General features: G+C 44.1%; 48 protein-coding genes. 32 read left to right on the forward strand and 16 right to left on the reverse strand.

Annotated elements, in window-relative coordinates:
- Positions 1–224 (reverse strand): IS1 family transposase (locus BLS65_RS18955; protein WP_139180954.1); only part of this gene is annotated, 224 nt, incomplete at its 3' end.
- Between the two features lie 357 nt (positions 225–581).
- Between BLS65_RS18955 and BLS65_RS07390 the strand changes: the two genes are divergently transcribed.
- From BLS65_RS07390 to tatC, 8 genes are all read left to right on the forward strand, one after another.
- The gene (locus BLS65_RS07390) at positions 582–2,663 is read left to right on the forward strand and encodes a Na/Pi symporter (protein WP_092437495.1); all 2,082 of its coding nucleotides are present in this window, start codon (positions 582–584) and stop codon (positions 2,661–2,663) included.
- 117 nt (positions 2,664–2,780) lie between these two features.
- The gene (locus tag BLS65_RS07395; RefSeq protein WP_092437497.1) at positions 2,781–3,977 is read left to right on the forward strand and encodes a hypothetical protein; all 1,197 of its coding nucleotides are present in this window, start codon (positions 2,781–2,783) and stop codon (positions 3,975–3,977) included.
- A 12-nt stretch (positions 3,978–3,989) separates the two neighbouring features.
- Positions 3,990–5,987 (forward strand): hypothetical protein, encoded by a 1,998-nt coding sequence (locus BLS65_RS07400; RefSeq protein ID WP_125869799.1) that lies wholly within the window; start codon positions 3,990–3,992, stop codon positions 5,985–5,987.
- A gap of 42 nt (positions 5,988–6,029) precedes the next feature.
- Positions 6,030–7,235 (forward strand): L-serine ammonia-lyase, iron-sulfur-dependent, subunit alpha, encoded by a 1,206-nt coding sequence (locus tag BLS65_RS07405; protein WP_092437501.1) that lies wholly within the window; start codon positions 6,030–6,032, stop codon positions 7,233–7,235.
- A 107-nt stretch (positions 7,236–7,342) separates the two neighbouring features.
- Positions 7,343–7,789 carry an alanyl-tRNA editing protein gene (locus BLS65_RS07410; RefSeq protein ID WP_092437503.1) on the forward strand — a complete coding sequence of 149 codons (447 nt, stop codon included), beginning with the start codon at positions 7,343–7,345 and terminating at the stop codon, positions 7,787–7,789.
- Positions 7,790–7,866: 77 nt separating this feature from the next.
- Positions 7,867–8,007 (forward strand): FMN-binding protein, encoded by a 141-nt coding sequence (locus BLS65_RS19010; RefSeq protein WP_394331456.1) that lies wholly within the window; start codon positions 7,867–7,869, stop codon positions 8,005–8,007.
- A 100-nt stretch (positions 8,008–8,107) separates the two neighbouring features.
- Positions 8,108–8,326, forward strand: a complete 219-nt coding sequence (locus tag BLS65_RS07415; protein WP_092437505.1) for a Sec-independent protein translocase subunit TatA/TatB — start codon at positions 8,108–8,110, stop codon at positions 8,324–8,326.
- A gap of 35 nt (positions 8,327–8,361) precedes the next feature.
- On the forward strand, positions 8,362–9,159 hold the full coding sequence (tatC, locus tag BLS65_RS07420; protein ID WP_092437507.1) for a twin-arginine translocase subunit TatC: 798 nt from the start codon (positions 8,362–8,364) through the stop codon (positions 9,157–9,159).
- Between the two features lie 116 nt (positions 9,160–9,275).
- Here the strand turns inward: tatC and BLS65_RS07425 are convergent, their stop codons facing one another.
- Entirely contained in the window at positions 9,276–10,016 is a 741-nt protein-coding gene (locus BLS65_RS07425; protein ID WP_244500674.1) for a protoheme IX farnesyltransferase, read from the reverse strand.
- On the opposite strand from BLS65_RS07425, the gene BLS65_RS18735 reads away from it, so the two are divergent.
- Positions 9,934–10,164 carry a hypothetical protein gene (locus BLS65_RS18735; protein WP_244500675.1) on the forward strand — a complete coding sequence of 77 codons (231 nt, stop codon included), beginning with the start codon at positions 9,934–9,936 and terminating at the stop codon, positions 10,162–10,164. The genes BLS65_RS07425 and BLS65_RS18735 overlap by 83 nt on opposite strands.
- Here BLS65_RS18735 and coxB read toward each other — a convergent pair.
- From coxB to BLS65_RS07470, 9 genes are read right to left on the reverse strand one after another with little or no spacing between them, the layout of a single operon-like run.
- Positions 10,154–11,077: a cytochrome c oxidase subunit II gene (gene coxB / locus BLS65_RS07430; RefSeq protein ID WP_092437511.1), complete on the reverse strand. Its 924-nt coding sequence runs from the start codon at positions 11,075–11,077 to the stop codon at positions 10,154–10,156. The two genes, BLS65_RS18735 and coxB, sit on opposite strands and share 11 nt — an antisense overlap.
- A 20-nt stretch (positions 11,078–11,097) precedes the next feature.
- Positions 11,098–11,382, reverse strand: coding sequence for a cytochrome C oxidase subunit IV family protein (locus BLS65_RS07435; protein ID WP_092437513.1), 285 nt, complete (start codon positions 11,380–11,382; stop codon positions 11,098–11,100).
- A 12-nt stretch (positions 11,383–11,394) separates the two neighbouring features.
- The gene (locus BLS65_RS07440; protein WP_092437515.1) at positions 11,395–12,012 is read right to left on the reverse strand and encodes a cytochrome c oxidase subunit 3 family protein; all 618 of its coding nucleotides are present in this window, start codon (positions 12,010–12,012) and stop codon (positions 11,395–11,397) included.
- A 1-nt stretch (position 12,013) separates the two neighbouring features.
- Positions 12,014–13,621 (reverse strand): cytochrome c oxidase subunit I, encoded by a 1,608-nt coding sequence (locus BLS65_RS07445; RefSeq protein ID WP_092437517.1) that lies wholly within the window; start codon positions 13,619–13,621, stop codon positions 12,014–12,016.
- A 58-nt stretch (positions 13,622–13,679) separates the two neighbouring features.
- Positions 13,680–14,453, reverse strand: coding sequence for an SCO family protein (locus BLS65_RS07450; protein ID WP_092437519.1), 774 nt, complete (start codon positions 14,451–14,453; stop codon positions 13,680–13,682).
- Positions 14,454–14,475: 22 nt separating this feature from the next.
- A complete protein-coding gene (locus BLS65_RS07455) occupies positions 14,476–14,859 on the reverse strand; it encodes a hypothetical protein (RefSeq protein ID WP_092437521.1) in 384 nt (127 codons plus the stop codon).
- A gap of 1 nt (position 14,860) precedes the next feature.
- Positions 14,861–15,778, reverse strand: coding sequence for a c-type cytochrome (locus tag BLS65_RS07460; protein WP_092437523.1), 918 nt, complete (start codon positions 15,776–15,778; stop codon positions 14,861–14,863).
- A 23-nt stretch (positions 15,779–15,801) separates the two neighbouring features.
- Positions 15,802–17,163: an NrfD/PsrC family molybdoenzyme membrane anchor subunit gene (nrfD, locus tag BLS65_RS07465; protein ID WP_092437526.1), complete on the reverse strand. Its 1,362-nt coding sequence runs from the start codon at positions 17,161–17,163 to the stop codon at positions 15,802–15,804.
- 3 nt (positions 17,164–17,166) lie between these two features.
- Positions 17,167–18,111 carry a 4Fe-4S dicluster domain-containing protein gene (locus BLS65_RS07470; protein WP_092437528.1) on the reverse strand — a complete coding sequence of 315 codons (945 nt, stop codon included), beginning with the start codon at positions 18,109–18,111 and terminating at the stop codon, positions 17,167–17,169.
- Positions 18,112–18,582: 471 nt separating this feature from the next.
- On the opposite strand from BLS65_RS07470, the gene BLS65_RS07475 reads away from it, so the two are divergent.
- The 6 genes from BLS65_RS07475 to BLS65_RS07500 all read left to right on the forward strand — a co-directional run bounded on the left by BLS65_RS07475 (position 18,583) and on the right by BLS65_RS07500 (position 25,761).
- Complete coding sequence (locus BLS65_RS07475) at positions 18,583–20,727, forward strand: TonB-dependent receptor (RefSeq protein ID WP_092437530.1); 2,145 nt, start codon at positions 18,583–18,585, stop codon at positions 20,725–20,727.
- A 33-nt stretch (positions 20,728–20,760) separates the two neighbouring features.
- Positions 20,761–21,411: a hypothetical protein gene (locus BLS65_RS07480; RefSeq protein WP_092437532.1), complete on the forward strand. Its 651-nt coding sequence runs from the start codon at positions 20,761–20,763 to the stop codon at positions 21,409–21,411.
- Positions 21,412–21,538: 127 nt separating this feature from the next.
- Positions 21,539–22,582: a sensor histidine kinase gene (locus tag BLS65_RS07485; RefSeq protein ID WP_170830034.1), complete on the forward strand. Its 1,044-nt coding sequence runs from the start codon at positions 21,539–21,541 to the stop codon at positions 22,580–22,582.
- 14 nt (positions 22,583–22,596) lie between these two features.
- Entirely contained in the window at positions 22,597–23,358 is a 762-nt protein-coding gene (locus BLS65_RS07490) for a LytR/AlgR family response regulator transcription factor (RefSeq protein WP_092437536.1), read from the forward strand.
- 135 nt (positions 23,359–23,493) lie between these two features.
- Positions 23,494–24,006: a response regulator transcription factor gene (locus BLS65_RS07495; protein WP_092437537.1), complete on the forward strand. Its 513-nt coding sequence runs from the start codon at positions 23,494–23,496 to the stop codon at positions 24,004–24,006.
- Positions 24,007–24,057: 51 nt separating this feature from the next.
- On the forward strand, positions 24,058–25,761 hold the full coding sequence (locus BLS65_RS07500; RefSeq protein ID WP_092437539.1) for a methyl-accepting chemotaxis protein: 1,704 nt from the start codon (positions 24,058–24,060) through the stop codon (positions 25,759–25,761).
- Between the two features lie 93 nt (positions 25,762–25,854).
- Here BLS65_RS07500 and BLS65_RS07505 read toward each other — a convergent pair whose 3' ends face one another.
- The 3 genes from BLS65_RS07505 to rnr form a co-directional block, all read right to left on the reverse strand.
- A complete protein-coding gene (locus BLS65_RS07505) occupies positions 25,855–26,700 on the reverse strand; it encodes a phospholipase A (protein WP_170830035.1) in 846 nt (281 codons plus the stop codon).
- A 332-nt stretch (positions 26,701–27,032) separates the two neighbouring features.
- Positions 27,033–27,920, reverse strand: coding sequence for a phospholipase A (locus BLS65_RS07510; RefSeq protein WP_092437543.1), 888 nt, complete (start codon positions 27,918–27,920; stop codon positions 27,033–27,035).
- Positions 27,921–28,127: 207 nt separating this feature from the next.
- Positions 28,128–30,572 (reverse strand): ribonuclease R, encoded by a 2,445-nt coding sequence (gene rnr / locus BLS65_RS07515; protein WP_092437545.1) that lies wholly within the window; start codon positions 30,570–30,572, stop codon positions 28,128–28,130.
- Between the two features lie 272 nt (positions 30,573–30,844).
- Between rnr and BLS65_RS07520 the strand changes: the two genes are divergently transcribed.
- The 12 genes from BLS65_RS07520 to BLS65_RS07575 all read left to right on the forward strand — a co-directional run bounded on the left by BLS65_RS07520 (position 30,845) and on the right by BLS65_RS07575 (position 42,810).
- Positions 30,845–31,954 (forward strand): DUF1972 domain-containing protein, encoded by a 1,110-nt coding sequence (locus tag BLS65_RS07520; protein WP_092437547.1) that lies wholly within the window; start codon positions 30,845–30,847, stop codon positions 31,952–31,954.
- A gap of 12 nt (positions 31,955–31,966) precedes the next feature.
- The gene (gene ybaK, locus BLS65_RS07525) at positions 31,967–32,443 is read left to right on the forward strand and encodes a Cys-tRNA(Pro) deacylase (RefSeq protein WP_092437549.1); all 477 of its coding nucleotides are present in this window, start codon (positions 31,967–31,969) and stop codon (positions 32,441–32,443) included.
- Positions 32,444–32,634: 191 nt separating this feature from the next.
- On the forward strand, positions 32,635–33,222 hold the full coding sequence (locus BLS65_RS07530; protein ID WP_092437551.1) for an LURP-one-related family protein: 588 nt from the start codon (positions 32,635–32,637) through the stop codon (positions 33,220–33,222).
- Between the two features lie 181 nt (positions 33,223–33,403).
- On the forward strand, positions 33,404–34,627 hold the full coding sequence (locus BLS65_RS07535; RefSeq protein WP_092437553.1) for a metallophosphoesterase family protein: 1,224 nt from the start codon (positions 33,404–33,406) through the stop codon (positions 34,625–34,627).
- A gap of 286 nt (positions 34,628–34,913) precedes the next feature.
- The gene (locus tag BLS65_RS07540; RefSeq protein WP_092437555.1) at positions 34,914–35,288 is read left to right on the forward strand and encodes a GxxExxY protein; all 375 of its coding nucleotides are present in this window, start codon (positions 34,914–34,916) and stop codon (positions 35,286–35,288) included.
- Positions 35,289–35,500: 212 nt separating this feature from the next.
- Positions 35,501–38,578 carry an AAA family ATPase gene (locus BLS65_RS07545; protein WP_092437557.1) on the forward strand — a complete coding sequence of 1,026 codons (3,078 nt, stop codon included), beginning with the start codon at positions 35,501–35,503 and terminating at the stop codon, positions 38,576–38,578.
- A gap of 132 nt (positions 38,579–38,710) precedes the next feature.
- A complete protein-coding gene (locus BLS65_RS07550) occupies positions 38,711–39,244 on the forward strand; it encodes a methylated-DNA--[protein]-cysteine S-methyltransferase (RefSeq protein WP_092437559.1) in 534 nt (177 codons plus the stop codon).
- Positions 39,245–39,366: 122 nt separating this feature from the next.
- The gene (locus tag BLS65_RS07555) at positions 39,367–39,705 is read left to right on the forward strand and encodes a hypothetical protein (protein ID WP_092437561.1); all 339 of its coding nucleotides are present in this window, start codon (positions 39,367–39,369) and stop codon (positions 39,703–39,705) included.
- Positions 39,706–39,767: 62 nt separating this feature from the next.
- On the forward strand, positions 39,768–40,085 hold the full coding sequence (locus tag BLS65_RS07560) for a hypothetical protein (protein WP_092437563.1): 318 nt from the start codon (positions 39,768–39,770) through the stop codon (positions 40,083–40,085).
- A 205-nt stretch (positions 40,086–40,290) separates the two neighbouring features.
- Positions 40,291–41,247: a hypothetical protein gene (locus tag BLS65_RS07565; protein WP_092437565.1), complete on the forward strand. Its 957-nt coding sequence runs from the start codon at positions 40,291–40,293 to the stop codon at positions 41,245–41,247.
- Between the two features lie 329 nt (positions 41,248–41,576).
- Complete coding sequence (locus BLS65_RS07570) at positions 41,577–42,164, forward strand: SanA/YdcF family protein (RefSeq protein ID WP_092437584.1); 588 nt, start codon at positions 41,577–41,579, stop codon at positions 42,162–42,164.
- Between the two features lie 130 nt (positions 42,165–42,294).
- On the forward strand, positions 42,295–42,810 hold the full coding sequence (locus BLS65_RS07575) for a hypothetical protein (RefSeq protein WP_092437567.1): 516 nt from the start codon (positions 42,295–42,297) through the stop codon (positions 42,808–42,810).
- A 97-nt stretch (positions 42,811–42,907) separates the two neighbouring features.
- Here the strand turns inward: BLS65_RS07575 and BLS65_RS07580 are convergent, their stop codons facing one another.
- On the reverse strand, positions 42,908–43,258 hold the full coding sequence (locus tag BLS65_RS07580) for a hypothetical protein (RefSeq protein WP_125869800.1): 351 nt from the start codon (positions 43,256–43,258) through the stop codon (positions 42,908–42,910).
- Between the two features lie 260 nt (positions 43,259–43,518).
- On the opposite strand from BLS65_RS07580, the gene BLS65_RS07585 reads away from it, so the two are divergent.
- The 3 genes from BLS65_RS07585 (at position 43,519) to BLS65_RS07600 (ending at position 45,591) form a co-directional block, all read left to right on the forward strand.
- Complete coding sequence (locus BLS65_RS07585; protein ID WP_092437571.1) at positions 43,519–44,121, forward strand: RNA polymerase sigma factor; 603 nt, start codon at positions 43,519–43,521, stop codon at positions 44,119–44,121.
- Between the two features lies 1 nt (position 44,122).
- Positions 44,123–44,482, forward strand: coding sequence for a hypothetical protein (locus BLS65_RS07590; RefSeq protein ID WP_092437573.1), 360 nt, complete (start codon positions 44,123–44,125; stop codon positions 44,480–44,482).
- A gap of 293 nt (positions 44,483–44,775) precedes the next feature.
- Positions 44,776–45,591 (forward strand): dienelactone hydrolase family protein, encoded by an 816-nt coding sequence (locus BLS65_RS07600; RefSeq protein ID WP_092437578.1) that lies wholly within the window; start codon positions 44,776–44,778, stop codon positions 45,589–45,591.
- A 154-nt stretch (positions 45,592–45,745) separates the two neighbouring features.
- Here BLS65_RS07600 and BLS65_RS07605 read toward each other — a convergent pair whose 3' ends face one another.
- On the reverse strand, positions 45,746–48,169 hold the full coding sequence (locus tag BLS65_RS07605; protein ID WP_092437580.1) for an ABC transporter permease: 2,424 nt from the start codon (positions 48,167–48,169) through the stop codon (positions 45,746–45,748).
- Positions 48,170–50,104: 1,935 nt separating this feature from the next.
- Between BLS65_RS07605 and BLS65_RS07610 the strand changes: the two genes are divergently transcribed.
- Both BLS65_RS07610 and BLS65_RS07615 read left to right on the forward strand, forming a co-directional pair.
- Positions 50,105–50,365: a PIN domain-containing protein gene (locus tag BLS65_RS07610; protein ID WP_125869801.1), complete on the forward strand. Its 261-nt coding sequence runs from the start codon at positions 50,105–50,107 to the stop codon at positions 50,363–50,365.
- Positions 50,366–50,382: 17 nt separating this feature from the next.
- Positions 50,383–50,677 (forward strand): IS1 family transposase (locus BLS65_RS07615; RefSeq protein ID WP_139180955.1); only part of this gene is annotated, 295 nt, incomplete at its 3' end.

Below are 50,677 nucleotides of genomic sequence, written 5' to 3' on the forward strand. Positions count from 1 at the left end.
AGCATAGTAAAGGTCTTGCCGCACGTTTTGCACTTGGAGCGCTGCCTCCCATTGAACATGCTGTGCTTAATGATCATGCTGCTCGAGCAGTGGGGGCAGACTTTCGCCTCCCCCAGCTGAGCCGTAAGTGATGCATCCGTATTTTTCAGCTCCCGCATTACCGTAACGCGCTCTTGTTCTGTCAACTGTTTTGCGAGTTCTCGGATTTGTTCAATTATTGTCATATCATAGAGACTTTCCACTAAGATAAGCAAATTTTTGCAACAACATTATCACTGAATAGAGCCAATTGTTTTTGAGTTGCACATAAAATACAAGGTGCAAAAATACAATTTAATTTTTGTTAATGGTGTCGTTTGTAAAAATATGCTTTTAAACTGCATACGTAAGTGAAATGGCACAAAAGATCATTTCTACAACTTGTCTTTTTAGGTTTGGTCAAGCAAAATCTTGATTATATACAGGACAATGTGGCTCCCGGTGGTAATTGGTTAGCGATATTATTTCTTAGATTCCCCATTTGATTTTCACCAAAAACAGGCTTACCTTTATCGTATTGTTTATTCATAAAGGCGAGGGGGATGCTACAGCGATTGCTTTTAGTTTTTTTTGGAGTAGTATTTGCCATTGTATTTGGACATACATCTGTTGCCCAGCCAACTATTACGATTCGGGATGCCAAGAGTAGTAAGGTTTCCGAAAGTTTCAACACCCGATTAAACAAGTCTGTTTCCTTTATTGTTTGCACTACCGATTCCGCGGGGGCTCCTATTGTTGGGTCCAAAATTGTATCGACCATTATTAGTGGTCCCGGTGGTTATGGTGCCACCTTTTCGCACGATTCGTTAAAAACCAATCGGAGAGGAGAAGCCCTCATTACATTTCTTCCAGCAAAGGGGGATGGCCGCTACCTAATAAAAATTTATGCCGAATATAAGATACGGCAGACGGCAGCGGTGGTTCAAGTAGATGTTAAGGAGCGTCGTTGGGTTTGGTTACTCTTTGTTGGACTAGTAGGTGGGCTCGCTTTTTTCTTTCTAGGGCTCGAGATGTTGAGCAATGGGCTCAAAAAACTCAGCGGAGGTAGGATGCGCACCATGCTCACTACCCTAACCAAGAATAGAATAATGGGCGCAGGGTTGGGCAGCTTGCTCACCATGATTTTTCAAAGCAGTACCGCCACCTCTGTGATGCTGGTTAGCTTGGTTGAGAGCAAGTTGATGCAGTTTAGGCAAACCATTGCCATTCTTCTCGGTGCCGCATTGGGAACATCACTTACCATGCAGCTGATTGCCTTCAAAATTACCAGCTACTCCCTGTTTTTCGTCGCCATTGGGTTTATCATTACCTTAATAGGGAAGAAGCAAAAGACGAAAAATATAGGATCGGCTATTCTTGGATTTGGGATTCTCTTTTTTGGGATGGATCTAATGGCTACCTCCATGGCTCCACTCCGCACGTTTGAACCCTTTATCGATATTCTTTCTCGCTTTCAGAATCCCATATTGGGTATTTTGGCTGGGACAATATTCACCGCTCTCCTACAGAGTAGCGCAGCCTTTATTGGAATTGTTATAACACTCGCATCGCAAGGATTAATCTCCTTGGAGGCATCTATTCCGTTGATGCTTGGTGCAAATATTGGAAGTACAGTAACCGCCATTATTGCCAGTGCAAAGGGTGGATCTCAAGCAAAGCAAGTGGCGTGGTCAAATGCCATTTTCAAAATATTTTGGGTTCTCATCGTTGTGTGGATCATACCCCAGTTTGTTAATCTGGTATACTATATCTCTCCATCTCCCGAGGGAAATGTTGATGCCTTGATGCAAGTAGTTCCGCGTCAGATAGCCAATGCTCATACAATTTACAATGTTATTATTCTCATCCTCACCTTGCCATTTATTGATCCCTTTGCTCGGCTGGTAGAGAGGCTTTTTCCACCTAAAGTAGAGCATGTAAAAACAATGTATTTGGAGAAAAGCCTTATGGCGACACCATCTCTGGCGTTGTTGGGAGCCAAGAAAGAGGTTATTTTAGTTGCGCATCAAATTCAAGATATGCTCAATGATATAATTCTCCCTTTCTTTACCAAGGAGGATATGCTCTTACCACAGATTACTGCAGCGGAAAAGCAGCTGGATAAGATTACCCGAGCCATCAATAGTTTTTTAGTGGAGTTAACGCGCCAAGAGGTAAACGAGGAAGAAATTCAGGAAGCCTACTTGATAATGTACACCAATAACGAATTGGAGCAAATTGCGGAACTAATTGCCAACAATATGGTAAACCGTGCCGCAGCTTGGATTGAGAGCGATCACGAATTTTCGGACGAGGGTAAACGCGAACTCATGCTCTACCACCTTCAGACGCAGAAGCAACTCAGTCGCGCCATTGCAGTTTTCAAGGATTTTAATCTAGAGAAAACGAAGCATGCCGAACAGAAGTATAAGAAGTTTCGAATGCAAGCCATCGAGTTGGAGAAGCAGCATTATCAACGCTTAAAGGAGGATGTGGAGAAGTCAGTTACCAGCAGCCGAACCCATCTGGAGTTGGTTTCGTCGCTACGAGTCATTGGGAGTCATGCCACCAATATCGTAAGAACCCACCTGCCAAACCTAAAAGACGACTTGGCGGCCGTTAAAGCAATGGAGGGAACTCCTTAGTCCTTTACACTTTCGCCTTCGAGGGGTTCGTCTGTTTTTAATCGCTCGTAGTTTATTGCCCTACGCTTCGCATCGTACCTCTTTTTTTCTACTTTTGACTTGACTAATATTTTCTCCATGGCTCGTTTCACGCTCGAACTTATTATAGATAGTAAGCAGGTTAAGGAATTCTTGCAACTTCCTGTAAGGTTATATAAAAATGAACCTAACTGGGTTCGGCCACTCGATAATGAGATTGAAGTCGTTTTCGATCCAAAGAAAAATAAGCTGCTGCGTAAGGGCGAGGTCGCTCGCTGGCTTCTGCGAAACAGTCAAAACGTGGTGGTTGGTCGGGTTGCGGCCTTTATCAACCAGGAAGTAGTATTGAAAGAGGAGCAACCAACAGGTGGGATGGGTTTCTTTGAGTGCATTAACGATCAGGAAGCGGCCTTTATGCTCTTTGATCAGTGTAAGAAATGGCTTCAAGATAGAGGTATGGAGGCCATGGATGGTCCTATCAATTTTGGCGATCGGGATAGATGGTGGGGATGTTTGACGCAAGGCTTCGAATGTTTCCCAAACTATGGCATGCCATATAATTTCAGTTACTATGGCGAAATGTTTGAGGCGTATGGATTTAGGAACTACTTTAACCAGTATACCTACTCTCGGCCGGTATCCATGGAAGGAGTAAGCCCTATCCTTAAGGAAAAAGCCGACCGGCTTGCGCTCAATCCTGAATATTCTTTTGGTCACATCCAACTAAACAACCCCGAAAAGTTGGCCAGCGATTTTCGCACTGTCTATAATAAGGGTTGGGCTAAGCATGGTGGCGTTCCCGAAATGAGTGAAGCACACGCAAAGGCTCTGGTAAAGGAACTAAAACCCATTCTTGATCCAAAGTTGGTTTATTTTGCCTACCACAACGATGAACCCATCGGATTCTTTGTAATGATTCCTCAAATCAACGAAGTTATTCGTCATCTAAACGGGAACCTAAATTTGTGGGGGAAAGTAAAATTCTTCTACTATCTGAAAATCAAAAAAGTGTGTAGAGTTTCTCTCGGCCAAATATTTGGGATAATCCCTGAATACCAAGGTAAAGGCGTTGAAGGAGGGCTAGTCTTGGCTTTTGCTAACACTGCGTTACAAAAAGGATTTCGATATACCGAAATGGAAATGAATTGGATTGGCGATTTTAATCCTGTAATGATGCGTTTTATGGAACAAATTGGGTCGAAAATAAGTAAGACACATGTTACCTATCGTCTCTTGTTCAATCCCGATAAAGAGTTTAAGCGTGCAAAAGCCATCGGTCGATCAAAGAAACCATAAATCAAGCGTGCAATGAACTGTGCTTACAAATACATTTGGATATCGCTGCCATTCTTGCTGATGCCATTCTTGGCCACAGCACAAAAGGAGATAAAGACCAGCCTCGTTTTTTCCGATACCGTAAAGACACCCTTCACCAGCCAGTGGCAATACTTATCGACCGATATATATCTTTTCAATGGTTCTTCTTTCAATAGCCTCATAAATCAGCTTAACGCTCAAGATTACGAACGAAAGGGTTGGTTTTCGCCCAAGCCACCAAAGGAAAATTTGGAATTCCTTTTGCTTACGGCCGAGATGAAGAATCTGCGGCTCTTTGGACCCAATGAGTTGGTTTACCCGCTCTACAATTTCCAAGTGAATAAGGATCGAGATAATAAGTATCAAACGCTTGTAAGCGATAACCTCGACTATGTTCGTATCATTGACAACTTGCCGCTTTACTCTGCCGGAAATTTTATCGACGCCACCATTCGGGCTCGTGCAATTACCACCAATACGCGCGATGAGGTCCTTAACATGGTTGCGGGGCAACTGAAAAACCTGTCCACCCTTACCAACCCAACTGCTGCCGCCTTCACGCTGGTCGGCGAGTTTGGTTCTTTTCTGGAAGCGTCTACCCGTAAAAAGGAGTACCGATTTAGCTCCACCATTCGCCTTTTCGAACAGAAAAACTTTGATACCCGACTGCATTCTATTCGGGTTTATGCGCTCACGGCTGGTAATAACGAGGCACCATTCATCCCTACTACGCTGGTTAAGGAATTTATGGATACCACTTACAATCCGAGCATTTCCCGCAAACTTTTACAGGAGTTAATCCCTTACAAGGGTTCGCCACTTATTGTGGTGGTTAACTATAAATCGCTCTACCGTATGGAGCAAATTTCGGGCGATGAGATAACGGTGCAGAACATCGATAAGCGGAGGCTTCGCATTGAGAACGAATACGCCAGAGGTTTGGTAAGCAATGAAACGTACCAACTCGAGAAGAACTTTCTTGACTTCTTAAAGTCCTTCTATGAACTAAAACGCTCCATCGAACTATATAAGCTGAACTTTAAAGTTTCGGGTTCGAACGGCACTGGTAGTAGCCTTATGCAGGTTGCATTTGCATACAGGCAACTGCTCCGTTTAAATCGCGATCACGATATAATAAATGTTGGTAATACCACGTATGCTTCGGTTTTTAAGCCCGAATACAATACAGTGCAAGGGTATGCCGGACTTTACCTCGAAGAGGATATCAATTTGAAAAGTACGCGGGAGTTAGTGCTGGCCATAAACGAAGTGGAGGCTGGTCTGATCCCTAAAAAACAGGATGGAAAGGAGGCAATGGTTGGTAAGCTTCATTTTGCCGACATCTTCAATGTAGACCAATGGAACTCTTCCACCGAAGGAAAAATAACGGCCTCTGCGCTTCGAAGCCTTGAGGAGTCAATATATGTGGAGAAATTTTCCGTAGAAGTGGAAAAAATTAAAGCTACTAAGGCTACCGATAAGAATGGCACAGCCTCGGATAAGCTGCAGGAGATGCTTCGGGAAACCGCCTGTATGACTTGTCGAGATCGAGCTATTATGGCGATAAAGAGTTTTCGCAGTAGTTACGAGGAGTATTTACGGCTAAGCGAGTTGCATCGCAAGGATAGTTTGAGCCTTGTGGCAATGGCACAATCTTATGTCTTCCTTCAAAAATATCAGATCATTGAGTATAATCTCCATCAACAATACATGCAGCAACAGCCTCTTCCGCTAAGCGTTGATTTGCTTCAGAAACGGTTGATGATCGTTAAGCGAGACATCGGTGATCTTTACGATTACTCGGCCCTTTCGGTTGGCGATAATCCTGCCGAAATAGTTAGGGAACTCAACAGAAAAATGGAGACACTTATGATTGAAATTCCGAAAAGTTTCGAGTTTATTTGCTCCCGTAGGCCTGATTTGTGCGAACCAACTAGGGAAAAACAACCAGAGACTTCCTCCGATACGGTAAGGATTACGGCCAAGTAAAAGGATCTTTATTTACTTTTTGTAACGTAACATAGTATTACCATGCAGTCGATAAAGACAATTTTCAAGGTAGGTTTTGGCCCAAGTAGTAGCCACACCATTGGCCCATGCCGTGCAGCCGAAATATTTTCGGATAAGCATCCCAATGCAGCCAGTTACCGCATTACTCTCTATGGCAGTTTAGCCGCTACTGGTATCGGTCACGGTACCGACACTGCCCTCCACAAATATTTTGGCGATCGAAAACTGGAGGTAGTTTGGATGCCCGAATTTGACCATCCTGCCCATCCAAATGCCATGCTCATTGAATCGCTGGATGCCCAAGCAGCAGTAACTGGCAGTTGGGAGGTTTTTAGCATTGGAGGCGGTGACTTGCGCGATGCCAACGGAATTGTGGGTACCAAGGAGACCTATCCACTCTCAAATATGACCGATATTTTAAAGTGGTGCAAAAAGGAGGGTCGCACATTCTGGGAGTATGTGGAGACGTATGAAGATCCCGATATTTGGGAATACCTCGCCGATATTTGGAAGGTAATGCAGAAGAGCATAAAGGATGGGCTCGACAATGAGGGCGTACTTCCTGGCCCCATTAAGCTACAGCGCAAAGCATCCTCGAGCTTTGCTAAGGCGGTGGCTAGCCATAATCCACAGAGGAGTATTGGATTGCTTTTTTCATACGCATTGGCCGTTTCCGAAGAGAATGCTTCGGGAAATACTATTGCTATTTCGCCGACGTGCGGGGCTGCAGGTGTTTTACCCTCAGTTCTTTACTATGCGGCTACTACCCACGAACATGTTACCGAGAAGAAAATTTTACGCGCACTGGCAACGGCCGGCTTGGTCGGAAATATAGTCAAAACGAATGCCTCCATATCGGGTGCCGAAGTTGGGTGTCAGGGCGAGATAGGTACCGGCTGCTCCATGGCCGCTGCAGCCTTCACACAACTCCTAGGTGGCACCACAAAGCAAATTGAGTATGCCGCCGAAATGGGCTTCGAGCATAACCTTGGTCTCACCTGCGATCCGGTTCTAGGATACGTGCAAATACCCTGTATTGAGCGTAATGCGGTGGCTGCAGGCAAGGCTTGGCAGTGTGCTACATACGCACTTTACTCCGACGGTGGACACAAGATTTCATTCGATCAGGTAGTAGAAACCATGGCCCAAACCGGAAAGGATTTGCAGAGTGCCTATCGCGAAACTGGTTATGGCGGGTTGGCAAAAAACTGGGAGTCGTTTAAGTAGATGGAAGTCAGAAGACCGAAGTCGGAAGTAGGCGCGATTACATTTTTTAAGCCAACAGTTAACGTTCGGTATAAGAAATATATGTTGAAGCATAAATAGGAAAATCCATGTCGGAGAAACACTACGATCCACAAATGCATACGGCCGAGCATATTCTCAACCAGACGATGGTGAGGATGTTTGGCTGTAGCCGTTCGTTCAGCAGCCATCTCGAGAAGAAGAAGAGCAAGTGCGACTATCACTTTAGCCGTGCCCTTTTGGAGCAAGAGGTGGAAGAGTTACAAAACACCATAAATGTAATAATTGCCAGCAACAGAGAAGTTACCGAGGAGCAAATTTCACGGAGCCAAGCCGAGCAGGAGTATAACCTCGGACGCCTCCCCAACGATGTGGGCGACACCATTCGCATCATTAGGGTGGAGGGCTACGATGCCTGCCCGTGTATCGGTACGCACGTGGCAAACACTTCCGAGATAGGGCAGGTTAGAATTATCTCAACCGATTTTGCTGAAGGAGTGCTGCGTATTCGGTTCAAATTGGATAGGCCGGAATAGTTATTTAAAAGTATGAGCGCCACTTTGCCGGCAACGATGAGTATATACAGCAATGTCGGAACGATCTGAAGGGGGCAATTGCCTACACAAAGAAATTCCAAAAGGAGAAGCAGGTAAGCAAAGTCGATGCCATATCGGGTGCCACTTGGGCACACAACCTTTTTACCGAGGCGGTGAAGATTGCGCTGGAGAAGGCAGCGAAAGTGAAGAAAAAATAGTTTCTCTATCCTAATCGAGAATAAATAATAATACTCCTATAGCTAGGCCAATAGGTTGCACATATCCCGATTTTGAAATACATTAGCAAAAAAGATTGCCATGGGAAATTTTATTTTACTTGGAATATTTGGTGGACAGGAGATGCTCTTTGTCTTGCTTATTATCGTTTTGCTGTTTGGAGCAAAGAAAATACCCGATCTGATGCGTGGGTTAGGTAAGGGTGTGGCCGAATACAAAAAGGCCAAAGACGATGTTATATCGGAGATTGATAAGGCTAATAACGAAGCCATTACCAAGGAAGAGAAGAAGAGCGAATAGCTCTCTGGAAATAATCGCTTTTATCCGTTACCACTTTGCAAGATTTTTGGGATCACTTCGAGGAGCTAAGGCGTCGGTTTATTCGCGCCCTAGTGGTTTGCCTTTTCGCATGCATTGGAGCCTTCTTTTTCAAAGGCTTTATTTTTGACGACTTGCTATTTGCACCCCTCAACAATAAATTTATTACCTACCACTGGCTTTGCTGGTTTGGTAACAAGTTTGGCATCGACGGGCTTTGCGTAGGTGCGTTGCCGGTAAATCTCATGAACACGGAGATTGGTGGGCAGTTTAAGTGGCACCTGATGGCCACAATTGTAGCGGGAATTGTGATCTCCTTTCCTTACTTTGTATTTCAAATATGGCGTTTTGTTCAGCCAGCCCTGAGCTCAAAAGAGAAGAAATTCTTACGTGGATTTAGTGCCATTACCTCAGGACTGTTCTTTCTCGGAATCCTATTCGGCTACTATATTGTGCTGCCGCTAACCTTAGCGTTCCTGAGCAACTACACCATAAGTCCTCAGATTGAAAACCATATTACCCTAGCCAGCTACCTTTCTACTACAGTCTTTCTACCACTAACCATTGGAATGGTTTTCGAACTACCCCTTCTGGTTTACTTTCTCAGCAAAATTGGGTTTATCACCTCCGCCCTAATGCGCAAGTTTCGCAAGCATGCCTTTGTGCTGATATTGATTGTGGCTGGAATAATTACTCCCTCCACCGATGTTTTCAGCCAACTGTTAGTAGGTTTACCACTCTATGTGCTATTTGAAATAAGCATATGGGTTGCGGTGCGAAACGAAAAAAGTGAGGCATTGACTAGCGACATGTAACAGTTAGTCAGTGCAAATGATTATTCCGAGATAGGCGAAAATAGGGCAATGTGATCACTGTTCGATCTTAACCTTGATTCGGGGTCAAAGTCACATTAACAAATTATTCTTCCGACTTATATCAAGCTATCCAATACAAGACATACCATGAATCCAGCTTGCATGATGTTGGTTAGGATAAACGGGATGCGGAACTGATCAATTTCGTTGCGTTTATATACAGCAAAGGAGATAAAAACAAATACTAAGGTGGAGATGAGAAGGATGGCATAGCCGGTTTGAGAATGGTGAAGCAGCCCGAAGAGAGGAAGAAACAGCGTAGCTGTGCAACATGCCACCATCCAGAGGTAGGCAATACGTATAATCCGCGGAATGGAGAGGCGGGCGGTTATGGAGGCCAGACCGGCTTGCTCATACTCTTTTCCATACTTTAGGAGCAAAATGAGGAAGTGAGGTATTTGCCAGATAAGCATAAAGAAGCCTATATATACCGCTTGGTGACTTGCCATATTTCCGCCCGCAGCAGCAATACCCATAAACAAGGGCACTACACCCGTGATGGTTCCAGCAAAAAGTGCATATACACTGGTTTTCTTTAGCGGAGTATAAACAAGGTTGTACCAAGCAGCGTTGAAAACCCCTAGTAAAACCACAATCCATCCGGTAAAGATTAATAGGATAGTTGCACCCAAAACTAGCCAAGCGAGCCCTACTAGAAACACCAAGGGTGGCGACATCCTACCTGAAGGTATCGGGCGGTCTGCTGTCCGGGTCATGAGCCGATCAGTTTTTCTCTCCTGGAAATGGTTTAGTGCCGATGCCCCGGCAGCCATCAACAAAACACCAAACAATGTGATGAATAGTCGAGTATCTAATCGTCCGGAGACTACAACATATCCCGTAAAAGTGGTAAAGGTTATGGATGCTGACACCATAACCTTTGCCAATGAAAGAATATCCCTTAAAGTTGATGGATTAGAACCCACTATTAAAATTATTTTTTAGCCTTTGAATCCAGTTCAAGGTAATCAACAATTGATTTAATATCATTTGCTTTTAGAACATCCTTATACGAACGCATTATCTCTGGATTGAATCCCTTCACAACCTCTTTGTTTGGCTCAAGAATAGCACGCTCGATATAGGCAGAATCGGCAACAACGGTGGTCTCTTTTCCATTTACAACTACTACACGTTTGGAACCAAACAAACCCTTAAAGGTTGGACCAATTAACGGCTTACCATCCAATGAGTGGCAGCCCGTGCAAGCATTGTTTTTCAAAACGACCAATCCAGCCTCCTCCACTGTAAGGGCAACAACTTCATCCAGCCATCTGTTGAATGCCGTGTCCTGCACCACAACCACTTTAGCCTCCATAAATGCATGGCTAAGCCCACAATACTCGGCACAAAGAATTTCAAAGCTACCCTCGAGCGTTGGAGTAAACCACATATAGTTCTCTTTGCCTGGAACTAAATCCTCCTTAATTCTAAATGCTGGGATATAGAAACTATGGATTACATCGGGAGAGTATAGCAGCAGCTTGACTGGTTTATTTAGCGGAAGCCTCAGCTCCGTTGTCTTTTTTCCGTTGGGATATTCAAACGACCAACTCCACATCTGACCTGTAACCTTAACGGGCATGGCATCCTTGGGGACTACTCGTGTGGGAGCAAAAGCCATATACCCATAGTAGAACATAAAGAGCACGAGAATTAGCGGTATAATAGTCCATGCCAACTCCAGCTTCGTATTGTCCTTTATTTGAACTGCCTTGGGGTGCCGTTTTCGGTTATACCTTATTACGAACCAAACCATTATCCCGGTTAATCCAAATAGGAAAATGAATGATATGGTAAAGATGAATAGGAAAACACTATCGACACCTTCGGCAAAATTTGATGCACCACTAAACATATCGTTTGTCTTAAAGGGTTCTATCTAAATAAATAGTCAAAAAAGGTGATCACAAATACGAGCAAAAGGAGCAGTAAAACCATTCCTGCAAATATCCTTAGAATGAGATCGTCAAACTTAAGGTGCATAAAGTATGTTACCACCAATCCGACCTTAATGAAGGCAACCCCCATGGCCACGGCCACGCTAAGTGACCCAAAATCGAGCCAAGTAACAAGAATGGTGATGGACGTAAGAAAGAGAAGCGCTACTAGCACCAAACCAATGGAGCGATAGCTGGAAATATGTGGAGTTGAGTGATCCATACGGTAAACTATTTAGGTTATTAAATAGAGTAGTGGGAAAAGGAAAATCCAGATAAGGTCAACTAAATGCCAGTAAAGGCCACCATTTTCGAGTAGCACATAACTACTGCTGTTAATCTTATTGCTTTTTACCTTGACTATTATTACCCCCATTAAGGTCATCCCAATAATAATGTGCAAAACGTGGAGTCCTGTCATAAAGTAGTATAAACCAAAGAAGAGCACTTGGCCATTCTTTAGCGTGAGCAAAGGATCAGATCCCGGGTAAAGTTGGTATTCAATTTTATGACCCCACTCAAAATACTTGTTTACCAAGAACACAAGTGCCAAGAAGAATGTGGCATAAAGTAGCCTTAGCGCCAATACTTTATTATTCTTTTGAATGGCTGAAATAGACGCAGCAATTGTGGCACTGCTGATTAAAAGAACAATAGTGTTTACAGCACCAATGAAGGTGTTGAGCTGATGCGCCGCGATATGAAAGTCCTGAAAATACTTCGACCGGAATACGGCATAGACCAAAAATAGTCCAGCAAACAGCAGCAACTCTGTAAAGATAAATATCCACATGCCTAGCTTTGCGCCGAAGTCGTCTCGATGTTCAGTGGCCGTTGAAGGATGTTGTTCCATATTACTTGTATTCGTATGGTGATTCTGTAATACTAGGCTCAACCTCAAAGTTCTCGATACTTGGAGGCGAAGGAATTGTCCATTCCAGCGTAAGGCTATTCCACGGATTTGCAGGAGCAGGTGATCCGTTGAAACCACCCCGGACGAGGTTGTAAACCATAAGAACAATACCTGCGAGCATTACTGCTGCTCCAATGGATGAGACCATGTGACCAGTAGCATATTCGGGAAGGTAATCGAAATAGCGGCGTGGCATTCCCTGCAGTCCAAGAATAAACATGGGGAAGTAGAGCAAGTTGAAGCCAAAGAAGAGAATTCCACAAGCTATATTGGCAACCAGTTCGTTATACATTACCCCAAACATTTTTGGATACCAGTAGTGAATAGCGGCAAAAAATGCAAAGCCCATTCCTCCAAATACGATGTAGTGAAAGTGTGCCACCACAAAGTAGGTGTCGTGCACGTGCACATTGGTGGCTAGCGAACCAAGCACGAGCCCGGTTAAACCCCCAATCATAAAAAGCCACATAAACGCAAGGGTATACAGAAACGGCGTTCGAACATCAATGGATCCTTTATACATGGTAGCAAGCCAGTTAAATACCTTAATGGCACTGGGGATAGCTACAATAAATGTGAGTAATGAGAAGGCGATTCGAGAAAAATCGCTCATACCAGAGGTAAACATGTGGTGACCCCATACAAGGTAACCAATACCTGCAATAGCTAAGCTGGAAAGTGCTATAGCCCTGTAGCCGTATACTCGGCGCTGACAAAAGGTTGGGATAATTTCCGAAACTACACCCATTGCAGGAAGAATCATAATGTATACCGCAGGGTGCGAGTATATCCAAAATAGGTGTTGGTAGAGAACAGGATCACCGCCTAGTGACGGATCAAAGAATCCAATCCGTAAAGTTCGCTCTGCAATTACCATAAGCAGCGTGATTCCCACAATTGGGGTGGCAAGCACTTGTATCCATGCCGTGGCGTAGATCGACCAAGGGAAGAGGGGCATTTTAAACCAAGTCATTCCCGGTGCCCGCATGCGATGAACGGTTACTATAAAGTTGAGTCCTGTAAGAATTGAAGAGAATCCCAACACAAAGGCTGCCAGCACGGCTGGTAGCACATTGGTGGTACTCTTAATACTGTAGGGTGCATAAAATGTCCATCCGGTATCGGGTGGACTGCTCCCACCAAGTTGTGAGTATATGGCTAGAACCGCACCTAGCACGTAAATATACCAAGATAGTAGGTTTAACTTGGGAAAGGCCACGTCCTTTGCTCCAATCATCAGCGGTAGCGCGAAGTTGCCAAATACTGCCGACAGTCCCGGAATTACTACCATGAAGATCATGATGATACCATGTACTGTGAACATCCCATTGTAGGTTTGGGCATCCATAATTTGCTGACCCGGCTTAGCCAGTTCCAGCTTCATTAGCCCACCCATGGTTGCCCCTACCAAGAAGAATACGGCAATACAGATTAGGTAAAGAATAGCAATTCGCTTATGGTCGGTGGAAGTAAGCCACCCCATCAACCCTTTGTATTTACCGTGGGGCTTCAGGTAGCTAATGTGCTCTGTAGTAGTTTCTTTGTTCATTGGTTTACGGTGTCAGCATAAAGAGTTATATGTATTGTCGCAAAACTCGTAACCGAGATTAGTTGGAAGTAGTGTTTTTTGATTTTCGCCTGTTCCGAATAAGGAGAATTCCGAAAAAGGCACCAAGAACAATGAGGGTAAATATTCCAACTAATTTTGTTATTTCCAACGTGTATCGCTTTCCTTCTGGCTCATAATTATAGCAAAAATCCAGTATTCGATTTACTGTAGGCCGGCTTATTCCTTTCTGCGCTTCCACAACGGCCATTTTCAAATCGAAGGGAAAGAACGAGGTTCCATAGAGGTAGCGCGTAATTTTTCCCTGAGGACTAATTGCAATTATGGCAGATGGATGTGCATAATCCAACCCTGTGATCTTAATTTTATAACCCACGCTGTTGAGGATCTTTACAACGGCAAGGCTATCTCCGGTAAGATAATACCAAGATTTTGCATTCTCTGCTCCCATTTTCGTAATAAAGTTGGCCTTCTTTTGTGCAGCCTTTTCAGGGGTGTCCTTAAAGTTAAAGCTGATAGTAATAATTTGATAATCTTTCCCAAGCACCAAATCGGTTTTACCTACTACATCGGCAATACCTTCTTGAAGTGGGCTGCATAATCCCGGGCAATCAAAGTAGACAAAAGCCAAGATGGTTGGTCGATCGATTAGCTGGCGGAGAGTAACCAGCTGGTTTTGCTCATTGCTAAACGCTAAATCGAGAGGAAGCGTATCATTTAAGTGTTCGTCGATGCCAATCTCATTGCCAAAGGGCTGCCCTAGGCTTAATAGAGAAAGGAATAGCAATCCAAGGGTAAATAGGTTTTTTTTCATGGTAGTATATGGCGTTAATCCATTATTCCTTTTCGGGTTGGTAGATATGGGCAATCATGAGAGCACCACCCATAAGAGCTGTATCCTTAAGTAATTGCATAAAAGCTATCTGTGCCTTTAAAGGATCGAATAGCTGAGGAATGTGGATTGTTAGAATAAAAATGAGAAGCATTATTGATAATAGTAAGCACGATAGAGTTACATACCGCTTAAACATGATCGAAACGCTTGCGGCAATCAATAAGAATCCTGTAAACAAAATGGTGAATCCACCTCCAGGGATAAAGGAAGTCAGCATTCCACTGAAAAAGTCAACCATAAAGAAATGGTTTAGACCAATAATTCCAAAGGGTAGTGCAAAAAGAATGCGCCCAAGGGTTCCTAAGTTTGGTTTACTGCTTTTCATACTATACCTGTTTTTTTATGTTTATTTCTCGAATCTTCTTTAACAAGTGTAAAATGTAGCCAAGAGTAATGATAATTCCCAATACTCCGCCAACATAAACAAATATAAGCCAGATGGGGGCCATGCTATTTATATTCCAAAATGCACGCTCGTCCAGTTGTTTTCTTACTACTATTGGCATGCCAATTTTTTCAACTTTTGTGATTGACAACTCCATTCCGTTGCTTCCTGCTAAAGCCACTATCGTTAAGTTTCCAGCAGTATCTCCAGGAATATCCGTAGGAAAGCTAAACCTCGCTTGACCCTCTCCATCGGTTATCGATTCCGTCACTGGAAGATTTCCAAAGGTGCGCTTCACGAATAATTTCACGGTTACATTGGCAACAGGTTTCTTCTTCCCGCCAGTACTATCGGTTATGTTGGCAACTACCTCTTTATTTGCTAGATTGTAGGATAATATCATTGCCATATTTCCCGAAAGCGACGCTTTCGATCCCGAAGCAATTGGAGGCTGTTTGTAGGTTTTGTTGAAGGTTCGAACGTAAGAGATTACTTGCCACCGCTGATCTTCGGAGAGAGTGTTTGCAAAAACAGGCATGAGGACACCCTTGCCATGGGTAAGAATGTAAAACATCTCCCCATCGGAGTTCTTCTGGTAATTTTCCGAAGCAGGATCGCCCGGTATGGGGTTAAGTTTAGCATAGTTATTCTTCCCCGGATCGCCATGGCACGAATTGCAGTTGGCCTGATAAATTTTATTACCTGCGGCCACCGATTCTGGAGTAAATAGAAATGGAGCTGTTCGTTTTTTATCCGTTGCAGGAACTTCCTTTTTGGCTTGAGCATAAAGCGCAAGGGAACCCAAAGCCATTATAGCTATTAGCAGAAGAAGACGGGTAGAATGTTTATGTAGTTGCATAGATCTCAAAATTCTAATTATCACTACTCTTTCTCTTTAACGGTTGATTCCACCTCTTCTGGTTCTTGGACGAATCCCTCATGCACGGCGGTTTCCCACACAGGAATTACCGGAAACAGTTTTGCGAGTATCGTCACAATCATGATTACCATTATAAGAGGAGCAATAGAGATTAACGTTTCAGTGATTGTAGGTGTATAGAAGTGAAAGTTCTCGGGTACATGTTGAATGGGAAGGTAAGGACCTTCTTGACCTGGAACAACAATTATATAGCGCTTAAACCACGACGCAATCACAACGGCAATTCCTATAAAAAGCATGGGTAGCGGTTTCCGAAACGGCTTAAGGAGTAAGAGTAAAATGGGCAATATTAGTCCACCAATTTGGCATGCCCAAAACATGATGGCATATCGGCCTACAAACAATTCATGAAGATGGTGGGAATCAAATTTCTTCATTTTATAGCCGGGAACCAGAAACTCATTCACGTTAAAGTATAGGTAAACCAGCGATACCAACACAAGTAACTTAGCTACCTTATCAAAGTGCATATTGGTGATATACTCTTCCAACTTGTAATTTTTTCGAAAGAAATACATCGCAATTATTAAGCAGCCCAAGCCCGAAACAAAGGCTCCTGTAACAAAGTAGGGCCCAAAGATGGTGGAGTCCCAACCGGCTCGGGGCGTAACCGCAAAAAGCCATGACGTGACAGTGTGAATCGATAAGGCTACCGGAATGATAAGGATTAGCATTGCGCGGGTTGCACGCTTCAGCAGCTTAATCTCCTGTGCCGTTCCACCCCATCCTAGCGATAGCAATTCGTATGCTTTCTGGAGTAGTTTTGGTCTTCCAGTCAGGAAGCGTTTTCCGTAAGCAAGATCGGGAATTAGTGTAATATAGAGTAGTAGTAAGCTTATCATGAAGTAAAAGGTTACCACAGTAACATCCCATAGAATTGGTGATTGGATTCTTCCATGTAGAAAAACATAGGGAAGCCTATCGGGACGACCCATATCCGAAACAATTACCAAACCGGCCACAGCAGCAAATCCTACTGCAATCATCTCAGCAATCCGCGAAATTGGCGTTACCCATTTATGCCCCGAAAAACCAACCACTGCGCTCACCAGCATTCCCACTAAGCTGCAGGCCACAAAAAACACGAAGTTGGAAATATACATACCCCACGAAACATAGTCGCGAATACCGGCAACGCCCAAACCGGTAACCAGCTGGGTGTAGTAAGCATAAAGGCAAACCATGAGCATGACGGTTAAGAAACCCATCCAAAGGTTGAACTTCAAGGAAAAGTTTACCGATCGAAAGAGATCGTTGCCCAACTTCTCGGGTATGGTATTGGAGTTTTCTGAATGTTCTGCCATAGCCTATGAATGTTTTTCCTCGTGGTTATCGTCGGGTTTAACAAAGGGAAAGAGCCTGTTCTTTGGAGGCAAGTAGTAAATCCTCGGTTTTGTTCCCAACTCGGGCATTAGCTGGTAAGCACCATTATCGCTCAGCAGCTGGCTCAACCGAACGGTTTGCTTTGTGGTTCCATTTGTAACCGCATCCTCATTGAAGTCGCCAAAATAGTAAACACCGTTGGGGCATGCAGTAACACAGTAAGGAAGTTCACCCTTTCGCAATTTATCAGCACTGAAAAGACACTTGGTAATGGTTCCCTTCTTTTGTGGAACGTTGAGTTCGATATCGTAAACCAAGTCCACATCCTTATCGGCATCCTTTGGTTCAAACCAGTTGAAGCTGCGGGCAGAGTACGGGCAAGCCGCAATACAAAACCGGCAGCCGATGCACCGCTCGTTGTCAATGAGCACTATTCCGTCGTTTCGCTTGAAGGTTGCATTTACCGGGCACACCGAAACACAGGGAGGGTTATCGCAGTGCTGACACTGCTTTGGCATATGATACGGTTTTGTGCTTTCCGTATCTTGCATCTGAAGCGTATTTAGGTGATACTGCTCCGGACGCAAATGGTGTGCTGTTTGACAAGATCTCACACAATTCCTTGCGTTTCGACATTTCGACAAGTCCAAAACCATCACCCAACTCTTTCCGGGAATTCCCTCACGACCACGACCCTGTTGATCCTCGAACAGCTCTTTGCGTGGGTCGCGAATTTTCAACGAATCCACCTCTACCAACTTTCCATCGGCAGTGAGCAACTTAACATGCTGTCCCTCTTTTTTTTCCTCAAACTTGAGTGCGGCCAACAGCGATCCACCCACGGCAATACTGCCAAGCCCAAACAATCCGGCGTTTTTAAGAAACTCTCGTCTAGATTCCTTTTTATTCTTTTCTGATTCGTCTACCATAAAAACGACCTAAAGTATTGGGTGAAAAAACGAAACGACTATATCCAAATGTATCACAAATTAGAATATCGTACAATAAATCGTGGTAATAAGAGACTAAATAAAATTAGTCTTAATATCAAATAGTCGCTTGAATGCTGAAATCATGCATGTTAAATGTACATGAGACCACTGCTGCCCCATGATTTATTTTTGAAGATTCAATTCTTTCAGCAACGAACCCCAACTCTGCATGCATACTATAACTAATTAGATGCTCAAATATTTAATTTTTGTGCATGCGACAAATATATTGGAATCAGCGTATCTGTAGTGCAAAACGCTGACTAGACACAGCTCATCCGCCAAATTTTACAGCTCGTCGTTCTTTCTTTTTTTTCGGTTGCGCTGTGCCGCATCTTTGCCTTAGAAAATAACATAGCAAGGTTGGAATAAAATATAATCCAACTCAATGCTTAAAAAAATAAGGCCATGAGGAACATAATGCTACTCACACTGCTCATACTTGCTCAACTAGCAGCAACTGCCCAAATTACAATCAGCGGTAAGGTTACCGATAAGGCAGGACTACCGCTTATTGGTGCTAACGTGATTGTTAACGGCACGTACGATGGTGCTTCTACCGATACAACGGGCTTTTTCTCTTTTCAGACCGATGCCTCGGATTCACTGATGCTCGAGGTTAGCTATATTGGATACGTGACCCAAATCAAGAAAATTGTAACGGGGCAGAAGAGCATCTCTTTTCAACTCGAGGAAACGGGTAATACCCTTGATGATATTACCATTACAGCCGGTGCGTTTCAGGCTAGCGATAAGAAGAAGGGGGTATCCCTTAAACCGCTCGACATAATGACTACCGCTGGCGCATCGGGCGATCTTTACGGAGGCATTAAAACTCTGCCTGGCGTAAATCAGGTTGGGGAGGATGGTCGCCTGTTTGTCCGCGGTGGCGATGGCTACGAAACGAAAACCTTTATTGATGGGTTGGAGGTTAAGAAACCTTACAACTCATCAACCCCCGACCTTCCGTCACGCGGACGATTCAGCCCTTGGCTCTTCTCCGGAACCCTTTTCAGCACGGGTGGCTACTCTGCTGAATATGGTGGAGCCCTTTCTTCCGCCTTAATTCTCGAAACAAGCGGTAGCACAAACTTTCAGCAAACAGGAATTTCCATAATGACCGTTGGGGTTGGTGCATCGCACACCGAACTCTTCAAGAACGGCTCGGTAAGCGTAGCGCTTGATTATACCAACCTTGCCCCCTACTTTAAAATTATGAACCATAAGCGCAGCTACGAAAAAGCTCCTGAAGCCATTGGTGGAACGGTGGTTGTGCGCAGAAATGTAGGCGATAAAGGTCTTCTGAAGGTGCTATCGTCGGTTTCGACCTCAAGCCTAAAGCTGGATTATCCCAACATGGAAGGTGTTGGAACCAGCACAAAGGTTAAGCTAAACGATCAGGACATATATGTAAATGCAGCCTATACCCACGATTTAGGGAATGGATGGATTTTAAAACCAGGTATTTCGCTCTCCTCAAATATCACAAACATAGAGCCAGGTAGCGAAAAAGTAAAGGAGAACATTCGTGGACTAAACGGGAAAGTACTGATTAAGAAGCGGATTACCAATAAACTTGGAATATCGGCTGGGGCTGAACTGTTTGGAAGCAGCTATAATCAAGACTACAACAACAGCATCACAGCACAATCGTTTCACGGCACAAATACCGCAATGCAGTATGCCTCCTTTGTAGAGATGGAGTGGATTGCCTTTAAGAATTTGGCTTTCCGATTGGGCCAAAGAGCCGAGTATTGGGAAACCGAGGCTAAGTGGAATACGGCTCCAAGGCTCTCAATGGCTTGGCAGCTGAACGAGTGGAGCCAAATTTCTCTTTCGGCAGGTAAGTTCTACCAGCGGCCCGAAGATCAGTATCTCCGCTTTAACAACACCCTGAACTTTGAGAACGCAACGCACCTAATTGCAGGTTATCAGATTATCAAAAACAACCGAACCTTCCGTATCGAAGGCTATCAGAAGAATTATGACAACATGGTTCGTTACGGTTCTGACTTTACCAATACTGCACTCTACAATAATGGAGGCAGCGGAGACGCTCAAGGTATCGACCTTTTCCTACGCGATCAGCAAACCGTTAAGAACCTTGACTACTGGGTGTCTTACTCCTACATCGAGAGCAAGCGACTCTACAAAGATTATCCCGAGAAGGTAACGCCCAGCTTTCTTTCGAAGCACAACATTACCCTAAACTCGAAGTACTATGTGCCAAAAATAAGAACTCAATTGGGCATGACCGCCAGCTACCATACTGGCAGGCCATACAACAATCCAAACTCAACAAAATTTATGGATGGAACTGCGCCAGCTTACTTCGACCTGAGCTTGAGCGCAACCTACCTCACCAACATTTTCAAACGATTTACGGTAATATACGCTTCGGTAAGCAACGTTCTTGGAGCCAACCAAGTGTATACCTACCGCTACTATAATTCCCCAAACAACCAAGGAACTTACGACCGAATTGCGGTAGCCCCCGATTCTAAACGCTTCTTTGTGATTGGATGTTTTATTGATCTCAAAAAAACCAAATAGCTACTAATTATTAATAACTTAACTACTAAGAAAATGAAAAATCTACTTTTAACAACCGCTCTTTTTCTAGGCCTTGGCCTAACTGTAAATGCTCAAAACGAACGATTTGCAAAGGGCATGGAAGCATCTCTTACAAAGTTGGATAGCGTAAAAAACCAACAGGACTACCTCAATACTGCTGCATCATTCCAGCGTATTGCCCTTGCCGAAAAAACCAGATGGGAACCCTACTACTACTCTGCCTACTGCCGAATAATCGCTGCTTTTATGGAGCAAGATAAGGATAAGGTAGATGGGATTCTCGACGCTGCTGAGGAGGATTTGAATGCAGCGCTGGCAATCAATTCTAAGAACTCGGAAGTTTATACCATACAGGCAATGCTCTACCAAGCCCGCATCAGCGTTAGCTTTACCCGGGGCATGAAATATTCTGGCATGGCCAACGAATCTATTGAAAAAGCTATTGTGATGAATCCATCCAACCCACGCGCATACTATATTAAAGGACAGAATATTTTTTACACTCCTGCCATGTTTGGTGGCGGTGCCGATAAAGCAAAACCAAATTTTGAGAAAGCCTTAGCATTGTTCAACGCACAAGGTACAGCAACAAATAGTTTTGCTCCAGCTTGGGGTAAGAATAAAACTATAGGGATGCTAAAAGCCTGTGAGGAGAAGCAATAGATTGATATGGAGGCAATCTCTTCTTTATCAAAGGGAGAGATTGCTTTGCACTCCAATGATTATTGCCACAAAAACGTCTCGTTCTCCTATTATCCTTTATATTTGAGTAGATAATAATATGACCGCCATGAGCAACAAAACTCGAGTACATAAAATACTACGCCATATTTACGATTTGCTGATTTGCGCAGCCATTGGCGGCTTCATCTCTGCTATTTTTATGGACTTTCAAATCATAAAGTATTTTGGAAATTTTATACAGGGCAGCCTTTATGGAATGTTTATTGGAGGAGGTGTGTGGAAAGGAAATGAAGTGCTCGGCTACTTTGTATCCAAGAAATATGGCTGGCGCGACCAACCCAAAAAAACATTTATCTGGGATATCATTATTTCAGCGCTTTATACTTTTGTCTGGATAAATCTCTGCGATTACATCTTCTTTAAATATTCGCTTGGCATGGAAGGGAAACAGCTAATGTATCAGCTGGTTTTCACCGGACTAATTACTTTTTTGATAAGTCTTTTTATCACCTCGATCTTCTATAGTAAGGCCTTTTTTCAATCGTGGAGAGAGGCTGTTGTTCGGGAGGAGAAGTATAAGGCTGAAAGCGAGCGGTTTCACCACCAAATGCTCAAGAATCAGGTTAATCCGCACTTCCTCTTCAATAGTTTAAATACGCTCACCTCGTTGGTGGAGCAAAATCCCAAAGAGGCGGTGAAGTTCATCAAGAAACTTTCGGATGTTTACCGTTATGTACTTGAGCAGCGCGACAACGAAATGGTTTTGCTTCAGGAAGAGATTGACCTAGTAAAATCATACGTGTTCATGCAGCAGCATCGCTACGGCGAAAACTTAATGGTATCCATAAACGTGGAGCACCTAAACTGGATGCTACCCCCAATGAGCATGCAAATGCTACTGGAAAATGCGATTAAGCATAACACCATAACCGAAGAGAGTCCGCTGTTGATAAGTATCGAGGAAGTGAATGGGTATTTGGTTATTTCAAACACCCTAAAGCCAAGACGAAGCCTTGGCGATGAAACCGGAATTGGGTTAAGCAACATTAAATCGAGGTATGAATTCCTTACCTCTAAGCCAGTATCGTATGGGCCTGAAAATGGGTTACACTTTGTTGTAAGAATTCCATTGCTTGAACCAAATCGCTAACAAAAACATTGGTTATGAGAGTTGTAATTCTTGAGGATGAGAAGTTAGCCGCGCAGCGAATGCAACAGCTGCTCAAAAAATGCGCACCCAACATCGAAATTGTGGCCACGCTGCCAAGCGTGGAGTTGGCCATTGCTTGGTTTACCAATAACCCTGAACCGGAACTCATTTTTGCCGACATTCATCTGGGAGACGGGCTAAGCTTTGAAATATTTGAAGCAGGACACATCAAGGCACCCATTATTTTTACCACCGCATTTAACGAGTATGCCATACGGGCATTCAAGCATAACAGCATTGATTACTTGCTGAAACCTATTGATCCAGAGGAACTGTGTGCTGCAATTAAGAAGCATACCAATAGCCAAAAGTCGGAAGCGAGCACCGGAATTTCAGCCGCCACACTTGCACAGGCCATGAAGATGATGACGGCAAGCCATAAATCGCGGTTCCTCATTAAAGTGGGCGATCACCTTCGCCCCATTGATGTTTCGGAGGTTACATTCTTCTACAGCGCATCAAAAGATACATTCTTAGTAAATAAGGCCGGCCGCAACTACGCGCTCGACTACTCTCTCGATCAGCTGGAGCAGCTACTCGATCCCGAAAAGTTTTTTCGAATCTCACGCAGGAGCCTAGTGGCAAAATCGGAAATTACCGAAGTGGTAGTTTATTCAGGAAGTCGATTAAAGGTAAAAGCCAACGCCCTTGGCGACGAAGAAGCCATAGTAAGCCGCGAAAGAGTGGCCGAATTTAAGGAGTGGTTGGAGAGATAGTTTGATTAGCAATATATTCACTCATTTCCATAAAAACACCCTTCACTCCCAGAACAGCCAACCTCATTCCTTTCTTATTGTGCATCATAAACCTACTTCATTTCTTTGTAGTCGGTAAATTAGATGCTTTAAGAAATGGAAAACGCTGAGTATTATTCGAACTGCAATGTGGCTACAGCAGAGGAAAATACCCATAAAAGAGTATTTAGTAGCAATGGTGAGCCAACTTCAACAAAAGTTAAAAAAAGCCAGCAATCTTTCAAAAACCAACCTTTTAGAATAGCGATAGTAAGCAAAAGCGACAGCTTTAGAAAAGAGATAAACACCTTAATAAACGGTGAACCACGTGTATCTCTTTGTGGTGTATACGACAACTTAGCCCTTCTCGATACTGATTCGAACACATCCCCTCATATTGTTGTTGTAAATCTAACAACAGAAACATACAGTAAAACGTTGGCGTCAATTCGTCAACTTGAAGAAATCTTGTTTCCCCGAATTAATTTCGTAGCGATATCGTCAATATATAACCCAACTTTTTTAGAACGGTGTTTCTATTCCGGAGTTCGCTTAGTAATTCCAACAGAGCGCCTTTCTAAGGATTTCAAACGAGGTATTGATGCAGTTGCTAGCCGCTTATCCCTATAGAGCATAACCCCTTTCCCTATCTCTTATAAACTCAACTAAACAAAATATACAATGAAACTTCCAGAACTGTCTATTAGAGCGAAGCTGCTCACCTTCTCATTTCTTCTGTTGTTTCTAGTGAACGTTGTGGCCACGCTTTATAGTGTTACTGAATTTCAACGGATTCGCAAAATCAATCAGGCAAACAACCTCGTAAGTCAGATTGAGAAAAAATTGCTTCAAAGCCGCATCGATCTTTACTCCTTTTCTTACACTTTCAACAGTGAAGAGATAGAGCGTTCGCAAATGACTCTTTTCGATGTGTTTTCGCTCTTAGACACGGTTAAAGTAGTTGCTGTAGAAATAGATGCAGATACAGCCGCCATATCAAAGTTGGGCGCAAATATTTACTCATACGGTAACGAGCTATCAATTTACATACTTGGAGCCTCCGGCAAACGTGTTGCCGTTGAAACTATGCAGAAAAACTACGATAAGATAACTAGTATTATTGCTGCGCGAAATATCGCCGTAGATGCAACCACTGCTCAGCATGTGAAAAGTCTAAAGGTCGATAAATCTGTTGCTTCATCAAATAAAGTTCAAAGCCAGCTAAGCACAAGTTTAGGATACCTTTCACAGCACATAAAAAACGACAGCCTTGTGAAGCTTCTTGCCAATAACCGCGAGCAGCTAGATATACTATTAAATGCCGAAGAAGAAAACTCCAACAATACACTTGGCTCCGTTGGCGAAACTCTGTTTGGCGAACTGTCGGCAACACAAGCGCAGCTGGCGGCCAACTCCGACAGCGTTTTCAGCAAAACCATTGTTCGAATAGCAGCATTTATTGGTGTATGCCTTATAATTGGTATTTTTATTGCATTCCTATTCAGCAAAAAGCTATCTGGCAGTATTATCAACTTAGCAGAAATCACCAATACGCTATCCAAGGGCGATTTAGCTGTTAAACCCAAGGATGCTCTACTTGCCCGCACCGATGAACTCGGAATGCTTGCCAATTCGCTGGAGCACATGCGCCTAAACCTGAGAAATGTGGTAATGGGTGTTCAAGATTGCTCTCAAAACCTTTTCTCCTCAAGCCAACAGCTCAAGGATTCGTCGCAAAGTTTGTCCACCAGCGCCAACTATCAGGCGTCTTCGGTTGAGGAGCTATCATCGTCAATGGAAGAAATTGCTTCGAGCGCAACCCAAAATAACTCCAACGCCAACAGGGCCGACACAACTGCAGAAAAATGTGCGGAGGCCATGAAGCAAATCCACATTACTTCCAAAGATGCTGTGGAAAATATTCATTTGGTAGAGCAGAAGATTGCCATAGTAAACGAAATTGCACAACAAACCAACCTTTTGGCTCTAAACGCAGCTGTTGAAGCTGCCCGTGCAGGTCAATATGGTGCCAGCTTTGGTGTTGTAGCCAAAGAGGTTAGGAACCTAGCAGAAAAAAGTCGTAAGGCTGCCGACGAAATAGCCAAGGTAGCAGCCAGCGGCGTGGCTTTATCGCAAAAAACAGTGTTGTCGGTAATCGATGCCATACCGCTCATTGAGAACAACCAAAATGCGGTTCAGGAAATTGCGGCCGCAAGTATTGAGCAAAGCTCAAGCATTAACCACATAAATACCGCCATAAACGAAATGAACGGAACCGTGCAGGAAAATGCTGCTGCATCAGAACAACTGGCTGCAAACGCCGATGCTGTTACCGCTCATGCTGAAACTCTAAAAGAGATGGTTGCTTTTTTCAAAATGAGCTAGAGGAATACCTGGAAATGTAGACACTTATTTGAATTACAAAACATTGATAACAATATAGGGCTGGTAAGCAATACCAGCCCTATTGTTTTGTGCTTAGTAAAAGTTCTTAATCGAAGGTTTTATGCAAATGCCAACTCTTACCATTGATGTATAGTTGGAGTAATCTAGCATGTTTTCTCCAAAGCCGCTATAGTATTGCAGGAAGAGAAATTGGTTTACATTCGGGCCAGTCTTGAAGTTCACCTCAACCGTTGTGTTACAGTTATTCAACCTATTGGTTGGGTTGAGAATAAGCGATACCCACAACCTATCCGATTTACTCTGGTAGTTAAACGCCACTAATCCATAACCCTTATAGGTGAGTAGGTCGTGATTGTTTTTCTCGTCAATCCATCCGCCCCACATCTTTACTTGGCTGCTAAACCAAATGTTGTAAAAGTGGGTATAGGAAAGAGCAGTATAGTTCCAGCTGCGCGACTGAATGGAGTCTCTACCATTGGATTCGTGCTCGATAGAGAAAACAAAAATCCCTCTTAACTTACTATCCAATAAAAGAAGCGAACTCATGCTTACTCCTGGATTAAAGTTGTTGTCGGTAAATGGTTTCGATTCCTTTCCGATAGACCAAAACGCTTTTTGTGTGTAGGTTAAAAACAAGAATGAGTTTAATGGTAAATTCCCTTTTATAATACGTTGCTGAATACTTACTTGAAACTTTGCATCAATAGTATTTCTACTAATTTTTTTATTTGTAGGAATCCCTGAGACGAAATAGTTGTCGTGAAAAAGTCCAAAATGAGAGGACTGATTTACTGCCGCAAATGCTTCGCTCTTCTTAATCTTATAGAATGAGCCTTTAATAATACTTCCCTTGTTCAGGGTTTCTTTTTGCTCTTCTAAATTGGTAGTTGTTTGACTGTGTGAATAGCAAAATGCCAATAATAAACATACGGTTGGAAAAAATTTAAGGAACCAATACATAAGCATCGAATAGATATATGGTAATTATCTGTGCAATTTACATAAATAAAATATTTTTACAATATTAATAAAAACGTAACTCTTGATTCCTTCCTATCATATTAAATAGCAACACTTTTATCTAATGACATAGAGCAAAAAAAGCCCAACTACCAGTTGGGCCTTTTGTATTTTCTATCAACGACGTTTTCTCCACTTATCTCTTTGTGCTTAGTTTTGAATAGCGTTTTGAATCACCAATGCAGGCGGGTTGGTGATTACAACTCACTGTATGAATGACATTTAAGTGCTTAGTAAAAGTTCTTAAGAGACGGTTTTATGCAAATACCAACTCTCACCATTGATGTATAGTTGGTGTAATCCAACATATTCTCCCCATAGCCACTGAAATATTGTAGGAATAAATACTGGTTAATATTCGTCCCTGGCTTGTAGTTTATCTCCACAATTGTATTAAGATTATTAAAACTATTGGTTGGATTAAGAATTAACGAAACCCATAATCGGTCTGATTTGCTCTGGTAGTTTAATGCCATTAATCCGTAACCCTTATATTTCAGTAGGTCGTGATTGTTTTTCTCGTTAATCCATCCTCTCCATAGCTTTATTTGGCCGCTAAACCATATATTAAAGAAATGGTTATAGGAAAGAGCTGCGTAGTTCCAGCTGCGCGATTGAATTGAATCTCTACCATTCGACTCATGTTCAATGGAGAATACTGCAAATCCCTTTAATTTACTATCTACAATAAGAAATGAACTTAGGCTAATTCCTGGATTAAAGTTGTTGTCCTTAAATGGTGTCGATTCCTTGCCGATAGACCAAAACGATTTTTGCGTGTAGGTTCCAGAGAGGAACATGTTGTAGGGTAATATCCCTTTTATGAAGCGTTGCTGAATACTTATTTGAAATTTTGCATCGACACTATTTCTAGTAATTACCTTATTTGTAGGAATCCCCGCAACAAAGTAGTTATCGTGAAAAAGTCCAAAATAGGGAGATTGATTTATAAGCGTATATGCATTATCAGCATCTATATTATAGAGCGAACTTGTAATTATACTTCGATTATTTAACGTGTCTTTTTGCCGACGGAAATCTTCAGCAGACTGAGCGTTTACATAAAAAAACGATAGTAATAAGAGTAACGTTAAGGCAATTTTACGAAGTGCAGGCATAATAGAATATTAAATTTGTTATAAATATCGACTAATTAAGCGAATAGTGTGATGGTTTCTGCCCAATCATGAAATATTTTTGTTTTGGATCAAGACTCTTGGCTTTTCTGTTCGTTAGCGATTAGATTTCCTTTGATATATTGCCTTAATAAACAACCCCAAAGATGTTGAAATGCTTTGGGGTTGTTTGTTTATTGTGAGCGGAGTTTATCTTCTCCTTTTCCCTTTATCCTTCGAACTACCCTTCGAATCGCTTTTTGAATCACTCTTTCGTGCTCCAATGGTAGAAATCTTGGTGGTTCCGGAACTCTTGGAGCGACCGCCGCCGCCACTTCCGCCGCGTCTACTTTCACCATCTTTTTTGCTTCCGTCACCCTTACCTCGGCTTTCACCGCGTCGTGATCCACCTCCAAAGGAGCGATTCCCCGATGTTGGCTTTGGTCCGGACGAGCCACGCGAACCGGCTTGATTCCTTGCAGAGGCTGGAAGGGTTATTCGCTCTTCGCCCTCCTCATGAAACAATCCATAATCGAGCTGGCGTTTGGGCATATTGGCTTGCAGAACAACGATCTTAATTGGATCACCTAAGCGGTAAATCTTACCCTTCGATTTTCCTACTATGCTGTAGCTCTCCTCATCAAAGAAGTAGTAATCGTCGTCGAGTTCGCGCATACTTACTAGCCCTTCGCACTTGTTCTCGACAATTTCGGTAAATATTCCAAAATCGGCTACGCCTGTAATAACGGCATCAAAGGCTTTGCCCACCTTATCGGTCATGAACTCAACTTGCTTATACTTGATGGAGGCACGCTCGGCATCGGCTGCTCGTTTCTCCATTTCGGAAGAGTGAATGCACAGTTCCTCATACTCATCCTTGTTCTTGCTTTTCCCTTCGGCTAAGTAGTGCGCAAGTAAGCGGTGCACCATCATATCAGGATACCTACGGATGGGCGAAGTAAAATGGGTATAGAATGGGAATGCCAACCCGTAGTGACCAAGATTATCGGTGGAGTAGCGGGCTTTTGCCATGGATCGGATGGCCAACGTTTCTATAAGATTCGCTTCTGGTTTTCCCTTTACCTCGTCGAGCAGGTGGTTAATGGACGACGAAACATCGGAACCCTTTATCGACGGCGAAACGCTATATCCAAAACGGGAGATAAACTTCCTAAATGTGTCAAACTTATCGGGGTTGGGCAGTTCGTGCACTCGATAAACGAAGGTAAGGTGTTTTTTCTTATCCTTGCCAATGAATTCGGCCACTCGCTTGTTGGCCATTAGCATAAACTCTTCAATGAGTTGGTTGCTTTCCTTGTGTTCTTTGTAGTAAACGCGAAGTGGAACACCATTGTCGTCGAGCTCAAATTTCACCTCATCGCGCTCAAACCCTATGGCACCATTCTTAAACCTCTCCTTCCGAAGAATACGGGCCAAACGATTAAGCTCCAGAATCTCCTCTTTCATATCTCCCTCGCCGGTCTCAATAACAGCCTGCGCCTCCTCATAGCTAAATCGACGTTGTGAGTTTGTGATGGTTCGGCCGAACCACTCATTCACGAGTCGGGCATTAGAGTCCAATTCGAAAACTGCCGAGAAGCAAAGTTTCTCCTCGTTGGGGCGAAGCGAACAAATAAGGTTTGAGAGTCGCTCTGGAAGCATCGGAACAGTCCTGTCTACTAAGTACACGGAGGTTGCTCTCTCCACAGCTTCGTTGTCGATAACCGATCCGGGTGTCACGTAATGGGTTACGTCGGCAATGTGCACCCCGACTTCAATGTTTCCATTGTCGAGGCGGCGATACGAAAGGGCATCATCAAAGTCCTTGGCATCGGCAGGGTCGATGGTAAATGTTTTAATCTTGCGGAAATCGCGACGGTTGCGGTACTCCTCTTCAGGAATTTTTTCGCTTATTTTTTCAGCTACGCGGCTTACGTCTTCGGGAAAATAGTAGGGCAAGTCAAACTCAGCAAGGATGGCATGCATCTCCACCTCGTTATTGCCGGGAGCACCCAGCACCTCCACAATTTCGCCAATGGGGTTCTTGGCATACTGAGGCCACTCCACGATACGAGCAATCGCTTTATCCCCATTCTTTGCGTCTTTGAGTGTTCCCGCCGGAAGAAAAATATCGTAGGGCATATCCTTGCTGCCGGCAACAAGAAAGCCAAAGTCCTTGCTTATTTCAACAATCCCGACAAAGTTGCGGCGAGCGCGCTCAATAATCTCTACCACTTCGCCTTCGGCCTTACTGCCTCGGTTCTTCTTAAATACGTTTACTCTAACCCGATCGCCATTGAGGGCATGGTAAAGATTCTGGAACGAGACAAATATATCGCCGCTATTGTCTGTGGGAACAATAAATGCTGAACCGCTGGCGGTCATATCCACCACGCCTTCTATTCCACCACTGGCTTGTTTGAGGCGAAATAGTCCTGGATCGCCTTGCTCTAAGTTACCGGCATCGGTCAACTCATAGCACACCTCTACTATCATGCGGCGAGGGCCGTCATCTTTTACCTCTAGTATTTTTGCAAGCTGTTTGTAGTTGTAAACTTTTGTCGGATTAGCGGTAAAAATATCGAGAATGGCGTGTATAAGCATTTTCTTGCTAAAATCGGGCTGCGTCTTTTTTTCTGATTTGTTTTTTGTCATGATTTGAAATATTATGTTGAATTTTATCCTGCCTTTGTTTGGCAGCTATTTGTATTGTAACGATCTACCAATAGATAACAACTTTCCACTGCATTATGCCTACTTTCGACCGAGAAAAAGTTAACAACGGATGCAGTTTATTGTTGCACACGGTTGTATTGGCAATGATTAAAGTCAATACAATTGGTCTGTTTGGACAGTTGTTACAGTATGACCTGTGGTAGATTTTCATGTAAAGGTAGTTGATTTTACGCTAATCAGTATTATATACGGTGAAAATAGGGATATTAGGTACTAGAGGGATACCAAACCAATACGGTGGTTTTGAGGAGCTAGCCGAGCAACTTTCGCGACGGCTCGTAATCAAGGGGCACGATGTTTGGGTATTCGCCCCCGTGTTTAAAAAGGCTGTATCGAAACAGGTAAATGGAGTTCATCTGCTTGAGATTAGCATTCCTAGATGGCTACCCGGTGCAGTTCAAACGCTTCTATACGACTACCGTTCATTAGTAAGGGCGAGCAAGCAGGAATTTGATGTTATTCTGGAATGTGGATATGGATTTAGCCCCATGCTCCTTTTTTTCAGGAAAGAGTTACGCCAGCGCATAGTAACCAACATGGACGGGATGGAGTGGCAACGACCAAAGTGGGGGTTTGTGGCACGCAAGTTTCTTCAATTGTCTGAGCGTTTGGCTGTAAAATATTCGCATATACTTGTAACCGATCATCCACAAATAGAACGCTACTACTTGAAAACGTATGGATGTGCATCTTCTCTTATATCCTATGGTGTCGATATTCAAGCAAACACGTCGTCAATGCCACCATTCTCCAATACCAAGGGCTATCTATTGGTAGTTTCCCGACCCGAACCTGATAATAGCTTAGCCGAAATACTTGATGCTTTTAAGCTTTCATCTTGTATGCGGCCACTAATCTTAGTAGGGAACTTTACTAATCGTTTTGGACAAAAACTCCAAAATGAATATGCTTCGTCACGAGCGATCTTTATGGGTGGAATATACGACAAAGTCACACTTAACCAACTACGAAAAGAGAGTTTGCTTTATCTTCATGGTCATCAAGTAGGAGGAACAAATCCCGCTCTGCTTGAAGCCATGGCTTGTGGCTGCCGAATTGTTGCGCGAAACAATGTCTATAATCGTGAAGTGCTCGGAGATGGAGCTGCTTATTTCGAAACCGTTTTGGATCTCGTAGGGGTATTCAACCATATCGACGAATATGTTAGCACGCTTAACGGAAGAATAGAGGAGAATATAGCAGTAATACAGAATCATTACCAATGGGATATTGTAGCCGAAAAGTATGAACAATTATTTCTTTCGGTAATAGCAAACCAAGCAGGGAGCACTTCCGACTAAATACTTTAATCCATGGCAGCAAAGAAAACCAACGCGGCACGCATTCTCGATCAGATGGGGATTCACTACAGTATAGCCGAATACCAAGTGGATGAAGCTGATTTAAGTGCTACTCATGTGGCCGATATCATTGGACAGAGTCCCGATATCATCTTCAAAACACTCGTTGCTCGAGGCGAGAAGAAGGGAATTGCAGTATTTATAATTCCCGGCGGAGATGAGCTCAACCTAAAAGCCGCCGCGCAAGCCATCGGCGATAAAAAAGTGTCCATGATTCAGGTAAAGGAACTTATGCCCCTTACTGGCTACATTCGCGGCGGCTGCTCGCCTCTAGGAATGAAGAAAAATTTCCCTACCTATGTTCACGATTCGGTTCTTAGTTACCCGGAGGTGTATGTGAGTGCGGGAGTAAGGGGAATGCAATTGGTGATTAGCCCCAAAGATTTAATTCGGGCTACCAATGCAACTACTTGGAAACTCATTGATTAATTAGGTATAATTCATTAGCTTAGTGGGAGTAACAACGGAATATATCGCTTCGTCTTAATTAATTCACGATTGTGAATTTAGATATTTGCGTGCAAAACTTCTAGGGCAGAATATTATTGTTAGCTTTGATTCGGTTGTACGAGATCATTGCATCAATCAACTAGTGAAGAATCACAATAAAGTAATCTTTTATGAACTCAATTGTAAATCAAAACCTCTTCTTTGTTAAGGAGCATGTGGGCATGTTTAAGGCTGCCAACAACTTCGACATATTTGATCCCAACAGCAAGCAGATGATCATGACCTGCCGCGAGGATAATTTGGGTTTCTTTACCAAGTTGCTCCGCTTCACCGATCTGAAGCGTTCAACACCCTTTAGTGTCGAGATCAGAACCCTCGCTGGCGAAAAGGTGCTTACCGTTAGGCGGGGCATAGCCATTTTTCTCTCCACAGTGGAGGTTCTCGACGAGAACGATAACCTGGTGGGAACCTTTAAGCAGAAGCTTTTTTCCATTGGTGGCAAGTTCGACCTATTCGACATGAACGGAAATACCGTTTGCACGCTTCGTGGAAAGTGGACCAGCTGGGATTTCTCCTTTGCTAAGGATAATGTTGAGTTTGCTCATGTAAGCAAGAAGTGGGCCGGGTTTGGAAAGGAACTCTTTACCACCGCCGACAACTACATGCTGCAAATTGATGAGCGCGTACCGCAAAACCACCCTATGCGGCTGCTTATCCTTGCCTCGGTAATGTGCATCGATATGGTGCTAAAGGAGTAATTCTCCCCCGATGATAATGAATGTGAGTAGCAACTTTTGGTTTTATTCTGATTTTGCAATTCGCTTGATTCTTTCATAAGCAGAGGGGAGATTTAGAGGTGAAACGACCGCTTTTTCTCCCTTTTTCTGTCTTCCAACATAGGTTTTCTGACTTCCATCCAGGTTATTAAATACAACGCCCATGAAACTTCTCCATACCTCCGATTGGCACCTCGGTAAACATTTAAATAGCTTCTCTCGCCACGCCGAGCAGCAGGAGGTGTTGCAGGAGATCTGTGAAATTGCCGACCGGGAGCAGGTAAATGCGGTTATTGTGGCGGGCGATCTGTTCGACACCTACAATCCCCCAACCGAATCGACGGAGCTGTTTTACAAGACACTAAAGCGGCTCTCCAGCAATGGTCGTCGCGCAGTGATTGCCATTGCAGGTAATCATGATTCGCCCGATCGCATTGAGGCGCCCGACCCGCTGGCTCGCGAGTGCGGAATTATCTTTGCCGGATATCCCAACTCGGTGGTTCCGACCTTTGAGCTGGAGTCGGGGCTGAAGGTTTTGCAAAGCCATGAGGGCTTTATCAGTTTGGCGCTTCCCGGGGTAGCGGAACCGCTCCGCATTTTGCTTACCCCTTATGCTAACGAGTTTCGCCTCAAAACATATTTGGGTCAAGAGGATTCGGAGGAGGAACTGCGCACCGTTTTGCAACAAAACTGGCAGCAAACGGCCGATATGTGCTGCGATAGCAAGGGGGTAAACATTCTTCTTTCCCATCTTCTGATGATGCGCAAGGGTGACGAGTTGCCCGAGGAACCCGATGACGAAAAACCAATCCTTCACGTGGGTGGGGCACAGGTAATTTATACCGAAAATATCCCTGCTCAGATTCAGTATACCGCACTAGGCCACCTACATCGGAAGCAGCGGTTCAACACCAACTCCACACCCGTGGTTTACTCCGGGAGCCCGCTCTCCTACAGTTTCAGCGAGGCCAACCAGAGTAAGTTTGTGGTAATAATTGATGTCCAAGCGGGCCAATCGGCTACAATGGCCGAAATTGAGCTTATCAAGGGGAAAAGGTTGCTTCGGAAGCGTTCCGAAACCATGGCGGAGGCTTTAGCTTGGTTGGCAGAGAATGAGAACAGCCTTGTAGAGCTTACCATGGCCACCGACACCTACCTTACTGCCGAGGAACGGAAACGGCTTTTTGCTGCGCACGAAGGTATTGTTACGCTAATCCCCGATGTTAAGAATCGCACCGAGCTATCGGGTTCCTCCAAGCATAGCATCGACCTAAGTAAGGGCATGGAGGAGTTATTTAGTGAGTATTTCCTCCATTCAAAGGGACAGAACCCCAATGATAATATACTGAAACTGTTTAAGGAAGTATTGTCGGAGGAGGGCGATTAACAAGAACCTACCACCGATGAACACAGAGAAGAAATAATCTGTGTAAATCCGCGTAATCTGAGGTAAAAAACTTTGTGTTGAGTCAATGGATAAGAAAAGAATCCACCTCAGATATTCACAGATTAGCACAGAGAGGGAATAATCTGTGTAAATCCGAGTAATCTGTGGTTAAAAATAATTGGCGTAATCTTCGGTAAAAAGAAGTTTGTGTTGAGCCTAGCCAAAGAAAAATTCTGTAATTTGTGAAGGGAAAGACAAGTATGAATCATTTAAAATGGCTACTTAAATGGAAGAAATTAATAAACTCAGCTATGCCATTATTGGGGCTGCCTATAAGGTTCATTCATCTTTGGGTCCGGGATTATTAGAATCTACTTATGAAGTCTGTTTGGAATATGAGTTGTTAAAAATAGGATTGAAAGTTGAGCGGCAGAAATTATTACCTGTCTTTTACAACGAGATTGTGTTAGATGCAGGATATAGAGTTGATTTATTGGTTGAAGATTCTATCATAGTCGAATTAAAGGCGGTAGCCGATGTGGCACCCATACATCGGGCTCAATTAATGACCTATCTGAAGTTAGCGGATTTACCATTAGGGTTACTAATCAACTTTAATGTTACCGACCTAAAGCAAGGAATAAATAGAATAATCATGTAGCACACATTGCTGATAGGTAGAAAAGGAGTAATCTGAGTAAATCCGAATAATCTGCGGTAAAAAACTTTGTGTTGAGTCAATGAATAAGAAAAGAATCCACCACAGATATAAATAGATTAACACAGAGAAGAAGTAATCTGTATAAATCCGAGTAATCTGCGGTAAAAAATAATTTCTGTGGTGTAATAATTCCCTATGTAAATTTGTAACCAATGATTCCCATCCACCTTACCCTTCAGGGCATATACTCCTACCAGGAGAAGCAATCCATCGATTTCACTCGGCTTACCGAGGCGAACATATTTGGCATTTTCGGGCCGGTGGGGAGCGGTAAATCCACTGTTTTGGAAGCCATTACCTACGCCCTGTATGGCCGCACCGATCGGTTGAACCTCTCGGGCGACGACCGGAACTACAACATGATGAATTTAAAGTCGAATGAGCTGCTCATCGAGTTTCGATTCAGAACTGGCAAGGGCGACACCGAATATATGGCTACCGTAACAGGCAAGAGAAACAGCAAGCAATTCGACGTGGTGAAAGCGCACGATAGGGCGGCCTACCAGCGCGTAAATGAGCAGTGGCAGCCCATTGAGGTGAACTCGTTGGATACCATAATCGGGTTGAGCTACGAGAATTTCAAGCGCACCATTATTATTCCTCAGAATCGATTTCAGGAATTCCTCCAGCTGGGCAATAAAGAGCGCACACAAATGATGAAGGAGCTCTTCAACCTCGAGAAGTATGAGCTCTACTATAAGGTGGTTGCGCTTGAGTCGAAGAATAATCAGCAGCAGCAGAATTTAGACGGGCAGCTCCAGCAGTTGGGCGATCTGAATCCGGAACAGGTAAGCCTTGCTGAGGAAGGATTGAAAACCATAAAGCATGAGATTGAGCAAAAGGCCAAGGAGCTGGCCTTGCAGCAGGAGGAGGAGGTAAAATTCCGTAAATTGAAGGAGTTGGTGGGTAAGCTAAGGGAAACCGAGCAATTGCTGGCACAGCTAAAGGCGCAGGAACCCGATTTTATCCGGCTCGACAGGTCGATTCGGGAATACGACTACTGTAGGCTAAATTTCATGGGACTCTTGGAGTCGGCCAAGGAGGTATCTGCTAAAATTGCGCAGTTCGAGCAGGGTATTACCGCCGACAATTCCTTGCTTACGACTACGCTCAAGCAGCTTACGGATATTGAAGCCAGTTACGAAGTCGTCAAAAAGGAGTTCGATGGTCGTGAGCTGCTCAAACAGCAGGCCGAGGAGTTGGGTAAGATTGCCAAGCTCAATCAGCTCGGGGTGGTGCGCAACCATTTAAATGAGCGCATTTCGAAAGGAGATAAAATATACTCCGATACGGTAGAAAAGGCCAATCAGCTTAAGGTAGAATACGATTTACTGGCGGTATCGCTAAAGGAAACGAGAGCACAACAACCCGATATGGCCCTGCTCTCGAAAATGAGGGATTGGTTCACGGTAAACAACCTGCACACATCTTCTCTGAAGGAGGTTAACCTAGAGTTGGTAGCGGTTCAAACCGAAATGGAGGCAATCGAAAAGCAAAAATCCCTTCTCTGGGAAGATAAATGCTTCGACGGTATTCTGCCGACCAACGATTTTAAGGAAATTGTCGCCCAGCTCGAAGACAGGAAGGTTCAGATTAAAGATTTTATCAATCAGCTTAGCATGGAGCTGGAGCATTTAGCCCTTCAGTCGAAGCTACAGGAGTATGCTACCAACCTTGAGGAGGGGAGGCCTTGCCCGCTCTGCGGAGCGCTATCGCATCCCGAACCTTTAACTGCCCAAAGCGTTTCCGAGGCACAAGTGCAAGCCCGAAACCAACGGAGCGTTCATGAAAAAGAGATTATAGCCATTGAGCAGGGGCAAAAGCAACTTTCGGAAATCGCCACCAAGCTTCAGCTAAAGCGGGAGACTCTCGACCGGTTGCTGGGTAAGCAAAAGGAGCAAGCAGCTAAGGTTGCGGAGCATCAAACCCTATTTGTATGGGAGGCTTACCGGGACGAGCGCACCATTACTACGGAATTTAGCAAGGCCGAGCAACTTCAACTTCAAATTAAGGAGAAAGAGGCCGAGCAGGAAAAGTTTGCACAGCGGTTGGAGGACGAAAACCGTAACAAGGAGAAGTATGGTAAGGCCGTGGAGGAGTTTCGCCACCAGCTTACCGCCAATTCCACGGAATCGTCAACCTTGAGCAGCCAAATTACCCTATTTCAGATTAGCGAGTTCGAAACCAACTCATCGGACGAGATAGAGACGAGGAAGAACATCCTGCTTAAGCAATACCGCGATGTTGAGGCGGCATACGAAACCACCCTTCGCACCCTCACCACCCTTAGGAAGGAGAGCGACACCATTACCGGCCGGCTCGAAGCCAACCGGAAGACGCTAGAGCAGGAGCGCACCGTGCAGCAAGCTGTCGGCGCCAAGATCTCGGCACAGCTGGAGCAGTCCGAGTATAGCTCGATTGTAGCGGTGGAGAAAATTCTTGCCCAACCGATGGATGTGGAGCGGGAAAAAAAGAAGGTGGATGATTTCCGCCATTCGCTGGACTTTTCCCAAAAGCAGCTGGCAGCGTTCAACACCGAGATGGGGGATCAAAAATACGATGCGCAGCAGCACCAGGTGGTATTGCTATCGATAGCATCGGTTTCGGAGGAGCTGAAGCTCAAGAATCAAAGCCAGGGCAAGCTCGAGAGCGACCTAATAAAGTTGAAGGCCGACCTTGACACCCAGAAATCGCTTCGCGAGCTGGCCGATAGGCTTCATGCCAGGGGTGAGGATATCAAAACCCTTAAGCAGCTCTTTAAGGCAAGCGGGTTTGTGAATTACATCTCCTCGGTTTACCTGCAGGAGTTGTGCCATGCCGCCAACGGTAGGTTTTATAAGCTCACGCGCCAGAAATTAAGCCTTGAGGTTACCGACGACAATAACTTTCAGGTGCGCGACTTTATGAATGGCGGAAAAGTGCGCAACGTGAAAACCCTTTCGGGCGGTCAAACCTTTCAGGCGGCGCTATCGCTCGCCTTGGCCCTAGCCGATAACATACAAAAGATTACCGATTCCAACCAAAACTTCTTCTTCCTCGATGAAGGCTTCGGCTCGCTCGATAAAGATTCGCTCGAAACAGTCTTCGACACCCTCAAATCGCTGCGCAAGGAAAACCGTATTGTGGGTGTTATCTCGCATGTGGAGGAGATGCAGCAGGAGATTGACGCCCACCTCAAAATTGTAAACGATGAGGAGCGGGGGAGTTTAATAAGAACCAGCTGGAGTTAGGAACGGGTTCAAGCAATTTAAGATTATAGGATTTGAGAACGACCCATTTCGTATCAGCGATGTGTTTTTCTCATTTTCAAATCTTCAAATTGGGATATCTTTTCCGATCTTTGCCATTATGAACTGTGTGGCATGAACACCATTAGCATCGATTACTTCAGCACTCCCTTTGGCGAACTGGTCCTTGGATCGTTTGGCAACGCGCTTTGCCTGTGCGATTGGCGCTACCGTAAGATGCGCTCCGAGATCGATTTTCGTATAGCGTCGGGGTTGGCTGCAACCTACCAACAAGGTGAAACGCCCATTATTGCTCAGACAAAAGCGCAACTTGCCGATTACTTCGCCGGAATAGCCAAAACATTCGATCTCCCGATGCTCCTAGTGGGTTCCGATTTCCAGAAGAGCGTATGGCATGCGCTGCTTGAGGTTCCCTACGGCACAACCGAAACCTATCGTGGCCTTTCCAAGTCCATGAACAACCCTAAGGCCATTCGTGCGGTGGCCTCGGCCAACGGTGCCAATGCGCTTGCCATCATTATCCCCTGCCATCGTATTATTGGCAGCACCGGCGAGCTGGTGGGCTATACCGGCGGACTCCCCGCCAAGCGCAAGCTCCTCGATCTGGAATCGGCTGGCACCACGCACCAGCTATCGCTGTTCGATTAGGTTTATCTGAAGAGGCCGAAGCCGAAATATACCAAAACGATGCTGGAGCATGCCGAACCAGTAGCCAAGTAGCAACCTATCTTTATTATGCCCAAAGTCAGCTCTCGGTAGGAGCATGTAAATTGTACTATTCGCACAGTAATCCTCGCTGTATCGTAATAAACTCCAAGCTGGGTGCCTTAAACCTTAAGCTGGATGCCTTAAATATTAAGCTGGGTGCCTTAAACCTTAAGCTTGACGCCTCAAACCTTAAGCTGGGCGCCTTAAACCTTAAGCTTGGTGCCTCAAACCTTAATCTGGATGCCTTAAATCTTAAGCTGGGCACCTTAAACCTTAATCTTGGCGCCTTAAACCTTAATACCGCCAGTCAAACCATTGATAGCACCCCATACGTTGAAACAGGGTTCGAAATTTCGCGCAGATCAATATCGATTATAAGTTGGGCTGGAAAGTGTAGATAACGTGCTAATAAAAAATTACATTTGAGCATTATTTACAAGTATTCCTTAAACCAATCTATTCCATGCAAACCAGAACCTGCCCTCATTGTGCACATAAATACAGCGCCATTACATACATTCTAAAGGTTTTATCGAGATTCGATGATTACCGTGGATGGCCCTGCGAGCAGTGTGGCACAATCCTTACCGTTGATCCTAAGCGACGAATGAAGGTGAGCCTTATTGCTTTTTTACCCACCATAATTGTCAATACCATTTTGATTTCATTCCGGCGCGATATGGGTATCTCGTTACTGGGAACCTTCTTATTTGCTGGGGCATTTCTATTGGTTTGGGTTTTACTTATCTATAGTTTCGATAACTTTAAGTTGAAGGAGTAGTTAAGCGTAACTATCTTCTTTTTCTAACTAAAAGTTCAGCAATGAAGTTTATTTGTCCCCTAGTAGCGGTTGAGGATATGGATCGGGCGCACAAGTTCTACGAGGAGGACATAACCGTTGAAGGCAATTTTCGGTGGAGTTTGTAGGGATGAGTATCTTGCCGTTTTAACCTATTTTATTGGCTTAAATGTATTAAACTAGAACTATGAAACTCTCCATCCTTTTTTTCGGCCTACTCCTTTCCTTTACTAGCTTTGCACAAGCCCAAACCAGCTACGCACTGGAGCAAAAGATTTTGGATTGTTTTTATCGGCAGCATGAGGTTAACAATATCGATGTTCGAAAGACTATCGTAAACCTCGAGACGGTTTTTGTCAACCATAAAATTCTTGCCGACCGGTCGGGCAAAAGCTACATCAGCCTGATTGAATCCATAAAAACCGGGAATCTTCCCAACATTGGCGATCCCGGTTTACTGAGTGATATTGATGCACTGGGGTATATTCCCGTGACGGTGTTCTGCAAGGATACCAACACCATTAAGTTCAATGCTGCGGAGATTGACCGTTCAAAGCTAAAGTATGTGCTGCATATTTACGACTCGCTTCTGGTAAGCGGCGATGTTTCCAACCCCATAATTGCAGAAGAGCTGCTGAAGATTTTTACCGCAAAGGATCTTGAGCAGGAATTTTATAAATCGCTGGAACTGCTTGTTATTACCAACATGATTACGATGAACCGCGAGGTGGAGAGCGATCCCACCACCATGTCGGGCGTGGTAAAAATGGAGAGTCGATCGAACAATAGCTACTTTTTACTTGTAAAAAAGGATAGGATTGTAGCGCAGGGCAAGTCCATTGGACTGGACGAGCTGAAGCAAAGGATTAAAACGTTTCTGATGGAAACCGCCGATCAAACCCAGATAGAACTGCCAACCATTGGCAAGCAACGAACTTCTGCCGGAATCATTATTCTTCAAAGCGAACCCGATACCCCTTATAACTTGTATGCAAGGGTTAAGCGCGAGCTAGAAGATGCCTATCGGGAGATTCGAAATTCCTATTCGGTAAAGTTTTTCAAGGTTAGCTTCGACCATCTTGATAAGCAGAAGCAGGAAATAATCATGCAGTTGGTGCCGGAGCGGATTTCGGAAGTAAAATAACCTCTCTAATGTTTATAATATTCAATTAAAGGGTTACAAAAAGTAAATTCCGGAATAGGAATAGTGTTACATAGGCCTGAAAGGCCGAAATATAATAGACGGGGGCGATTCCCGACGAAGGAGGGTAGCCCCCGGCTAAATGAAACATACCAAATGGCGGCGCGCACAGCAGCGTCAAAGAGATATAGGCCGGATTGCGCCGCCTTCACATTACGAAACATTATCGAGCATACATGAAGCTTATAAATAGATTCAAGCGAATTACAATTTTATGGACCAAGTGGAGCAAGCCCATCTATTGGATTATAGGAATTGGTGCAATAGCCTCAATGATACTAATGCTTTATGCAAACTCATGTATTGAACGCAGCACCAAGCCTTACATATATAGCAATGTGCATGATGTGCCCTACAATAGCGTTGGGTTGCTGCTGGGAACTAATAAACTTCTTCGTTCCGGTAAGCCAAACCAATATTTTGCCTACCGAATTGCCGCCACGGTGGAGCTATACAAAGCCGGGAAAGTTAGCAACATCGTTATTAGTGGCGATAACAGCACAAAGGGCTACAATGAACCACAGGATATGAAGGAGGCCTTGTTGGCAGCCGGTATCCCTTGTGAAAGAATTTACCTCGACTTTGCCGGATTCCGCACATTCGATTCCGTTGTTCGAATGAACAAGATTTTTGGGCAAAGCAGCTTTACCATTATATCACAGCAGTTTCATAACCAACGTGCCATATACATTGCCAAGTTTTTTGGGCTAAATGCATCGGGCTATAGCGCCAAAGATGTTGATGCCTACAACGGGTTTAAGACCCAATTACGCGAGAAGTTTGCACGTGTAAAAGTGATGCTCGATCTTTACTTTGGGAAGGAACCAAAGTTTTTGGGGGAGAGAATTCCGATTCGGTAATGGCAAAACAATTATCTCCCCAAAAGTAAGCCGTAGGATTAATGAAATTACAGGAGCATGATCTCTTAAACAGACATTAACGCATTATCGTCGGTGTATTTCCCATTCTTATAAACACAAATTATCAGGTATGATTACCACGAAGCAAACATCCAAGGAGTATTTTAGAGAAGGTAAAATAGTATTCTACGCCCTAGCCGTATCGCAGCTTTTCTTCGGCCTTATTGCATTTCTGCTGGTGTATAGCAAGACCATTGCACCGCCAGAACCTGCGCTGCAAAATAGTATTCTAATCATCGTTACGCTATTTGCTGCGGGAGGATTTGTTGGTAGCAATTTTGTTTTTAATCGGAAGCTAAAAGCGTTAAAAACCAAGTTGGAATTAAAGGAGCGGATGGCCGATTATCGCTCGGCTCTTATGATTAGGTATGCGCTTTTGGAGGCACCGGTAATGCTTGCTATTATCCTCTATTTCTTAACCTGCGATATCCTATTCTTGGGCTTAGCTGCGCTTATTGTCGCATACTTCTTAACCCTAACCCCCACCCGAGAGCGAGCCATAAAGGATTTAGAGTTGAGCAACAAGGAGCAAGAACAGATAAACGATCCCAATGCCGTAATTGCGGAGATCAGCACGATAGTATAAGCTGAAAATATCTTATACGATAACAGCACCAATAAAAGAAAGCCCTTCAAATCGAAGGGCTTTCTTTCTCAAAACTAAACAACAATAGGTGATGTAATTACTTTTTCTTGTTCACAATAAAGAAGTAGGTAAGAAAACCAGCTGCAATAAATATCAGCTCAATACCAAACGGAACCGCGGCATGGAATCCTGTCTCCAGTGCATGGGGATCGCGGAAAAAGAATAGGTCGTTTACCAGCAAACCTAATCCGGCAAAGAGCGCTACTAATCCCCACTTAAGCGTTGGATAGCGATTTTCGTTATCTGCAATTGGTATCTCGCCTAGGATATCTGCCTTACCCAAATGACCGGTTTTAATAATTTTTCGCTTTAGCAGAAAGTCGGTAAACATCTTAAGGATGCTATAAATCCCGATGAATACAGTGGCCGTAATAAATACTTCTGTCATATCTGAAAGGTTTAAGTGATGTTTCTGTAACATTAGTCGAAGGCTGTGCAAAAAAGGTTGCAGAGAATAATTTGCTAATTCCTTAATTTGCTAAAATGCTAATAAGATTATGGTTCTTGGAGTGGCTATAGATATTTGTGAAGGGAACAAGATCGCAATCTCACATTCCGACTAACTTCAGCTTAACTACCGACTAATTCCCGTTTAACTTCTTCAAATTATTATCTTTCCTGCAACCTTTTCAGCCTATCTTCCGACTAATGGATTGGATGAACGATAAAGAGCTTATTGCGCAGATACAGGGTGGAAACACCAATGCATTCCGATTTCTGGTGAATCAGCACCGAAAGTTGGTATGGCACATGGTGCTGCGTATGGTTCGGCATCACGAAGATGCAGAGGATATTTGTCAGGAGGTGTTTATTCGCGTATTCAAGAGTATGGCAAAATATCGAGGCGATTCGAAGCTCTCCACCTGGATAGCGGCTATTGCCTACAACACCTGCCTCGATCATCTTAGGAAGAAAGGGAAGGCGTTTGTGATGCACACCGATACGTTGCCAGAATCGCCAACAGGCAGCACCTCGCCATCCACACCGTGGGAGGAGTTGCAGCGTGGCGAGGTTAAGACGATTGTGCACGGCATTATTGAAAACCTTCCGCTCCACTATCGCACGGTGATTACGCTCTTCTACTTGGAGGAGTTCTCGATTCAGGAGATCGAGTCCATCACAGCCATGCAGGAGGGAACCATTAAAAATTACCTCCATCGCGGACGAAAGCTTATTCAGGAAGCAGTAGTAACCAATTTTCCCGAAATGGCTCGAATCGCACAACCAACTAACGATAATAAATTAGCATGATATGAAAAGCGAAAACCTCGATCAGATTATCGACAGGGCGCTTTCGACCCCTCCCGAGAGGGAGATGCCCGATACCTTTACCGAGCGCTTTATGCAACGGCTCGAAAAGCGAATTGCCCTCCGCGACATCCTTTTTGACTTTGGACTCAAGGTGGTCGTTACGGTAGGAGTGCTTATGGTGCTTGGCATGGTGTTTCTCTTCGTAAACTGGGGCAAAGAAATTCAGGATAATGAACTCGTTCAATATCTCCTCGAGAATATTGTTCCCATCGCCATGTTTTTGACAGGTATCGTCTTTACTTTTATTATCGATCAAGTGCTGTTGAGGTATTTTTTGCGCCGCAGAAATTTGGGTAGGTAAACCATCTTAATGCTTGGACCTTCTTTATCTGGGTTGTAATAGCCTATGCGAGCATTTTGTAAATTGTTTTGCACAAATTGCCATTTGCGCCGTAGTTCCGATAATGATTACCGCTGCCATCCTTTATATTCTCCCTACCGTGACTTCCCTTTTGGGTGTTTGTTTGCCCTAAAATGTTTGTATAACTTTCCACAATAAGTCGTTTATTTTTACGCGTTGGGGCGCATGGTTGCAACATTGCTTATGGTATTGCTGTTTAGCATTTCTAACAACTGAATTTAATAGGTGGAACTATGAAAAGATTTTCAGGATTATTATTCTCCATTTTAGTATTGAGCACCCTTGTTTCGAATGGGGCGGAACCCTTAATAAAACCTGCTATTCCGGCGTTATATGGGCAAGAAGTAACCTACGAGCTCGATGGTGTTGTAATGAAAGGCTATGCCATTTATAATGCAACCCTTACTGGACCTTTACCTGTAGTGCTGGTGGTGCCCGAATGGTGGGGCAACAACGATTATGCACGCCAGCGTGCTACTATGCTTGCCCAGCAGGGTTACTTTGCATTTGCTGTAGATATGTATGGCGATGGAAAGATTGCCGAAACACCTCAGCAGGCGCAGGAATTTTCCTCTGTTCTTTATAAGAATCCCGCGCTTGCCCTATCTCGGTTGAAAGCCGCTTTAAAGCGAGCGGGAGAATTCCCTCAAGCCGATATTACAAAGGTTGCCGCCATTGGCTACTGCTTTGGCGGATCTATGGTGCTAAATGCCGCAAAGATGGGCATGGATCTCAAGGGCGTTGTAAGCTTCCATGGTGGATTGGCTGGAGTTCCCGCCACAAAGGGCAGCGTGAAGGGTAAGATTTTAGTTTGCCACGGCGGTGCCGATACCTTTGTTCCCGAAGCGGATATTGTTAAGTTCCGTAAGAACCTCGACACCGAGAAAGTTGCCTATACTTTTACGGTTTATCCCGACGCAACCCACGCATTTACTAATCCCGAGGCCACTGAAATAGGAACAAAATTCAATATGCCTATTCGATACAACCCCGAAGCCGACTCCAAATCGTGGGACGAGATGTTGGCGTTTCTTAAGGGGCTCTTTTAGCCCTGATGAACGGTGACAAGTATGATTGACGCAACTTTTCCTCCAACGATTACGCAGAAAGGCTTATAGCAACTTTATTTTAAGATGGAATGATATAAGAATTTAAAAATGGACGCACAACGCTGCGTCCATTTTCAAATCCTCAAATCGACACCTATTCATACAGCAGCGAATCTACCGGATTAGCCGTTGCGGCCTTTATGGTTCGGTAGCTTATGGTTGCCAAGGCAATCACTATGGCAATGCCAAATCCAATAACAAAATCGAAAACACCCAAGTTTATTCGATAGTAGTAGTTCTGTAGCCAGCTGTTGCCAATGTAGAATGCAACAGGAATGGCAATGGCTGTTGAGATGGTAACCAGCACAATTATTTCCTTGGATATCAGGAAGAATATGCTGAATACCGATGCTCCCATAGTTTTCCGAATTCCTATCTCCTTGGTGCGCTGCTCCACGGCAAATGAGGTGAGACCAAACAGCCCAAGGGCAGCAATAAAGATGGCCAAAATGGCAAACAGCACCGCCATCTCCGCATTCTGGCGTTCCTCCTTGTAGAGTCGGACAAAATCTTTATCCAAGAAGAAATAGTTCAGCGGATCGTTGGATGTAAATTCCTTCCATACCCCTTCAATCCCCGCTATTGTTTTCTTCATATCTTTTGGAGCCACCTTAATGGTAATATATCCCCAATTGAACCCCTCCTTCTTGAAGCGGAATACATGTGGATTGATTCTCGACTGCAGCGATTCAAAGTTGAAGTCCTTCACCACCCCAATCACCGGCATATACTCTTTTTTGGTTACATCTTCCGAGGGCGTAATAAAGCGGGTAGTGAGCGGGGTTACAAGAGTAAACTGTTTTACAGCGCTTTCGTTTATTACACAGCCATCCTTATCGGTTGCGAAATCATCGTTAAAGAACCTGCCGGAGATCATCTTATGTCCATAGGTTTCCAAATAGTCATAATCCACCCATACGGTTTGCATCAGGAACGTTTCCTGTTCACGCCCCTCCATCATATAGCTATTATTATTGTTGCCATGGCCTGGCACGGCGGTTGAGGAGGCCACCTTTATCACTCCGGGAATCTTATTCAGCGCATCCTTAAATGCAGTTATGCGATCGCCAATGGTTTCGGCGCGGGTAATCACCATCAGCTGTTCCTTATTAAAGCCAAGATCCTTCTTAAGCATAAAGCTAATCTGTCTGAACATAATGCTGGTTCCCACAATCAGGATAATGGATATGGTAAATTGAATCACTACCAGTAAGCTTCGGAGCTTACCATTTTTCATGCTGCCCTTTACTTTACCCTTCAGAACCTCATACGGATTAAATGAGGAGAGAAAGAATGCTGGATAGCTGCCGGCAAATAGTCCAATTATTAGGGAGAAGAGCAATAGTCCGGGAAGAATATACCAGCTGCCGAGATAGTCGATTTTTAATTCTGCATCCAGTAAACTATTGAAGTAGGGCATAGCCAGCTCAACTATTAGGATGGCAAAAACAAGGGCAATCGTAGTTAGCAGCATCGATTCTGCAATAAACTGGCTAATAAGCATACCGCGCGAGGAACCACATACCTTCTTCATACCCACTTCCTTTGCGCGTTTGGCTGCTTGTGCCGTGGATAGGTTCATAAAGTTGATGGCTGCAATTACGATGATTAAAAGTGCGATGCTTCCAAAAATCAGTAAATACTTTGGATCGCTGGGCGCCTTCATGTCCTGCTGGATGGATGGATCAAGGTGTATATCCTCCAGGGCTTGCAGGTTCATGTCATATCTATTGCCTTTGGCAAGAAACTCCTCCATGGATAATCCCAGGTACTGGAGTATTTGTGGACCAACATACTTTTTCAACAGGGCGGGTATTTTTGCTTCAACCTGTTTTGCTTTAGTATTTGGTTTTAGAAGCAGGTAAGTATTAAAGCTGTTGCTGGTCCATTCGTTATCGTTGGCACGCTTGTTGGTCATAAACGAGCCAATAACGCTCACCTTAAGATGTGATGTCTCCGGCACGTCTGCCATTACACCGGTTACGCGGTACATCACCGTATCGTCGCCCACCTTCAGCAGCTTATCCATCGGGTTCTCCTGTCCAAAGATTTTCTTTGCGGTGGTAGCGGACAGAACCAATGTGTGCGATGCATTTAGCACGCTCTTCTTCTCGCCTGATAGCAGCGGAATCGAAAAGATATTGAAGAACGACGAGTCGGCCTCTACAAAGTCTTTCTCTATAAAACTTTGATTCCCATTCTTGAGTATCGTTTGACCCCAGCTGTTTAGCCGCACAAAATCTTCAACCTCGGCAAACTCCCTCAGCATTGTGGGACCCATGGGCGATGCCGAGGAAGATACCTTTAACTCCTGTCCACCAATTTTTCCATTAAGTACTAAGCGATAAATCCTATCGCCCTTTTCATTGAACTTATCGAAGCTAACCTCGTGCACCACAAACAGAATAATCACAAGGCTACATGCAATGCCAATGGCCAATCCCAATACATTGATGGCCACATAGCCCTTTTGACGATTCATTGCCCGGAGGCTATGCTTAAACAGATTCTTGAACATAGTAATATTGGATAAATGCTTGAAAAACGTCTCTATTCCTCTTACAAAACGAAAGTCTTTTACAATTGCTGCTTCCTTACATCCTATTAGATGTAATTGGTCACCGAAAAGTTACAATATATTTCGAAGAATTAGAATTTGATGAGAATTCGACATTATTAGCAACCATTTCGCGTTCATAAACCGATAATTACACGGCATCCGGCAATCAATACACCGCAACAACATGCGCCGCGTGGTAAACGCAGCCGAATTCATTCAGCTAGTTCGTAGACTACCTACCCTCTAAATCTCCCCAACGGGACGCCCTTGCACGTTTGGTTAGGTTTTGTGGCAAGAACAGTCCGAGCGCGACTATTATGCGGAAGAAAAGAAGTCGCACCCGGACTAGTTCGCTTTCCCCGCCACTACCTTCTAGCCTTCGCAGAACCCAGAAGCGTTTATTCGTAGTATAGTGCCACCAACTTATTCTTTGTTGTGCGTAACCTGACGGGGTGACTCCTCTCTCGGAAGAAAAGTCACCCCGTCAGTGGTAAATGCCTTAGGGTTTACGGTAAACCCCGGCGGGGTTTCATGTTTATAGAAACAGCCGAATCCGCGAACCTTCGACCCCAGCTGGGGTCGCATAGCTACATACATTATCTTTCTATAAACATGCGATGCCTCCGGCATCAAGCCCGTAGGGCTTAAATTTGAATAGCCACAGGTGAAACCTGTGGTCAACGATACCCAAAATGCACCAACCCCGAATGGGGTTGAATATCTATGGTAAGGTGAGTGTTGATATTTTTATGCACAGTCCGAGCGCGACTATTATGCGGAAGAAAAGAAGTCGCACCCAGACTAGTTCGCTTCCCCCGCCACTACCTTCTATCGTTCGCAGAACCTAGAAGCGTTTATACTTAGTATAGTGCCATCAACTTATTCTTTGTTGTGTGTACCCTGACGGGGTGACTCCTCTCGCGGAAGAAAGGTCACCCCGTCAGTGGTAAATGCATCAGGGGTTCACGGTAAACCCCGGCGGGGTTTCATGTTTATAGAAACAGCCGAATCCGCGAACGTTCCACCCCAGCTGGGGTCGCATAGCTGCATACATTATCTTTCTATAAACATGCGATGCCTCCGGCATCAAGCCCGTAGGGCTTAAATGTTAATAGCCACAGGTGAAACCTGTGGTCAACGATACCCAAAATGCACCAACCCCGAATGGGGTTGAATATCTATGGTAAGGTGAGTGGTGATATTTTTATGCACAGTCCGAGCGCGACTATTATGCGGAAGAAAAGAAGTCGCACCCGGACTAGTTCGCTTTCCCCGCCACTACCTTCTAGCGTTCGCAGAACCTAGTAGCGTTTATTCGTAGTATAGTGCCACCAACTCTTTTTTTGATGTGTGTAACCTGTCGGGGTGACTCCTCTCGCGTAAGAAAAGTCACCCCGTCAGTGTTAAATGCATTAGGGGTTCACGGCAAACTCCAGCGGGGTTTCATGTTTATAGAAACAGCCGAATCCACAAACGTTCCACCCCAGCTGGGGTCGCATAGCTACATACATTATCTTTCTATAAACATGCGATGCCTCCGGCATCAAGCCCGTAGGGCTTAAATCTGAATAGCCACAGGTGAAACCTGTGGTCAACGATACCCAAAATGCACCAACCCCGAATGGGGTTGAATATCTATGGCGAGGTGAGTGTTGATATTTTCAGGAGCTGATAGAGCACATGAATATCAAGACAACCAAGATCTACACGAATATGAGCATAACAGGCTTGAAAAGAACTCGCTCACCTTTTGATGACTTGTAATTATTTTGCTTCCTTTGGTATAAGAAATAAACCGCACTAAAGGTGTGTTTATACATACCAAAAGGGGTGGATAAACGGACATTTTGTCCGTTTATAAACAAGTTAGCTGTCATTATAAACAAGACGACTATGAACATAGCATTAGACACGAATATTTGGATTTACCTCACTAAGGACACTTTTTTTGAACTTTGGACGAAATTCAAAGAGATGAAAGAAAATGGGGAAGTTAAAGTTCTTGTGAACGATATCATCCTAAAAGAATGGGCAAGAAATAAGCCGACAACAATCAAGACACTGACAAATAACATTAAGAACGAATACAAATCGGCATTAAATCTTTCGGCTCTATTCAGTGATAATGTTGTTGCAAAAATTTGCTTATCTTAGTGGAAAGTCTCTATGATATGACAATAATTGAACAAATCCGAGAACTCGCAAAACAGTTGACAGAACAAGAGCGCGTTACGGTAATGCGGGAGCTGAAAAATACGGATGCATCACTTACGGCTCAGCTGGGGGAGGCGAAAGTCTGCCCCCACTGCTCGAGCAGCATGATCATTAAGCACAGCATGTTCAATGGGAGGCAGCGCTCCAAGTGCAAAACGTGCGGCAAGACCTTTACTATGCTTACCGGAACGCCCATACACGGGTTGAAAAAGGTTTCACTTTGGCAGGATTACTGCACGTCCATGATGAGTG

Origin of the sequence: Williamwhitmania taraxaci (genome assembly GCF_900096565.1) — a bacterium.
In the GTDB taxonomy this organism is placed as follows: domain Bacteria; phylum Bacteroidota; class Bacteroidia; order Bacteroidales; family Williamwhitmaniaceae; genus Williamwhitmania; species Williamwhitmania taraxaci.

Coding starts and splice junctions, on each gene's coding strand:
- BLS65_RS07585 (WP_092437571.1), top strand. CDS start 43,519: ATGGATTGGATGAACGATAAAGAGCTTATTGCGCAGATACAGGGTGGA.
- BLS65_RS07535 (WP_092437553.1), top strand. CDS start 33,404: ATGAAACTTCTCCATACCTCCGATTGGCACCTCGGTAAACATTTAAAT.
- BLS65_RS07445 (WP_092437517.1), bottom strand. CDS start 13,621: ATGAACAAAGAAACTACTACAGAGCACATTAGCTACCTGAAGCCCCAC.
- BLS65_RS07600 (WP_092437578.1), top strand. CDS start 44,776: ATGAAAAGATTTTCAGGATTATTATTCTCCATTTTAGTATTGAGCACC.
- BLS65_RS07580 (WP_125869800.1), bottom strand. CDS start 43,258: ATGACAGAAGTATTTATTACGGCCACTGTATTCATCGGGATTTATAGC.
- BLS65_RS18735 (WP_244500675.1), top strand. CDS start 9,934: ATGAGCCGATCAGTTTTTCTCTCCTGGAAATGGTTTAGTGCCGATGCC.
- BLS65_RS07440 (WP_092437515.1), bottom strand. CDS start 12,012: ATGGAACAACATCCTTCAACGGCCACTGAACATCGAGACGACTTCGGC.
- BLS65_RS07545 (WP_092437557.1), top strand. CDS start 35,501: ATGATTCCCATCCACCTTACCCTTCAGGGCATATACTCCTACCAGGAG.
- BLS65_RS07450 (WP_092437519.1), bottom strand. CDS start 14,453: ATGAAAAAAAACCTATTTACCCTTGGATTGCTATTCCTTTCTCTATTA.
- nrfD (WP_092437526.1), bottom strand. CDS start 17,163: ATGGCAGAACATTCAGAAAACTCCAATACCATACCCGAGAAGTTGGGC.
- rnr (WP_092437545.1), bottom strand. CDS start 30,572: ATGACAAAAAACAAATCAGAAAAAAAGACGCAGCCCGATTTTAGCAAG.
- BLS65_RS07395 (WP_092437497.1), top strand. CDS start 2,781: ATGGCTCGTTTCACGCTCGAACTTATTATAGATAGTAAGCAGGTTAAG.
- BLS65_RS07455 (WP_092437521.1), bottom strand. CDS start 14,859: ATGAAAAGCAGTAAACCAAACTTAGGAACCCTTGGGCGCATTCTTTTT.
- BLS65_RS07560 (WP_092437563.1), top strand. CDS start 39,768: ATGCAAACCAGAACCTGCCCTCATTGTGCACATAAATACAGCGCCATT.
- BLS65_RS07510 (WP_092437543.1), bottom strand. CDS start 27,920: ATGCCTGCACTTCGTAAAATTGCCTTAACGTTACTCTTATTACTATCG.
- BLS65_RS07405 (WP_092437501.1), top strand. CDS start 6,030: ATGCAGTCGATAAAGACAATTTTCAAGGTAGGTTTTGGCCCAAGTAGT.
- BLS65_RS07495 (WP_092437537.1), top strand. CDS start 23,494: ATGGAAAACGCTGAGTATTATTCGAACTGCAATGTGGCTACAGCAGAG.
- BLS65_RS07500 (WP_092437539.1), top strand. CDS start 24,058: ATGAAACTTCCAGAACTGTCTATTAGAGCGAAGCTGCTCACCTTCTCA.
- BLS65_RS07415 (WP_092437505.1), top strand. CDS start 8,108: ATGGGAAATTTTATTTTACTTGGAATATTTGGTGGACAGGAGATGCTC.
- coxB (WP_092437511.1), bottom strand. CDS start 11,077: ATGTTTAGTGGTGCATCAAATTTTGCCGAAGGTGTCGATAGTGTTTTC.
- BLS65_RS07590 (WP_092437573.1), top strand. CDS start 44,123: ATGAAAAGCGAAAACCTCGATCAGATTATCGACAGGGCGCTTTCGACC.
- BLS65_RS07570 (WP_092437584.1), top strand. CDS start 41,577: ATGATACTAATGCTTTATGCAAACTCATGTATTGAACGCAGCACCAAG.
- BLS65_RS07565 (WP_092437565.1), top strand. CDS start 40,291: ATGAAACTCTCCATCCTTTTTTTCGGCCTACTCCTTTCCTTTACTAGC.
- BLS65_RS07480 (WP_092437532.1), top strand. CDS start 20,761: ATGAAAAATCTACTTTTAACAACCGCTCTTTTTCTAGGCCTTGGCCTA.
- BLS65_RS07435 (WP_092437513.1), bottom strand. CDS start 11,382: ATGGATCACTCAACTCCACATATTTCCAGCTATCGCTCCATTGGTTTG.
- BLS65_RS07540 (WP_092437555.1), top strand. CDS start 34,914: ATGGAAGAAATTAATAAACTCAGCTATGCCATTATTGGGGCTGCCTAT.
- BLS65_RS07550 (WP_092437559.1), top strand. CDS start 38,711: ATGAACACCATTAGCATCGATTACTTCAGCACTCCCTTTGGCGAACTG.
- BLS65_RS07490 (WP_092437536.1), top strand. CDS start 22,597: ATGAGAGTTGTAATTCTTGAGGATGAGAAGTTAGCCGCGCAGCGAATG.
- BLS65_RS07390 (WP_092437495.1), top strand. CDS start 582: ATGCTACAGCGATTGCTTTTAGTTTTTTTTGGAGTAGTATTTGCCATT.
- BLS65_RS07610 (WP_125869801.1), top strand. CDS start 50,105: ATGAACATAGCATTAGACACGAATATTTGGATTTACCTCACTAAGGAC.
- ybaK (WP_092437549.1), top strand. CDS start 31,967: ATGGCAGCAAAGAAAACCAACGCGGCACGCATTCTCGATCAGATGGGG.
- BLS65_RS07400 (WP_125869799.1), top strand. CDS start 3,990: ATGAACTGTGCTTACAAATACATTTGGATATCGCTGCCATTCTTGCTG.
- BLS65_RS07485 (WP_170830034.1), top strand. CDS start 21,539: ATGAGCAACAAAACTCGAGTACATAAAATACTACGCCATATTTACGAT.
- BLS65_RS07470 (WP_092437528.1), bottom strand. CDS start 18,111: ATGGTAGACGAATCAGAAAAGAATAAAAAGGAATCTAGACGAGAGTTT.
- BLS65_RS07530 (WP_092437551.1), top strand. CDS start 32,635: ATGAACTCAATTGTAAATCAAAACCTCTTCTTTGTTAAGGAGCATGTG.
- BLS65_RS07575 (WP_092437567.1), top strand. CDS start 42,295: ATGATTACCACGAAGCAAACATCCAAGGAGTATTTTAGAGAAGGTAAA.
- BLS65_RS07460 (WP_092437523.1), bottom strand. CDS start 15,778: ATGCAACTACATAAACATTCTACCCGTCTTCTTCTGCTAATAGCTATA.
- BLS65_RS07410 (WP_092437503.1), top strand. CDS start 7,343: ATGTCGGAGAAACACTACGATCCACAAATGCATACGGCCGAGCATATT.
- BLS65_RS07475 (WP_092437530.1), top strand. CDS start 18,583: ATGAGGAACATAATGCTACTCACACTGCTCATACTTGCTCAACTAGCA.
- BLS65_RS07605 (WP_092437580.1), bottom strand. CDS start 48,169: ATGTTCAAGAATCTGTTTAAGCATAGCCTCCGGGCAATGAATCGTCAA.